Source organism: Mycobacterium sp. PTI7 (assembly GCF_056679845.1).
Genome location: NZ_CM155252.1, coordinates 3979228 through 4034428, shown reverse-complemented (window position 1 = coordinate 4034428; position 55201 = coordinate 3979228). Strand labels below are relative to the sequence as shown.

General features: G+C 69.6%; 57 protein-coding genes (2 of these 57 running past the window's edge). 26 read left to right on the top strand and 31 right to left on the bottom strand.

The annotated features are described in order from the left end of the window. Positions 1-50, bottom strand: partial view of a histone-like nucleoid-structuring protein Lsr2 gene (locus AC1MEY_RS19435; protein ID WP_480227057.1) — the 5' end (the start) only. Its footprint begins 328 nt before the window's first position; 50 of the gene's 378 nt are visible here — the first part of the coding sequence; the start codon lies at positions 48-50; its stop codon lies beyond the left edge, outside the window. Between the two features lie 48 nt (positions 51-98). Continuing rightward, positions 99-1676: a Na+/H+ antiporter gene (locus AC1MEY_RS19430; RefSeq protein ID WP_480227056.1), complete on the bottom strand. Its 1578-nt coding sequence runs from the start codon at positions 1674-1676 to the stop codon at positions 99-101. Positions 1677-1755: 79 nt separating this feature from the next. Here AC1MEY_RS19430 and AC1MEY_RS19425 point away from each other — a divergent pair, with 79 nt between their 5' ends. The 4 genes from AC1MEY_RS19425 (at position 1756) to AC1MEY_RS19410 (ending at position 5830) form a co-directional block, all read left to right on the top strand. Further along, positions 1756-2763 (top strand): metal ABC transporter solute-binding protein, Zn/Mn family, encoded by a 1008-nt coding sequence (locus tag AC1MEY_RS19425; RefSeq protein WP_480227055.1) that lies wholly within the window; start codon positions 1756-1758, stop codon positions 2761-2763. Further along, on the top strand, positions 2750-3562 hold the full coding sequence (locus tag AC1MEY_RS19420; RefSeq protein ID WP_480227054.1) for a metal ABC transporter ATP-binding protein: 813 nt from the start codon (positions 2750-2752) through the stop codon (positions 3560-3562). The genes AC1MEY_RS19425 and AC1MEY_RS19420 overlap by 14 nt, the downstream gene beginning before the upstream one ends. Before the next feature lie 69 nt (positions 3563-3631). Then, positions 3632-4453 carry a metal ABC transporter permease gene (locus AC1MEY_RS19415; protein ID WP_480231566.1) on the top strand — a complete coding sequence of 274 codons (822 nt, stop codon included), beginning with the start codon at positions 3632-3634 and terminating at the stop codon, positions 4451-4453. A 285-nt stretch (positions 4454-4738) separates the two neighbouring features. After that, the gene (locus AC1MEY_RS19410) at positions 4739-5830 is read left to right on the top strand and encodes an Rv3575c family transcriptional regulator (RefSeq protein ID WP_480227053.1); all 1092 of its coding nucleotides are present in this window, start codon (positions 4739-4741) and stop codon (positions 5828-5830) included. Here AC1MEY_RS19410 and AC1MEY_RS19405 read toward each other — a convergent pair. The 3 genes from AC1MEY_RS19405 to kstR are packed head-to-tail and all read right to left on the bottom strand — an operon-like array spanning position 5827 to position 8153. Continuing rightward, positions 5827-6768 (bottom strand): aminoglycoside phosphotransferase/kinase family protein, encoded by a 942-nt coding sequence (locus AC1MEY_RS19405; protein WP_480227052.1) that lies wholly within the window; start codon positions 6766-6768, stop codon positions 5827-5829. The two genes, AC1MEY_RS19410 and AC1MEY_RS19405, sit on opposite strands and share 4 nt — an antisense overlap. A 10-nt stretch (positions 6769-6778) precedes the next feature. Next, a complete protein-coding gene (gene otsB, locus AC1MEY_RS19400) occupies positions 6779-7519 on the bottom strand; it encodes a trehalose-phosphatase (RefSeq protein ID WP_480227051.1) in 741 nt (246 codons plus the stop codon). Positions 7520-7547: 28 nt separating this feature from the next. Then, the gene (kstR, locus tag AC1MEY_RS19395) at positions 7548-8153 is read right to left on the bottom strand and encodes a cholesterol catabolism transcriptional regulator KstR (protein WP_263997519.1); all 606 of its coding nucleotides are present in this window, start codon (positions 8151-8153) and stop codon (positions 7548-7550) included. A gap of 291 nt (positions 8154-8444) precedes the next feature. Here kstR and AC1MEY_RS19390 point away from each other — a divergent pair, with 291 nt between their 5' ends. Then, on the top strand, positions 8445-10559 hold the full coding sequence (locus tag AC1MEY_RS19390; protein WP_480227050.1) for an acyl-CoA dehydrogenase family protein: 2115 nt from the start codon (positions 8445-8447) through the stop codon (positions 10557-10559). Positions 10560-10650: 91 nt separating this feature from the next. On the opposite strand, the gene AC1MEY_RS19385 is transcribed toward AC1MEY_RS19390, so the two are convergent. Both AC1MEY_RS19385 and AC1MEY_RS19380 read right to left on the bottom strand, forming a co-directional pair. Beyond that, the gene (locus tag AC1MEY_RS19385) at positions 10651-11184 is read right to left on the bottom strand and encodes a hypothetical protein (RefSeq protein ID WP_480227049.1); all 534 of its coding nucleotides are present in this window, start codon (positions 11182-11184) and stop codon (positions 10651-10653) included. 97 nt (positions 11185-11281) lie between these two features. Continuing rightward, entirely contained in the window at positions 11282-12340 is a 1059-nt protein-coding gene (locus AC1MEY_RS19380; RefSeq protein ID WP_480227048.1) for a 2Fe-2S iron-sulfur cluster-binding protein, read from the bottom strand. Positions 12341-12530: 190 nt separating this feature from the next. On the opposite strand from AC1MEY_RS19380, the gene hsaA reads away from it, so the two are divergent. Genes hsaA through hsaB form a run of 4 tightly spaced genes read left to right on the top strand, consistent with a single transcriptional unit; the run spans position 12531 to position 16110 of the window. Further along, on the top strand, positions 12531-13715 hold the full coding sequence (hsaA, locus tag AC1MEY_RS19375) for a 3-hydroxy-9,10-secoandrosta-1,3,5(10)-triene-9,17-dione monooxygenase oxygenase subunit (RefSeq protein WP_480227047.1): 1185 nt from the start codon (positions 12531-12533) through the stop codon (positions 13713-13715). A 12-nt stretch (positions 13716-13727) separates the two neighbouring features. Then, positions 13728-14630 (top strand): 4,5:9,10-diseco-3-hydroxy-5,9,17-trioxoandrosta-1(10),2-diene-4-oate hydrolase, encoded by a 903-nt coding sequence (gene hsaD / locus AC1MEY_RS19370; RefSeq protein ID WP_480227046.1) that lies wholly within the window; start codon positions 13728-13730, stop codon positions 14628-14630. Then, positions 14627-15541, top strand: a complete 915-nt coding sequence (hsaC, locus tag AC1MEY_RS19365; RefSeq protein ID WP_480227045.1) for an iron-dependent extradiol dioxygenase HsaC — start codon at positions 14627-14629, stop codon at positions 15539-15541. The genes hsaD and hsaC overlap by 4 nt, the downstream gene beginning before the upstream one ends. Before the next feature lie 5 nt (positions 15542-15546). After that, positions 15547-16110, top strand: a complete 564-nt coding sequence (gene hsaB / locus AC1MEY_RS19360; RefSeq protein WP_480227044.1) for a 3-hydroxy-9,10-secoandrosta-1,3,5(10)-triene-9,17-dione monooxygenase reductase subunit — start codon at positions 15547-15549, stop codon at positions 16108-16110. Here hsaB and AC1MEY_RS19355 read toward each other — a convergent pair. The 5 genes from AC1MEY_RS19355 to AC1MEY_RS19335 are packed head-to-tail and all read right to left on the bottom strand — an operon-like array spanning position 16107 to position 20556. Beyond that, a complete protein-coding gene (locus AC1MEY_RS19355) occupies positions 16107-17006 on the bottom strand; it encodes a hypothetical protein (protein WP_480227043.1) in 900 nt (299 codons plus the stop codon). The genes hsaB and AC1MEY_RS19355 overlap by 4 nt on opposite strands. Beyond that, entirely contained in the window at positions 17003-17971 is a 969-nt protein-coding gene (locus tag AC1MEY_RS19350; protein WP_480227042.1) for an Rv2253/PknI dimerization domain-containing protein, read from the bottom strand. The genes AC1MEY_RS19355 and AC1MEY_RS19350 overlap by 4 nt, the downstream gene beginning before the upstream one ends. Next, positions 17968-18762 carry an alpha/beta fold hydrolase gene (locus AC1MEY_RS19345; protein WP_480227041.1) on the bottom strand — a complete coding sequence of 265 codons (795 nt, stop codon included), beginning with the start codon at positions 18760-18762 and terminating at the stop codon, positions 17968-17970. Before AC1MEY_RS19345 ends, AC1MEY_RS19350 begins: the two co-directional genes overlap by 4 nt. A gap of 41 nt (positions 18763-18803) precedes the next feature. Further along, complete coding sequence (locus AC1MEY_RS19340) at positions 18804-19580, bottom strand: alpha/beta fold hydrolase (protein ID WP_480227040.1); 777 nt, start codon at positions 19578-19580, stop codon at positions 18804-18806. A gap of 31 nt (positions 19581-19611) precedes the next feature. Next, positions 19612-20556 (bottom strand): LysR family transcriptional regulator, encoded by a 945-nt coding sequence (locus tag AC1MEY_RS19335; protein ID WP_480227039.1) that lies wholly within the window; start codon positions 20554-20556, stop codon positions 19612-19614. 68 nt (positions 20557-20624) lie between these two features. Between AC1MEY_RS19335 and AC1MEY_RS19330 the strand changes: the two genes are divergently transcribed. From AC1MEY_RS19330 to AC1MEY_RS19320, 3 genes are all read left to right on the top strand, one after another. Continuing rightward, on the top strand, positions 20625-21974 hold the full coding sequence (locus tag AC1MEY_RS19330; protein WP_480227038.1) for an MFS transporter: 1350 nt from the start codon (positions 20625-20627) through the stop codon (positions 21972-21974). Beyond that, complete coding sequence (locus AC1MEY_RS19325) at positions 21974-22720, top strand: 3-hydroxybutyrate dehydrogenase (protein ID WP_480227037.1); 747 nt, start codon at positions 21974-21976, stop codon at positions 22718-22720. The genes AC1MEY_RS19330 and AC1MEY_RS19325 overlap by 1 nt, the downstream gene beginning before the upstream one ends. 262 nt (positions 22721-22982) lie before the next feature. Continuing rightward, a complete protein-coding gene (locus tag AC1MEY_RS19320) occupies positions 22983-25307 on the top strand; it encodes a putative bifunctional diguanylate cyclase/phosphodiesterase (RefSeq protein WP_480227036.1) in 2325 nt (774 codons plus the stop codon). Here AC1MEY_RS19320 and AC1MEY_RS19315 read toward each other — a convergent pair. The 5 genes from AC1MEY_RS19315 to fadD3 are packed head-to-tail and all read right to left on the bottom strand — an operon-like array spanning position 25223 to position 30981. Then, positions 25223-26389 (bottom strand): pyridoxal phosphate-dependent aminotransferase, encoded by a 1167-nt coding sequence (locus tag AC1MEY_RS19315; RefSeq protein WP_480227035.1) that lies wholly within the window; start codon positions 26387-26389, stop codon positions 25223-25225. The genes AC1MEY_RS19320 and AC1MEY_RS19315 overlap by 85 nt on opposite strands. A gap of 32 nt (positions 26390-26421) precedes the next feature. Beyond that, the gene (gene ipdE2, locus AC1MEY_RS19310) at positions 26422-27363 is read right to left on the bottom strand and encodes an acyl-CoA dehydrogenase IpdE2 (protein ID WP_480227034.1); all 942 of its coding nucleotides are present in this window, start codon (positions 27361-27363) and stop codon (positions 26422-26424) included. Further along, positions 27360-28319, bottom strand: coding sequence for an acyl-CoA dehydrogenase family protein (locus AC1MEY_RS19305; RefSeq protein WP_480227033.1), 960 nt, complete (start codon positions 28317-28319; stop codon positions 27360-27362). The genes ipdE2 and AC1MEY_RS19305 overlap by 4 nt, the downstream gene beginning before the upstream one ends. Then, a complete protein-coding gene (locus AC1MEY_RS19300) occupies positions 28316-29449 on the bottom strand; it encodes an acyl-CoA dehydrogenase family protein (RefSeq protein ID WP_480227032.1) in 1134 nt (377 codons plus the stop codon). Before AC1MEY_RS19300 ends, AC1MEY_RS19305 begins: the two co-directional genes overlap by 4 nt. After that, positions 29449-30981, bottom strand: a complete 1533-nt coding sequence (gene fadD3 / locus AC1MEY_RS19295; RefSeq protein ID WP_480231565.1) for a 3-((3aS,4S,7aS)-7a-methyl-1,5-dioxo-octahydro-1H-inden-4-yl)propanoate--CoA ligase FadD3 — start codon at positions 30979-30981, stop codon at positions 29449-29451. The genes AC1MEY_RS19300 and fadD3 overlap by 1 nt, the downstream gene beginning before the upstream one ends. A gap of 86 nt (positions 30982-31067) precedes the next feature. Between fadD3 and ipdE1 the strand changes: the two genes are divergently transcribed. The 8 genes from ipdE1 (at position 31068) to fadA6 (ending at position 38382) form a co-directional block, all read left to right on the top strand. Continuing rightward, positions 31068-32246: an acyl-CoA dehydrogenase IpdE1 gene (ipdE1, locus tag AC1MEY_RS19290; RefSeq protein ID WP_480227031.1), complete on the top strand. Its 1179-nt coding sequence runs from the start codon at positions 31068-31070 to the stop codon at positions 32244-32246. Further along, positions 32243-33031: a (5R,7aS)-5-hydroxy-7a-methyl-1-oxo-2,3,5,6,7,7a-hexahydro-1H-indene-carboxyl-CoA reductase gene (gene ipdF / locus AC1MEY_RS19285; protein WP_480227030.1), complete on the top strand. Its 789-nt coding sequence runs from the start codon at positions 32243-32245 to the stop codon at positions 33029-33031. The genes ipdE1 and ipdF overlap by 4 nt, the downstream gene beginning before the upstream one ends. Positions 33032-33045: 14 nt before the next feature. Then, positions 33046-33309, top strand: a complete 264-nt coding sequence (locus tag AC1MEY_RS19280; protein ID WP_480227029.1) for a hypothetical protein — start codon at positions 33046-33048, stop codon at positions 33307-33309. Between the two features lie 72 nt (positions 33310-33381). Next, complete coding sequence (locus AC1MEY_RS19275) at positions 33382-34047, top strand: response regulator (protein WP_480227028.1); 666 nt, start codon at positions 33382-33384, stop codon at positions 34045-34047. Next, positions 34044-35069 carry a HAMP domain-containing sensor histidine kinase gene (locus tag AC1MEY_RS19270; RefSeq protein ID WP_480227027.1) on the top strand — a complete coding sequence of 342 codons (1026 nt, stop codon included), beginning with the start codon at positions 34044-34046 and terminating at the stop codon, positions 35067-35069. The genes AC1MEY_RS19275 and AC1MEY_RS19270 overlap by 4 nt, the downstream gene beginning before the upstream one ends. A gap of 2 nt (positions 35070-35071) precedes the next feature. Next, on the top strand, positions 35072-36592 hold the full coding sequence (locus AC1MEY_RS19265; protein ID WP_480231564.1) for a DUF4153 domain-containing protein: 1521 nt from the start codon (positions 35072-35074) through the stop codon (positions 36590-36592). A gap of 42 nt (positions 36593-36634) precedes the next feature. Then, positions 36635-37237 carry a TetR family transcriptional regulator KstR2 gene (gene kstR2 / locus AC1MEY_RS19260; protein ID WP_480227026.1) on the top strand — a complete coding sequence of 201 codons (603 nt, stop codon included), beginning with the start codon at positions 36635-36637 and terminating at the stop codon, positions 37235-37237. After that, on the top strand, positions 37234-38382 hold the full coding sequence (gene fadA6, locus AC1MEY_RS19255) for a steroid 3-ketoacyl-CoA thiolase FadA6 (RefSeq protein WP_480227025.1): 1149 nt from the start codon (positions 37234-37236) through the stop codon (positions 38380-38382). Before kstR2 ends, fadA6 begins: the two co-directional genes overlap by 4 nt. A gap of 81 nt (positions 38383-38463) precedes the next feature. On the opposite strand, the gene AC1MEY_RS19250 is transcribed toward fadA6, so the two are convergent. The 7 genes from AC1MEY_RS19250 to echA20 form a co-directional block, all read right to left on the bottom strand. Continuing rightward, entirely contained in the window at positions 38464-39333 is an 870-nt protein-coding gene (locus AC1MEY_RS19250; RefSeq protein ID WP_480231563.1) for a hypothetical protein, read from the bottom strand. A gap of 104 nt (positions 39334-39437) precedes the next feature. After that, positions 39438-40178 (bottom strand): hypothetical protein, encoded by a 741-nt coding sequence (locus AC1MEY_RS19245; RefSeq protein ID WP_480227024.1) that lies wholly within the window; start codon positions 40176-40178, stop codon positions 39438-39440. Beyond that, a complete protein-coding gene (locus tag AC1MEY_RS19240) occupies positions 40175-40822 on the bottom strand; it encodes a SatD family protein (RefSeq protein WP_480227023.1) in 648 nt (215 codons plus the stop codon). Before AC1MEY_RS19240 ends, AC1MEY_RS19245 begins: the two co-directional genes overlap by 4 nt. Before the next feature lie 46 nt (positions 40823-40868). Beyond that, a complete protein-coding gene (ipdC, locus tag AC1MEY_RS19235) occupies positions 40869-41942 on the bottom strand; it encodes a (3aS,4S,5R,7aS)-5-hydroxy-7a-methyl-1-oxo-octahydro-1H-indene-4-carboxyl-CoA dehydrogenase (protein WP_480227022.1) in 1074 nt (357 codons plus the stop codon). Further along, entirely contained in the window at positions 41939-42700 is a 762-nt protein-coding gene (gene ipdB, locus AC1MEY_RS19230) for a cholesterol ring-cleaving hydrolase subunit IpdB (RefSeq protein WP_480227021.1), read from the bottom strand. Before ipdB ends, ipdC begins: the two co-directional genes overlap by 4 nt. Next, the gene (gene ipdA / locus AC1MEY_RS19225; protein WP_480227020.1) at positions 42697-43596 is read right to left on the bottom strand and encodes a cholesterol ring-cleaving hydrolase subunit IpdA; all 900 of its coding nucleotides are present in this window, start codon (positions 43594-43596) and stop codon (positions 42697-42699) included. Before ipdA ends, ipdB begins: the two co-directional genes overlap by 4 nt. A gap of 1 nt (position 43597) precedes the next feature. Continuing rightward, on the bottom strand, positions 43598-44353 hold the full coding sequence (echA20, locus tag AC1MEY_RS19220; protein ID WP_480227019.1) for a (7aS)-7a-methyl-1,5-dioxo-2,3,5,6,7,7a-hexahydro-1H-indene-carboxyl-CoA hydrolase: 756 nt from the start codon (positions 44351-44353) through the stop codon (positions 43598-43600). Between the two features lie 56 nt (positions 44354-44409). Here echA20 and AC1MEY_RS19215 point away from each other — a divergent pair, with 56 nt between their 5' ends. Together AC1MEY_RS19215 and AC1MEY_RS19210 are read left to right on the top strand one after the other, a co-directional pair. Next, entirely contained in the window at positions 44410-45183 is a 774-nt protein-coding gene (locus AC1MEY_RS19215) for an SDR family oxidoreductase (protein ID WP_480227018.1), read from the top strand. Between the two features lie 15 nt (positions 45184-45198). Continuing rightward, positions 45199-46104 carry an SDR family oxidoreductase gene (locus tag AC1MEY_RS19210; protein WP_480227017.1) on the top strand — a complete coding sequence of 302 codons (906 nt, stop codon included), beginning with the start codon at positions 45199-45201 and terminating at the stop codon, positions 46102-46104. On the opposite strand, the gene AC1MEY_RS19205 is transcribed toward AC1MEY_RS19210, so the two are convergent. From AC1MEY_RS19205 to AC1MEY_RS19190, 4 genes are all read right to left on the bottom strand, one after another. Next, positions 46105-46626: a hypothetical protein gene (locus tag AC1MEY_RS19205; protein WP_480227016.1), complete on the bottom strand. Its 522-nt coding sequence runs from the start codon at positions 46624-46626 to the stop codon at positions 46105-46107. Beyond that, the gene (locus tag AC1MEY_RS19200; RefSeq protein ID WP_480227015.1) at positions 46623-47987 is read right to left on the bottom strand and encodes an EspA/EspE family type VII secretion system effector; all 1365 of its coding nucleotides are present in this window, start codon (positions 47985-47987) and stop codon (positions 46623-46625) included. The genes AC1MEY_RS19205 and AC1MEY_RS19200 overlap by 4 nt, the downstream gene beginning before the upstream one ends. 82 nt (positions 47988-48069) lie before the next feature. After that, positions 48070-48525 (bottom strand): nitroreductase family deazaflavin-dependent oxidoreductase, encoded by a 456-nt coding sequence (locus tag AC1MEY_RS19195; protein ID WP_480227014.1) that lies wholly within the window; start codon positions 48523-48525, stop codon positions 48070-48072. A 37-nt stretch (positions 48526-48562) separates the two neighbouring features. Beyond that, positions 48563-49309, bottom strand: a complete 747-nt coding sequence (locus tag AC1MEY_RS19190; RefSeq protein WP_480227013.1) for a DsbA family protein — start codon at positions 49307-49309, stop codon at positions 48563-48565. 49 nt (positions 49310-49358) lie between these two features. On the opposite strand from AC1MEY_RS19190, the gene AC1MEY_RS19185 reads away from it, so the two are divergent. Beyond that, positions 49359-50546, top strand: coding sequence for a metallophosphoesterase (locus AC1MEY_RS19185; RefSeq protein WP_480227012.1), 1188 nt, complete (start codon positions 49359-49361; stop codon positions 50544-50546). Here the strand turns inward: AC1MEY_RS19185 and AC1MEY_RS19180 are convergent. Genes AC1MEY_RS19180 through AC1MEY_RS19170 form a run of 3 tightly spaced genes read right to left on the bottom strand, consistent with a single transcriptional unit; the run spans position 50543 to position 52589 of the window. Next, complete coding sequence (locus AC1MEY_RS19180; RefSeq protein WP_480227011.1) at positions 50543-51022, bottom strand: nitroreductase family deazaflavin-dependent oxidoreductase; 480 nt, start codon at positions 51020-51022, stop codon at positions 50543-50545. The genes AC1MEY_RS19185 and AC1MEY_RS19180 overlap by 4 nt on opposite strands. A gap of 10 nt (positions 51023-51032) precedes the next feature. After that, a complete protein-coding gene (locus tag AC1MEY_RS19175) occupies positions 51033-51413 on the bottom strand; it encodes a DUF8021 domain-containing protein (RefSeq protein WP_480227010.1) in 381 nt (126 codons plus the stop codon). A gap of 12 nt (positions 51414-51425) precedes the next feature. Further along, positions 51426-52589, bottom strand: a complete 1164-nt coding sequence (locus tag AC1MEY_RS19170) for a steroid 3-ketoacyl-CoA thiolase (RefSeq protein ID WP_480227009.1) — start codon at positions 52587-52589, stop codon at positions 51426-51428. Between the two features lie 120 nt (positions 52590-52709). On the opposite strand from AC1MEY_RS19170, the gene AC1MEY_RS19165 reads away from it, so the two are divergent. The 3 genes in view from AC1MEY_RS19165 to fadE29 are tightly spaced (at most 46 nt apart) and all read left to right on the top strand, a layout consistent with a single transcriptional unit that may run on beyond the window. Beyond that, entirely contained in the window at positions 52710-53960 is a 1251-nt protein-coding gene (locus AC1MEY_RS19165) for a cytochrome P450 (protein WP_480227008.1), read from the top strand. A 46-nt stretch (positions 53961-54006) separates the two neighbouring features. Continuing rightward, a complete protein-coding gene (locus AC1MEY_RS19160; RefSeq protein WP_480227007.1) occupies positions 54007-55014 on the top strand; it encodes an acyl-CoA dehydrogenase family protein in 1008 nt (335 codons plus the stop codon). Then, on the top strand, positions 55014-55201 hold the 5' portion of the coding sequence (gene fadE29 / locus AC1MEY_RS19155) for an acyl-CoA dehydrogenase FadE29 (protein WP_480227006.1). It continues 976 nt past the right edge of the window; only the first 188 of its 1164 coding nucleotides appear in the window; it begins with the start codon at positions 55014-55016; its stop codon lies off the right edge, out of view. Before AC1MEY_RS19160 ends, fadE29 begins: the two co-directional genes overlap by 1 nt.

The following is a 55201-nucleotide window of genomic DNA, read 5'->3' as shown; positions in this document are numbered from 1 at the left end:
TCGGACTGGTCGAGGTCATCGAGGAGTTGACGAACTATGCGTTCGGCCACGTTGATTCCTTTGGTCGTGGTTTGTCGCAACACTATAAGCCGCGCAGGTCAGTCCAACGTGACGCCGTGGCCGTCCAATTTGCGCAGCACGCCGTCGACGACGGTCGGATCCATGCCTGGTTCGGCGCGGGCGGCCACCACCGCCTCCCGCGCGGCGGTCAGCGCCTCGGCCTCCAGATCGGTTACTCGCCAGATGTGTTCGGTGTCCGGGGTGCCCTCAGCCGGCTCGTCGGGATCGGGTTCGGCGTTCTCGTCGAAGCCCACCTTCCGCCAGATTCTTTCCAGATTCCGCCGGGCCTCGCCGGTGAGGTCGTCGTCGACGTCATCGTCTCGTCCGATTTCCGCCAACCGTCCGCGAGCGGCCGTGCGCGCGCGCCGGGCGAGGTCGTGCTCCATGTCGGCCTCCTGGTCCGGCGACCGGTGCACGCCCAGTCGCCGCACCAGGATGGGCAGTGACGGCCCCTGCAGCAGCAGCGTCACGACGATCACGACGAACGCGATGAAGATCAACCGGTCGCGCTCGGGGAAGTCCGCCGGCAGTGCGAGTACCGCGGCGAGCGTCACGACGCCGCGCATCCCGGCCCACGAGGCGATCGTGCGTTCCTGCCAGCCCACGGGTTCGGACTCGGGATCCCGCCGCGCCTTCAATCTCTGGTCGAGCGCGGCGACGGGGAAGATCCACAGGAACCGCACGACGATGACCAGCGCCGTGATGACCAGTGCCTGACCGATGAGCGCGCTCAGATCGCCAGGCACCGCACTCGCGACGGCACGCAGTTCCAGCCCCACGAATGCGAAGGCGGCACCGGTCACCAGGAGTTCGATGATCTCCCAAGCGGTTTCGGACACCAGCCGGGTCTGCGCGGACTCGGCGTCCGCGTACCGGCTCAGTGCCAGCGCGAGCGTCACCACCGCGAGCACCCCGCTGCCGTGTGCGGCGTCGGCGAGTCCGTAGGCGGCGAACGGGATCAGCAGGACCAGCGCGCTGCCCGCGGGGTGGGCGGGGAGCTTGGTCAGCAGCCAGCGCATGGAGACGGCGAGCACCAAACCGATCGCGATGCCGACCACCACCGACAGTGCCAGGCTGCTGCCCGCGCCCCACGGCGACACCGACCCGGTGAGCGCGCCGGCGACCGCGACCTCGTAGAGCACCAGCGCCGTCGCGTCGTTCGACAAACCCTCGCCCTCCAGCGTCGTCCGCAGTCTGCGGGGCAGCCGGAGTTCGCGTGCGGCAGCCGTGGCCGCCACCGGATCCGGCGGGGCGACGGCGGCACCGAGGGCGACGGCGGCCAGCAGCGGCAGACCCGGGACGAGGGCCTGCAGCGCGAAGGCCACCGAGAACGCCGTCACGCCCACCAGGGCCACGGCGAGCAGACCGATCGCGCGACGGTTGTCGAGGAACTGTCGCCACGAGGTGCGGCGCGCGGCCGCGAACAGCAGCGGTGGCAGTACCAGCGGGAGGATCAGGTCCGGTTCGATCGACGGCGTCGGCAGGCCCGGCACGTAGGCGACCGCCAGTCCCAGGACCAGGAGCAGCACCGGATAGGGCAGCCTGATGCGGTCCGCGACCGGAGCGAGCAACACGGTGGCCGCGAACAGAGCCAGCAGAAGCGTCAGTTGCGCCATGGGTCCTCGAACACCGGGGAGCACTTACCCCGTCGTCAATCCGTGCAAACGGGCGCACGGGCCCGATTCGTCCTTCGTAATGGAAACGGTTATCGTTATCGCCATGTCCTTCGCGACCCGCTTCGCCGCCGCCGCCCTCGTCGCGGCACCGCTCGCCCTCGCCGGCTGCTCGAGTGCCGACGATCCCGGTGCGGCATCCACGCCGTCGGACGCCGCACCGTGCCCCACCACGCCGGTGGACGTCGTCGTCAGCGTGGACCAGTGGGGTGACGTCGTCCGCGACCTGGGCGGCGCCTGCGCCAACGTGACGACGCTGCTCGCCAGCTCGTCGGTCGACCCGCACGACTACGAGCCGTCGCCCGCCGACGCCGCGAAGTTCGCGGGCGCCCGGATGGTCGTCGTCAACGGCGGCCACTACGACGAGTGGGCGGCCAAGCTCGCGGCCGGCTCGGCGCCCGACGCGCCCGTGGTCGACGCGGTCCTGCTCAGCGGTGGCGAGGCGGGCCACGACCACGATCACGACGAGGCGGGCCACGAGCACGATCACGCGGCCGAGGGCAACCCCCACGTCTGGTACAGCCCGACCGCCGTCACCGCCGTCGCCGACGCGGTGACCGCCCAGCTGACCGAACTCGCCCCCGATGCGGGCGACTACTTCGCCGACCGGCGCAGCACGTGGACCGCGACCATGAAGCCCTACGACGACGCCATCGCCGCGATCAAGGCAGGCGCGACGGGCAAGACCTACGCCGCCACCGAGAGCGTGTTCGACGACATGGCCGCCGCCGTCGGGCTGGCCAACGGGACGCCGCAGGGCTATCAGACCGCGTCCAACAACGAGACCGACCCGTCGCCCGCCGACCTCGACGCGTTCCTGTCGGTGCTCCGTGACAAGCGGGTCGACGTGCTGGTCTACAACACCCAGACGGAGGGCTCGGTCCCCGAGCAGATCCGCCAGACCGCAGAGTCGGCCGGCGTCCCGGTGGTCGAGGTCACCGAAACGGTGGCGCCGGGCGCCGATTCGTTCGAGGCTTGGCAGGTGGCCCAACTGACCTCCCTCGCCAAGGCGCTCGGTGTCGCCGTCTGACGCCCCCGCGCCCCCACCCGCGCCGACCGGCACCGCGAGCGCCGCGGCCCTGACCTTCGACGACGTCAGCGTCGTCCGCGGGGGCAGGCTGGTCTGGTCGGAGGGCACGTTCGACGTTCCCGCGGGCGGCATCATCGCCGTCATCGGCACCAGCGGTTCGGGGAAGACGACGCTGCTGCACGCCGTGCTCGGGATGATCCCCACCGCGTCCGGCGAGATCCGGGTGCTCGGCGAGCGGCCGGGTACGGCGACGGGGCTGATCGGCTACGTGCCGCAGAACTACGCCGCGGCGGCGGGCAGCGCGATCCGTGCCCGGGATGCCGTCCTGCTCGGATTGACCGGCAACCGTTGGGGTTTCGGGCGCGCGAGTGCCGAACAGAAGCGCCGCGTGGACGAGATCCTCGCCGCGGTCGACGCCGGTGAGTTCGCGAACCGACGGCTGTCGCAGCTCTCCGGTGGGCAACGCCAGCGCATCGCCATCGCGGAGGCGCTGGTCGGCAGACCGCGGCTGCTCATCCTCGACGAGCCGCTGACCTCGCTGGACGTCAGGAACCAGCGGGCGATCGTGCGGCTGCTCGCCAGGATCCGCGCGGAGTTCGGGGTCACCATCATGGTGGTCGCGCACGACCTCAACCCGCTGCTGGAGATCCTCGACGGCGCCATCTATCTGCTCGACGGCCACGCCCACTTCGACACGATGGACGAGGTGGTCGACGAGCAATTGCTGACCCACCTCTACGGGACGTCGATCCAGGTGGTGCACACCCCGCAGGGCGAGCTCTACATGCGGAGCGTCTAGGTGACGACCACGACGGTGCTGGCCATCGGGTACCAGGACAACTGGGTGCAGATCCTGGGCTCGGGGTTCATGCGCAACGCGCTGATCGGCGGCACGCTCGTCGCCCTCGCCGCCGGGCTGATCGGCTACTTCATCATCGTGCGCAACAGCGCGTTCGCCGCGCATGCGCTGGCACACATCGGATTTCCCGGTGCGACGGGCGCCGTACTGGTGGGGCTGCCCGTCACCGCCGGGCTGGCGATCTTCTGCATCGGCGGCGCACTCGTCATCGGCGCGCTGGGCAAGCGCGCCGACGAACGCGAGGTGGCCACCGGCACGGTGCTGGCGGCGGCGACGGGCCTGGGCCTGTTCTTCAGCTCGCTGGCCACCCGCAGCAGCAGCACGGTCACCAACGTGCTGTTCGGCAACCTGCTGGCCGTCACGCACGAGCAGCTCGTCACCTTCGGCATCGGCCTCGCGGTGATCGCCGCGGTGATGGCCGTCGTGTACCGGCCGCTGCTGTTCGCGTCGGTCAACCCGGAGGTGGCCGAGGCCAGGGGAGTGCCGGTGCGTGCGCTGTCGGTGGTCTTCATGGTGCTGCTCGGACTGTCGATCACGATGGCCGTGCAGGCCGTGGGGACGCTGCTGCTGTTCGCACTCGTGGTCACCCCCGCCGCCACCGCGATCATGCTGACCGCGCGCCCCGGCCTCGCGATGGCGGTGTCCACGGGCATGGCGATCGCCTCGGTCTGGGTTGGGCTGGCGGCATCGGCGATGTTCAACGTGCCGCCCAGCTTCGTGATCACCACGATCGTCACCGGCGTGTGGCTCGCGGTGTGGTCGGTGGCCAAGCGCGGCCGCACCACCCCGCGCGTCACCTCGTCGCACGGCGCGACCAGCACCGACGCGTGACCGGCGGGTGCCGCCGGGCACCCGGGGTGGCACAAACGCCGAACATAGGGTTTTCCCCGATTCCTCGGCCTCGTCGACGGTGTCAATATCGTTCACGGCGGAACGTTCAGGGTCGTCACTGAGGGGGAGCCGGGCCCGGTCGAGAGGGGGACGACGGGGTCCTGGCGCCAGGTTCGACGAGCACGGCGTATGAGGGGTCGGCGTGGTCGGCGGATCGGGGGGCCACCGCTCGTGCGCGAGCCTGGCAGTGACGAGCCCTGAACGAACCCGCTAGCGTCTTGGAGCATGTCCCGAGGTCCAGCGCCCAGACGGCGGGCGACGCTTGCCTCACTGGCTGCTGAACTCAAGGTGTCCCGCACCACCATCTCGAACGCGTACAACCGCCCCGACCAACTGTCGGCCGAACTCCGCGACCGGGTGCTCGCCGCCGCGAAGGAGATGGGCTACCCGGGGCCGGATCCCGTGGCGCGGTCGCTGCGCACCCGTCGTGCGGGCGCCGTCGGCCTGATGATCACCGAGCCGCTCAACTACTCGTTCAGCGATCCGGCAGCGCTCGACTTCGTCGCGGGCCTCGCCGAATCGTGCGAGGACGCCGGCCAGGGTCTGCTGCTGGTGGCGGTCGGACCCAGCCGCACCGTCGAGGAGGGAACCGCCGCCGTCCTCGCGGCGGGCGTCGACGGCTTCGTGGTGTACTCCGTGTCCGACGACGATCCCTACCTGCCGGTCGTCCAGCAGCGCGCCCTACCGCTCGTGGTCGTCGACCAGCCGAAGGACGTCACCGGCGCATCCACCGTCGGCATCGACGACCGTGCCGCGATGCGGGCGCTGGCGGACCACGTCCTCGGGATGGGCCACCGCGAGATCGGGTTGCTCACCATGCGACTGGGACGCGACTGGCCCTACGGCGACAGGCTGTCCGCGGTCGCCGATCCCGACCGCGCGCACTACGGCGTGCAGCGCGAGCGGATGCAGGGGGTGCGGGACGCCATGGCGGCCCTCGGCCTGGACCCGCAGTCGCTGACCGTCGTCGAGAGCTACGAGCACCTGCCCACGTCGGGTGGCGCGGCGGCGGACGTTGCGCTGGAGGCCAATCCGCGGATCACCGCACTCATGTGCACGGCCGACGTGCTCGCGCTGTCGGCGATGGACCAGCTCCGCGCGCGCGGCGTCTACGTCCCCGGACAGATGACGGTGACCGGGTTCGACGGGATCCCGGACGCACTGTCGCGGGGCCTGACGACCGTGCGCCAGCCGAGCATGGAGAAGGGCAGGCGGGCGGGCCGCCTGCTGCACGAGCCGCCGCGGTCGGGCGTGCCGGTCGACGAGGTGCTCGACACCGAGCTGATCCGGGGCAGGACCTCGGGGCCGCCCGCCTAGATCCGCTCGATCGGAGCTGCGGCGCGCCACTCGTCGAGCATCGGGCGCATGCCGTCGGCCAGCATGGGCAGTTGCGGCGCCATCGCCATCGCGGCCACCATCGCGATCCGGCCGGCCGCCTCGGTGACCCGCAGCACGGCGTCGTCGACCGGCCGCAGACCCAATTCCCGTGCAGCGTCGTCGTATGCGCTGATCGCGTCCGGCCCCACCATCGCCAGGTCGGACTCGACGGCGCCGAGGGTGACCAGTTCGAAGTCCGACCACAGGTCGCCATCGGGCGTGGCGATCATGTTGTGGTACGGCGCATCTCCGTGAATCGTCTGCACGTCCGCGCCGGGGAACGCGGACTCGAACGTCTCGCGCGACGTCAGCACCGGGGCCACCACATCCCACTCGCCTTGTGCGCGTGTGACGTCCGATGGCGGCACCAGGTCCGGCAGCGTCCCCAGCGCTGCCAGTCCGTCGGGGACGTAGCTGCCGAACGGCGTCCAGAAGCCGAGGTCGTCGCCGTCGTAGTCGCGCAGCGCGGCGTGCAGTCGTGCGACCTGACCGACGCGGGTCGCCAGGTCCGGCTCGGTGCCGGGCGCCTCGGCGACGAACTGCCAGAACGTCATCGAGAAGCCGTCCCGGCGCACGGGTTCGCGTGGGACCAGCGGGCTCGGCGCGACGACGGGGTGTCCGCGATCGGCCAGCCAACCCGCGACCGCCAATTCCGAACGCTGCTGCGCCGTCTGCGATTCCGGGTCCGTCGCGTAGGACGGCGGCAGCACGGTGGGCACCCGCACGACGACGGGGCTGGGCACCAGGTGCACGATCACCGAGAACACGTCGTACAGCACCCGAGGCTCTGCGACGGCCAGGCCCAGGGACCGGCCGGCGGTGGTCGCCGCAGCCACCGCGCGTCGCGTGCGGTCGGCGATGTCGTCGGGACTCAACACCGGGCCGCCCTCACCTCCGGGCGGTCAGCACGTACGCCAGGACCTCGGCGACGTCGTCAGGCGTGTCGATCCGGAAGGCCGCCAACGTCTCTCCCGGACCGACCTTGATCCCGACGTCGCCGGTACGCATCCGGCGAAACGCGTTCTCGTCGGTGACGTCGTCACCGAGGAACACCACGGCGGTCGCGTCGGACTGCTCGCGCAGCACGTCGACCGCAGCCCCCTTGTCGGTGGCGACGACCGCGAACTCGAGAACGGCCTTGCCCGCGGTGACGTGGGCGTCCCACGTCCTCGCCGCCAGCCGGGCCTCGTCGAGCGCGGCCTCGGCGTCGGTCGCGGACGCATTGCGCACGTGCAGGGCGACGCTGGCCGGCTTCGTCTCGACGCTGACGCCCGGCTTGCCCACCGAGATCGTCTGCAGTTCGGCGACGATCCGGGCGAGCAGTGCGTGGTCGAACTCCTGGACGAAACCGCTGTCGAACTCCGCGCCATGACTCCCCACCAGATGCACCGTCGGCGGCATCGCGGACAGCTCCCGCAGCACCTCCAGTGCGCGTCCGGACACCAGCGCGACGGTCGTGTCGGGGACGTCGGCGAGCGCCACCAGCGTCTCCGCGGCGGCAGGCAACGCGCGGGCAGCGGACGGGTCGTCGACGATGGGCGCGAGCGTTCCGTCGAAGTCGGAGGTGACGAGCAGGCGCGGGGTACGGGCCACCTCGTCGAGGGCGCGGGTCAGATCGGGCGAGAGCACGCTTACATCCTCGCGGGTGCGCCGCGGCTCAGATCTTGGGGTGCTCGCCGTCGCCGATCAACAGGCGCACGGCGAGGTCGAGACGCTTGCTGACGTCGGTGGCCGAGGCGCGGCGGGTGAGCCACGCCAGCAGGTTCGACAACCACACGTCGGAGATGACGCGGGCGATGTGGAACTGGTCCTCCGTCGGTTCGCCGTCACTCATCGCGCGGGCGAACATCGAATCCATCAGCTTGCCGACGTGATCAACCTCACCGGCGGCGGAGGCGTCGGCGAACACGAACGCGCGGGTCATCGCCTCGGTCAGCAGCGGGTTGCGCTGCATCGAGCGGTTCAGCTTGCCCACCATGATGTTGAGCCGCTGGTACGGGGTGCCGCCGGTGAGCGAGGCCCGGTCGGTCTTGGCGTCGATGCGCTCGAACTCGCGGCCGAGGGCGGACACCAGCAGGTGCACCTTCGACGGGAAGTAGCGGTACAGCGTCCCGACGGCGACGTCGGCGCGTTCGGCGACGGCCCGCATCTGCACGGCCTCGTAGCCGCCCTTCGAGGCGATCGCGAGGGTGGCGTCGAGGATGCGCTTGCGGCGCTCGCGCTGTGCTTCGGATCCGAGTTCGGACTCGGCGAGGACCGCCACGTTCATCACCTGGCGAGGGCCCGAGGTCGAATCCGACCTGGAACCCGGAGTGGTCGCTGCAGGAGTTGCAGCCGACCCAGAGGAACCCGACATGTGGCGGTCAGCTCCTTATCGTTGCGCTCGGGGTGAAAACGATACGCAAGGCGATCGTCGATCTCACACCTCCGTGCCCCCGCGACACTTACGTGTCCTGCTGTGATGGCGGTCGACTTGACGTTCGAACGCTGTCACCATTAGAACACGTTCTAGTGAGAAGCGACGTCTTCTCGCCCCTACGCCAGGAGGCCCGAGATGGCTGTTGCGACCGCTACCGTCACCGATGAACAGTTTGCTGTGCGCGACCTGGTCCGTAGTTGGGCCGGCGGCTCGGGCTCGATCGCCGGCGTCCGCGCGGTGGAACGGGGCGACGCCGACGCCTGGCGCGCGCCCTACCGCAGGCTTGCCGAACTCGGGATCTTCGGCGTCGCGGTGCCCGAGGACCTCGGCGGCGCGGGCAGCAGCGTCGAGGACCTCTGCGCGATGCTCGACGAGGCGGGCGCCGCGCTGGTGCCCGGACCCGTCGCGACCACCGCGCTCGCGACGCTCGTCGTCACCGACCCCGCACTGCTCGACGCCCTGGTCTCCGGTGAGCGCACGGCCGGGCTGGCGCTGACGGCCGACGTCGCCTTCGACGGCACCACCGCGACCGGTAGCGCGGCGATCGTGCTGGGCGCCGAGGTCGGTGGCGTGCTGCTGCTCCCCGCGGGCGACGCCTACGTGATGGTGGACGCCGGCGCCGACGGCGTGACCGTTCACCCCCTGGACGCCACCGACTTCTCCCGGCCGCTGGCGCGCGTCGACCTGGCGTCCGCGCCCGCCGTCCGGCTCGACGTGCCGGGTGCGCGGATCGTCGAGCTGGCCGCGACGCTGTTGGCCGCCGAGTCCGCGGGGCTCGCGCGCTGGATGATGGAGACCGCCACCGAGTACGCCAAGGTGCGTGAGCAGTTCGGCAAGCCGATCGGCAGCTTCCAGGCCGTCAAGCACATGTGCGCCGAGATGCTGCTGCGGTCCCAGCAGATCGCCGTCGCCGCCGCCGACGCCGCCAACGCGGTCGACGACCCCAATCCCGAGCAGCTGTCGATCGCCGTCGCGGTGGCCGCCGCCGTCGGCATCGACGCCTCGAAGGTCAACGCGCGGGACTGCATTCAGGTGCTCGGCGGCATCGGCATCACGTGGGAGCACGATGCGCACCTGTACATGCGGCGCGCGTACGCCAACGCGCAGTTCCTCGGTGGCCGGTCGCGCTGGCTACGCCGGTGCGCGGAGCTGACCCGCGCCGGGGTGCGCAGGCAGCTGCACGTCGACGTCACCGACGGAGAGGACATCAGGCCCGAGATCGCCGGCGTGGTCGCCGACATCGCCGCGCTGCCCGAGGAGAAGCGGCAGGCCGCGCTCGCCGAGACCGGTCTGATGGCGCCGCACTGGCCCAGGCCCTACGGGCGGGCCGCGTCGCCGGCCGAGCAGCTGGTGATCGACCAAGAACTCGACGCCGCAGGAGTGGTGCGGCCGGACATCTCGATCGGCTGGTGGGCCGCACCGACGATCCTCGGCAGCGGCACCGAGGAACAGATCGAGAAGTTCATCCCCGGCACGCTCAACGGCGACGTGTACTGGTGCCAGCTGTTCAGCGAGCCCGGCGCCGGGTCGGACCTCGCGGCGTTGCGCACCAAGGCGGTTCGCGCCGAGGGCGGCTGGAAGCTGACCGGCCAGAAGGTGTGGACGTCCAACGCGCACCGCGCCGACTGGGGCATCTGCCTGGCCCGCACCAACCCCGACGCCCCCAAGCACAAGGGCATCACCTACTTCCTCGTCGACATGAAGTCGCCGGGCATCGACATCCGTCCGCTGCGCGAGATCACCGGCGAGGCGCTGTTCAACGAGGTCTTCTTCGACGACCTGTTCGTGCCCGACGAGATGGTGGTCGGCCCGGTCGACGGCGGCTGGGCGCTGGCCCGCACCACGCTGGCCAACGAGCGCGTCGCGATCGCCACGGGCGGTGCCCTCGACAAGGGCATGGTGCACCTGCTCGAGGTGCTCGGCGACGACGAACTCGACGGCGCCGAGTCCGACCGGCTCGGCGTGCTGATCATCGCCGCCCAGGTCGGCGCGCTGCTCGACCAGCTGATCGCGAAGATGGCCGTGGGCGGCCATGATCCGGGTGCGCCGTCGAGCGTGCGCAAGCTGATCGGCGTGCGGTACCGCCAGTCGCTCGCCGAGGCCATCATGGACGCCCGGCCGGGGTCGGGCATCGTCGATTCGCCCGACGTCCGTTACTTCCTGAACACCCGGTGCCTGTCGATCGCCGGTGGGACGGAGCAGATCCTGCTCACGCTCGCCGGTGAGCGACTGCTCGGCCTACCCCGCTGATGCACTAGGGCCCCTCGCGCCGAACGTTGGTTACCGTCACGGTTTTGCGCGAAAAGCGTGACGGTAACCAACGTTCGTCGAAGGCGGGGGGCTAGTACCTGGTCTGCGCGCAGGCGTCGGGCGAGGTGAGGTTCACGCCGGCGTAGACCACCTGAATGTGCGCGCACACGATGTAGTCGGCGTCGGTCTTCGGTTTGCCCGTCGCCCAGTCCACGGTGCGGGTGTCGCCGTTGAGCACGGCGGGGCCGGGGCCGAAGAACACCGTCGCGAACTCGTTGTCGTTGATGGACTTGAACATTCGCGTGTTCGGCGCGTTGAAGTCCGAGTCGAAGTACATGTTGCGGTCCATCGAGCGCAGTGTCGTCGACTGGCGGCCGTAGAAGTCGTTGGGTAGCGGGATGGGTCCGCCGGGGCCGGCCAGGTTGGCCGACGTGTTGAAGTAGCAGCGGTTGTCGGCCAGCACGCAGTTGGCGGTGGTGTGCATCTCCAGCGTGGTCACCGCGTCGATCGGGATGGACGACGTCGCCGTGTTCAGTGCCGCCGACGACGCCGCCATGGGCGTCAGCGCGGCCAGCGTCAGCCAGGTCGCCGCGAACAGTGCGGTGGTGGTGGCGAACCGTCTCATGGCGCTCCTACTCGGATTGTCTCCCCGGGTCGCTGCGCTGGAGCCACGCTTGCGTGGACGGCCCGCCGACTCGATCCGGGTCACGGTATCCCGCGGCCTACTCGTCATAGGTGACTTCGACGGAATCCGAGGTGGGAGTGGCCTGGCAACCGAGGATGAGGCCCTCGTCGAGGTCGGACGCCTCGAGCACGTCGTTGATCTCCATGTCGACGGCACCGCTCTTCATCAGGACCGCGCACGCGCCGCAGTGTCCCTCGCGGCAGGAGAACGGCGCGTCCAGGCCCTTGTCGAGTAGGACGTCGAGCAACTTCGCGCTGCGCGGCCACCGGATCTCGTGGGTCTCGCCGTCGAGGGTGACCACGGCGGTCGCCGGGCCCTCGTCGGAGTCGTCCTCGGAGATCACGACCGCCGCGAACGGGTCGGACTCGAGCGACTTGAACACCTCGATGTGAATCCGCTCCGGTGCCGTGCCCGCCGCCTGCAACGCCTGTTCGGCCGCCACCATGAACGGGCCGGGACCGCAGATGAACGCGTCGTGCCCTGCGAACGGTGCCACCAGGGTGCCGAGCGACGCTGCCGACGGCAGGCCCTGCACCGTCTCCAGCCAGTGCACGACCGTCAGTCGGTCGGGGTACTTGTCGGCGAGGTCGCGCAGGACGCCGGCGAAGATCACCGACTTCTCGTCGCGGTTGGCGTAGACGAGGACCACCTTGCCGCTGCCCTCGGACAGCGCCGACTTGAGGATCGCCATCATCGGCGTGACGCCGCTGCCGGCGGCGAGCAGCAGGAAGTCGGAGTTCAGCGTCTTGGGGACGAACGTGCCCGACGGGGCCAGGACGTGCATCTTCATGCCGGCGTGGGCGTTGTCGCACAGCCAGTGCGACGCGTACCCGCCGTCGGTCCGCTTGACCGTCACGGCCAGGGCGTCGTCGGTGAAGGGCGAGGTGGACAGCGAGTAGCACCGCGCGACCGAACCGGTGCGGTCGCTGGGGACGCGCAGCGTCAGGAACTGCCCCGGCGAGTAGGTCAGTCGCTCGGGTGAGACCGTCGAGCCCGCGGGCACCTTGAAGACGAGCGACCGCGCGTCGTGGGTCTCGTCGACCACGTCGGCCAACTCCAGCTCGAGCACGTGTGTGCCGAGTGGTTCGTCGGTCATGCCTGCTCACCTCTTCCAGTCGATTCGAGCGTCGAAACTAGAACACGTTACAGTTGAACTAGAACAGGTTACAAAACCGAGCATCCGCAGGTCCAGGAACCGTAGGAACGCCTTACTCGACACAAATCGTAACGTGTTCTAATCTCAAGACCAGAGCTAGTGCGAGCTCCGCGATCCTGGAGGCAATGTCATGACGACCATTGAACAACGCGACGCCCAGTCCGTACTGAGCGGCGTCGACGATCTGCTGCCCCGCATCGCCAAGCGCGCGCAGGCAGCCGAGGATCTGCGTCAGATCCCGGACGAGACCATCGCCGAACTCGACGAGGTCGGCTTCTTCAAGCTCCTGCAGCCCTCGCAGTGGGGCGGCCTGGAATCCGATCCGACGATGTTCTACGAAGCGGTCCGCCGACTCGGCACCGCGTGCGGTTCGACGGCGTGGGTCAGCTCGATCATCGGCGTCCACAACTGGCACCTCGCACTGTTCGATCAGCAGGCGCAGGACGAGGTCTGGGGCGACGACCCGACCGTCCGCGTCTCGTCCTCCTACGCGCCCATGGGCGCCGGCGTCGTGGTTGACGGCGGCTACATGGTGAGCGGCGCATGGCAGTGGTCCTCCGGCTCCGGTCACGCCTCCTGGGCGTTCCTCGGCGGACCGGTCATCAAGGACGGCAAGCCCGTCGACTTCGGCAGCTTCCTGATCCCGCGCAGCGAGTACCGCATCGACGACGTGTGGCACGTGGTGGGCCTCAAGGCCACCGGCAGCAACACCGTCGTCGTGAAGGACGTGTTCGTGCCGCGGCACCGCTTCCTGTCCTACAAGTCGATGAACGACCGCACCGCCGGTGGCCTCACCAACAACACCGCGCCGGTCTACAAGATGCCCTGGGGCACCATGCATCCGACGACGATCACCGCGCCGATCATGGGCATGGCGTACGGCGCGTACGACGCGCACGTCGAGCACCAGGGCAAGCGCGTGCGTGCGGCGTTCGCCGGCGAACGGTCGAAGGACGATCCCTTCGCCAAGATCCGCATCGCCGAGGCCGCCAGCGACATCGACGCCGGTTGGCGACAGCTGATCGGGAACGTCGGCGACGAGTACGCACTCCTCAAGGCAGGGCAGGAGATCCCGTTCGAACTCCGCGCCCGCGCGCGCCGCGACCAGGTGCGTGCCACCGCCCGTGCGATCGCGTCCATCGACCTGCTCTTCGAGGCCTCCGGCGCCACCGCGCTCGAGACCGACAAGCCCGTGCAGCGCTTCTGGCGTGACGCGCACGCCGGCCGGGTGCACGCGGCCAACGAACCCGAGCGCGCGTACATGATCTTCGGCAACGAGGCGTTCGGGCTGCCGCCCCAAGACACGATGGTCTAGCGAGACGGGTTCATGACGTCCTACATACAGGAAACCGAACAGCAGGTCGAGGTCACGTTCGAGAGCACGTCGCGTTACGCGCAGGTTCGTGACGACATGCGTCTGCATTATCACGAAGCAGGCGTAGGCAACTCGGAGACGATCGTGCTGCTGCACGGTGGCGGGCCGGGAGCGTCGAGCTGGTCGAACTTCTCCAAGAACATCGCCGTGCTGGCTCGCCAGTTCCACGTTCTGGCCGTCGACCAGCCCGGTTACGGGCACTCCGACAAGCACACCGAACACGAGCAGTACAACCGCTACAGCGCCACCGCGCTGCTCAACCTGTTCGACAACCTCGGCATCGAACGCGCTGCGCTGGTGGGTAACTCGCTCGGCGGCGGTACCGCGGTGCGGTTCGCGCTGGACAACCCGAAGCGCGCCGGCCGACTGGTGCTGATGGGGCCCGGCGGGCTGAGCGTCAACCTCTTCGCGCCCGATCCGACCGAGGGCGTCAAGCTGCTCGGCCGGTTCACCAACCAACCGACCCGCGAGAACATCGAGAAGTTCCTGCGGATCATGGTCTTCGACCAGAACCTCATCACCGAGGAGCTGATCGACGAGCGGTTCGCCATCGCCAGCCGGCCCGAGTCGCTCGCCGCGGCCAAGGCGATGGGGAAGTCGTTCGCCGGTGCGGACTTCGAGCTGGGCATGATGTGGCGCGAGGTCTACAAGCTGCGCCAGCCGGTACTGCTGATCTGGGGCCGCGAGGACCGGGTGAACCCGCTCGACGGAGCACTGATGGCACTGAAGCAGATCCCACGCGTGCAACTGCACGTGTTCGGTCAGTGCGGCCATTGGGCGCAGCTGGAGAAGTTCGACGAGTTCAACAAGCTGACGGCTGACTTTCTGACTGCTGGCAAGGGGGCAGGCGCATGACCATCCGATCACTGGGATACCTGCGGATCGAGGCCACCGACATGGCGGCCTGGCGCGAATACGGGCTCAAGGTCCTCGGCATGGTCGAGGGCAGCGGCGTCCCCGGCAGCAGCCCGGACGGTGCGCTCTACCTTCGGATGGACGAGTTCCCCGCGCGCCTGGTCATCGTGCCCGGCGAGCACGACCGGCTCCTGCAGTCCGGCTGGGAGACCGCCAACGCCGCAGCACTGCAGGAGATCCGCGCCTCGCTCGACGTCCACGGCACGCCGTACAAGGAAGCCACCGCGGCGGAACTCGCCGACCGCCGCGTCGACGAGATGATCACGTTCGACGACCCGTCGGGCAACACCCTCGAGGTGTTCCACGGCGTGGCACTGGAACACCGTCGCGTCGTCAGCCCGTACGGGCACAGGTTCATCACCGAGGAGCAGGGTCTCGGGCACGTCGTGCTCACCACGCGCGACGACGCCGAGACGCTGCACTTCTACCGCGACGTCCTCGGGTTCAGCCTCCGCGACTCGATGCGCCTGCCGCCGCAGCTGGTCGGCCGGCCCGCCGACGGCGCCCCCGCCTGGCTGCGCTTTCTCGGGGTCAACCCGCGGCACCACAGCCTGGCGTTCATGCCGGGTGAGACCCCCAGTGGCATCGTGCATCTGATGGTCGAGGTCGGCAACGCCGACGACGTCGGGCTGTGCCTGGACCGCGCGCTGCGCCGCAAGGTCAAGATGTCGGCGACCCTCGGCCGCCACGTCAACGACAAGATGCTGTCGTTCTACATGAAGACCCCCGGTGGCTTCGACGTCGAGTTCGGTTGCGAGGGGCTCGAAGTCGAGGACGACGACAGGTGGGTGGCGCGCGAGAGCACCGCGGTCAGCCTGTGGGGCCACGACTTCAGCGTCGGCTTCAAGTAGCGACGATGAGCACGGAGATCGATCCGCGCACGTTCCGGCACGTGCTCGGTCAGTTCTGCACGGGCATCACGATCATCACCACGGTTCACGACGACGAGCCGGTCGGCTTCGCCTGCCAGTCGTTCGCCGCGCTGTCCCTCGACCCGCCGCTGGTGTTGTTCTGCCCCACCAAGCAGTCCCGGTCGTGGCAGGCCATCGAGGCCAGCGGCACGTTCTGCGTCAACGTGCTGCACGAACACCAGCAGCACGTCTCGGCCCGCTTCGGTTCCCGGGAGCCGGACAAGTTCGCCGGGATCGACTGGGAGCCGTCGCCGTTGGGTTCGCCGATCATCGCGGATTCGCTGGCCCACATCGACTGCTCGGTGAACTCGGTCCACGACGGCGGTGACCACTTCGTCGTCTTCGGTGCGGTGCACTCGCTGTCGGAGATCCCGAAGTTGAAGCCCCGACCGCTGCTGTTCTACCGCGGCGAGTACACGGGCATCGAACCCGACAAGAACACGCCCGCGCAGTGGCGCGACGATCTCGAGGCGTTCCTCACGACCACCACCGCCGACACCTGGCTCTAGTCGCCGGTCCGGGTCAACGCCAGCTCCAGGTCGAAGGTGGTGTCGCAGCCGCCGGTCACCACCTGGCGTGCGGTGCCCGCGACGACCGGGAACGGGTCAGCCGGCGGTTCCGGCATCGGGTAGGTGCTGTCGGTGACGTGGCGCGCGGTCTCGACGCCGGGGCAGTCGGCACGCAGCGGCGGCGTCGTCCCCGTCCACCGGCCGTCGGCGAACGTCAGCGCGAGAACCTGCGTGCCGTCACCGCGCAGCAGCGTCTGGCAGCGGTCACCCGAACGCAGACAACGGGTTTCGCCACGATAGAACTCGTCGGGGAAGGTGGTACCCGTCGCAGGGTGCACCTGCCGGTACGTGTACTTGCCGCGCAGGCCGACGGCGGGGGACCGCACGTACGGAGGCTGCTCCGCGGGGTCGGCGAGTTCGATCCTCGGGTTGGCGTCGGCCACCCGGGTCAACTCCAGCGTGCGCTCACCGGTGCAGGCGCCGACGGCGGACGCCTCGTCGTAGGTGCCGGTGATCGTGTCCCCACCACCCGGGGTGAGGGTGATGGCCGTCCACACCTCGGTGTCCAGCGCCTCGCCGGTGGCCTGGGGCGTGCACGTCCCCGGATCGGCGGCCACGGCGGTCCATCGGCCGTCGGCGTAGTCGAAGACCTTGGTGCGGAACGGAATCCCGTCGGTGCGGTTGGGGTCGACGATGGACACCGTGGCGACGCAGCGATCGTCGGCGCAGGTCGATCGCGCCACCCAGGTGTCGGATCCGTCGCCCGGCAGGTATCGCACGCTGTAGGTGCCGTCGAACGTGGGGCCGGCGGGCGCCGATTCCGCCGGGGTGCCGCCGTCGGATGCGCAGCCCGCGAGCAGTGTGGCGAGCCCGAGGAGCGCGGGCAGACGTCTCACGACGGCGCCCCGTCGCCGAGCCGGTCGAGTATCACGTCGAGGGTGAGTGAACCCCGGCACGGGCCCGTCTGCTTGGTGCGCTGAGTTCCCGTCAGCCTCGTGATGGGGTCGGACAACCGTTGTGGCAGATCGTATTCGCCGGTGAGCACGGATCTCCCGACCGCGCCGTCGGGGCAGGGTGAGTCGGTGGGCGCGCCGGCCGACGTCCACCGCCCGTCGGCGAAGACGAGGACCAGGATGGCCTTCGAGTCCGAGTCGAGGAAGTAGCTCAGGCATCGCCCGCCCGTGCGCAGGCATCGGGTGTCGCCGGAGTACGTCGTCGGCGGATACACCTGCCCGGTCCGGGGATTGGTCTGCACCTCTCGGTAGCGACCCCGCAACGCGGTCGCGGGTGACGGCTCCCGGGGCCGCTCGGCGCCGGGGTCGGCGACGGCCACCGCGGGGTCGGCGTCACCGGTCCGGGTGACCGTGACGGACTGGGTGCCGTTGCGGCATGCACCGCCCACCGAGGACCGGTTGGTGTACGTGCCCGTGAACGTGTCGTCGGTCCCGGGCCGCAGGACGTAGGTCTGCCAGCCCTGGACGGCGAGGGTCTCGCCCCGGGAGTTCGTGCACTCCGCGGGGACCTCGGTGACCGACACCCAGCCGTCGTCGACGTAGTCGAACACCATGGTCGGCGGTCGGGGATCGCCGCGGCTTCCCCCGGGCGCCTCCGTCGCCGTCGCGACGCAGCCGGTGTCCGCGCACGACGTCCTCGCCACCCACGTCGCCTGGCCCGCGGTGTCATCGACCTCGTCGCCCGACACCGTGGTTCGCGGTCCGAACTCCACGCGGAAGGTCCCGTCCAGCGCAGGTGCGGACGGCACGTCCGCCGCGGTGTCCGTCGCGCAGGACGTCAGGACCGAGCACGCGGCGGCCAGCACCGCGACCCTTCGGCGCACGCGTGCGCCGAGCGCGGGACTCATTCCCCGTCCCGGGCTCCGGTCCGGGCGACGACGAATTCCGCGACGGCGGCCGCCACCTCGCGGTGCGTGACGTCGTTGAGGATGTCGTGCCGTCCGCCGGAGATCTCGAGGAGTGACAACGCGTCGATCTGCTCGGCGTAGGCGCGGACCGCGCCCACGTCGGCGATCGGATCGTCCTCGCCGTGCACCGCCAGTGTCGGGATCGCCAGGCCGGGCAGGTCGTGGCCGAATCGGTCCCACCCGCGGTCGAGTTCACGGGTCAGCGACTTGCCGTCGGCGTCGACGAACGCCAGCGGATCGTTCTCCAGGCCGTCGAGGTAGAACTCGTCGCCCGACAGCCACGCCGGGTCGAGGTCCAGGGAGGTGTCGACGTCGAGGAAGGCCGGGACGGCGACGAGCGGAGCGCCGGAGATGATCGCGGCCCGGTACCGGTCCGGGGCGTCGAGGACCCGGAACAGGGTGACGATCGATCCGAACGAGTGGCCGGCCGCCACCAGCGGCAGGCCGGGCGTGGCGTCCTCGACTCGCCGGGTCAGCTCGTCGGCCAGTGCCGAGGAGTGCTCGATGGTGCCGAAGTCGCCGCGCGGGCCCGGGCTCAGGCCGTGGCCGAGCTGGTCGACCGCCCAGACGTCGATTCCCCTGGCGTTCAGGGCGAACGCGTAACGGTGGTAGAGCCCAGTGTGTTCGCCGAAGCCGTGCAGGAACACCACCGCGGCCGACGGGTTCTCGGCCGCCCAGTGGCGGTAGTAGGCGCGCTCCGAGGAGGGGGAGGTGATGTCGAGGAACGGCATGGTTCGACGCTAGGGCACCGGGGGCCGCCGGCGCTCGCGGTTCACCCGGACGTGGCGTCGAGGATCAGGCGCACAGTCTGCTCGGGCTGGTCCCAATGCGGGAAGTGTCCGCAGTCGTCGAACCAGTGCATCGTGGCCTGTGGGTAGAGCTGCTGAGCGCGCTGCGCCTGGCTGGGGAAGGTGACCCGGTCGCTGCGACCCCATCCGATCGTCACCCTCGCGCGAGTCGAACCATGTTCCGGGCCTTCCTGTTTGGGTCCGTGGATCAGCGCTCGCACCGCGTCGTCGATGCTGGCGGACTTCGCGAATCCGCGGAGTTCGCTGAGCACCAATTCGGGGGGCAGCCGCCACGGCTTCGCCGAGAACTGCAGCAGCAGCGCCGTCCGGCCGACGGTGCTGCGGCTCAGCGTGGGCAACACGGGTTGGATCCGCTTGACCAGGGCGATCGAGGGGATCACGGTCGCGCCGAAGTACCGCACCTGGCCGTCGGTCCAGAAGCCGCCGGGGTCGAGGGCCACCACGTTGCCGCGGTGGCCTCGGCGGGCCATTTCGAGGACCATGCGTGCGCCCATCGAACTGCCGACGACGTCGACCCCGTCCAGACCCTGCTCGGAGATGAACTCCTCGACGGCGTCGGTGAGCGTCGCGACGCTCACCTCACCGCCGAGCGGTGGGCTGTCGCCGAAACCGGGCAGGTCGACGGCGTAGACCGTGCGCTCGCGGGCGAGCGACGGAACCACGAGATCCCAGTTGTGCAGGTTGGAGATGCCGTGCACGAGCAGAAGTGGCCTGCCTGTGCCGGTCGTCACGAAGCGCATGCGGTCGAGTACCCGATCGCCCTCGGGCGAATCAGTGCCCGTCCCCACCGAGGAGGACGGCCCGCATCTCGCGCATGCGGTGTTCGATCGCGTCGACCACGGCGGCGACCTCGGGTCTGCGCAGCGTCTCGGCCCGCGTCACCAGCCAGTAGGTCAGTTGCAGCGCGATCACGCCGGGAAGCACCCGGACCAGGTCGTCGTGGCGGTCGGCCATGAAGCACGGCAGCAGACCGAGGCCCGCGGCGGCGCGGGTCGCCTCGACGTGGACGAACACGTTCGTCGAGGTCACCGATTCGCGCATCCCGGGCGCGACCGCGCGGGCCAGGTCGAGGTCATCGACGTGCAGCATCGAGTCGATGAAGTAGACGAGCGGATGGCCCGACAGGTCGGCCCGTGACGCGGGCGCGCCGTGCCGGTCGAGGTAGTCGCGGGAACCGTAGAGGCCGAGGCGGTAGTCGCCGAGCCGGATGGCCTGGGCGCGATGCACCTGGGGCTCGCCGACCACCACCTCGACGTCCAGGCCCGAGCGCTGCTGGGTGGCGCGCCGGGTGGTGGCGACGAGTTCGACCGCGACGCCCGGGTGGCGCCGCTGGACGTCGGCCGCGGCGGGAGCGGCGACGTAGGCGCTGAAGCCGTCGGTGGCCGACATCCGGACCACGCCGGTCAGGGCCCGGGTGCCCGTGGGACCGGCCGAGAGCCCACGCACCGCGTCGTCGACGGCCTCGGCCGCCGAGAGCGCGCTGCGGCCCAGGTCGGTCAGCTCCCAGCCGCCGGCGACGCGCACCAGGAGACGTCCACCGAGCGTCTGTTCGAGGGCTGCGATACGCCGCGAGATGGTGGTGTGGTTGATGCCGAGTTCGTCGGCGGCGATCACGTACCGGCCGGAGCGGGCGACCGCCAGCAGCACCAGGAGGTCGTCAGCGCTCGGCGCGGCCATCTCTGCATTTTCGCAGACCGACACTGCAGCCGTGCCCATTGCACTCGATTCCACCTGCAGGAATACTCAGTGACCATGTGTGCCGCGTCACAACGGAAGGTGGTCTGATGAGCAGCCCCATAACGACCGGTCTGAAGCGGGTGGTCGTCGCTTCCATGGCCGGCACGGTCGTCGAGTGGTACGAGTTCTTCCTCTACGGCACTGCCGCGACCCTGGTGTTCAACAAGATCTTCTTCTCGGAGACCACCAGTGAGCTGAACGCGATCTTCCTGGCGTTCGCCACCTACGCGGTCGGCTTCGTCGCCCGCCCGGTCGGCGGCGTGGTGTTCGGCCACTACGGCGACAAGTTCGGTCGCAAGAAGCTCCTGCAGTTCAGCCTGTTGCTGGTCGGCGCCGCGACGTTCCTGATGGGCTGCCTGCCGACCTTCGGGCAGATCGGCTACTGGGCCCCGGGCCTCCTGGTGGCGCTGCGGTTCATCCAGGGCTTCGCCGTCGGCGGCGAATGGGGTGGCGCGATCCTGCTGGTGGCCGAGCACAGTCCCGACCGCCAGCGCGGATTCTGGGCCAGCTGGCCGCAGGCTGGCGTGCCGGTGGGCAACCTGCTCGCGACCATCGTGCTGCTCGCCCTCACCGGGACGCTGTCCGACGAGGCGTTCCTGTCCTGGGGCTGGCGCGTGGCGTTCTGGCTGTCCGCGGTGGTCGTGCTGGTCGGCTACTACATCCGCACCAAGGTCACCGACGCCCCGATCTTCGTGGCCGCACAGGAGGAGGCCGAGCGGATCAAGGCGACGTCGTTCAGCGTCGTCGAGGTGCTCAAGCGCTACCCGCGCGGCGTCTTCACCGCGATGGGCCTGCGGTTCGGCGAGAACATCATGTACTACCTGGTGGTCACGTTCTCGATCACGTATCTCAAGGTCCAGGTCGGGGCCGACACCAGCTCGATCCTCTGGTACCTGCTGGTCGCCCACGCGGTGCACTTCGCCGCGGTGCCGATCGTCGGGCACCTCGCCGACCGCTTCGGCCGCAAGCCCGTCTACATGGTGGGCGCCGTCCTCGGGGCGTCGTGGGGCTTCTTCGCGTTCCCGATGATGAACAGCGGCAACTACGCTGTCGTAACGGCCGCGGTCACGATCGGCCTGATGATTCACGCGTTCATGTACGCGCCGCAGCCCGCGATCATGGCGGAGATGTTCCCCACCCGGATGCGGTACTCCGGTGTGTCGCTGGGCTACCAGGTGACGTCCATCGTGGCGGGTTCGCTGGCGCCGCTGATCGCGGTGAAGCTGCTCGACGTGTACGACTCGTCGGTGCCGATCGCCATCTACCTGGCGGTGGCGTGTGCCATCACGTTCGTCGCCGTGCTGGTCTCCCGTGAGACCAACGGCATCGACCTGAAGTCGCTCGACGTCGCCGACGCCGAGGAGCTGGCTGCCGAGCAGCGCCGGGCCGCCGTCTGATGCCGGATCTGGACGGCCGCTCCGCCCTGGTGACGGGTGGGGCGAGCGGGATCGGCGCGGCCTGCGCGAAGGCACTCGCCGGCCTGGGGGCCACCGTGACGATCGCCGACGTGGACGCCGACGCCGCGGAGTCGCTGGCCGTCGAACTCGGCGGCAGCTCGTGGGCCGTCGACCTCCTGGACGTGGCGGTGCTCGAGACGCTGACCCTCGAGACCGACGTGCTGGTTAACAACGCCGGCATCCAGACCGTCGCCCCGATCCCCGAATTCGATCCCGCGCGCTTCCGCGCGATGCAGGCGCTGATGGTCGAGGCGCCGTTCCTGCTGATCCGTGCCGCCCTTCCGCACATGTACGCCCAGGGCTTCGGGCGCATCGTCAACGTGTCCTCGGTCCACGGTCTGCGGGCATCGGAGTTCAAGGTCGCCTACGTGACCGCCAAGCACGCGCTGGAGGGGCTGTCGAAGGTGACGGCGCTCGAGGGCGGCGCGCACGGCGTCACCAGCAACTGCGTCAACCCGGGCTACGTCCGTACCCCGCTGGTGACCAAGCAGATCGCCGACCAGGCCCGCACCCACGGGATCTCCGAGGACGAGGTGCTCGACAAGGTCCTGCTGACCGAGAGCGCGGTGAAGCGACTGGTCGAACCCGACGAGGTCGGATCGCTGGTCGCGTGGCTCGCCTCGTCGAATGCAGGCATGGTGACCGGCGCGTCCTACACGATGGACGGCGGCTGGTCGGCCCGATAGTCACCCGTCGCCACGCGCCGAGGTATGACGTTTCGACGTCAGTCTCCGACGTTCGATCCGGCGACCGACTTTGCGTGCGACCATCATTCTGGCAAACTCAAGGCGAATCCGGCCCGGTTCCTCTGGGCGGGGGTCGTTCGACCAGTTCAGAACCGAGCTGAGGTGATAGTGGATGCATCCATCGTTGACCCGAACGACGCCCGGACAAACTGGCGCCGCGCAGGTCGAGGGTGATCCAGCAACGCCCCGGCCCTCCGAGGTCATGTGGTCGTCCGATTCTGCGCGACGGACGGTCGGGATCACCCTTGCGGCGCTGGTCCTCGCCGCGATCGGTTACGCGGCGACGATCGTGCAACGCAGCAACGTGGCGATTCTGGCCGAACTCGGCGCGTGGTCGTACCCACTGTTGATGCTGGTGGCAGCCGGCGCGGTGGCGGTGCGCGCGTGGTCGCGTCGCAACGGGCGGCTGGCCTGGGCGCTGATCGCGGCGGGAATGCTCATCCCGGCGGTGCGCAATCTGCTGTACCCGTCGTTCGGGACGCTCAACGAATGGCGTCCGCTGTGGCTGTGCTTCTACCCGCTGCTGTTCGCCGGATTGCTCCTGCTGCTGCGGACGCGGCTGGCCCGCCTCCCACCCGCACTGTGGGCCGATGCGCTCATCGTCGGTCTCGCCGCCGGATCCGTCGCGACGATGGCGTTCGGCCCCTACAGTTCCGCCACCAACGCGGCTCCGCTGGCGGCCTTGATGGCCCTTGCGTTCCCGATCGGCGACGCCATGCTGGTCACCGTCTCCGTGTGCGCCCTGTCGGTGCTGGGGTGGCGCGCGGACCGCCGCTGGACGCTCCTGCTGGCCGGTTTCGTGATGTACGCCGTCGCCGACGTGCTGTTCATGTTCTCCGTCGCCGACGGCAGCTACGTCCGGGGCACCTGGTTCGACGCCCTGCGGCCGGCCGCAGCGCTGGTGATCGCGGCGGCGAGCTGGTTGGCGCCGACCTCGGGTCTGCCGCGCCCACGGGGCCCGCTGCGCGGCAAGGGGCTGCCACAGCTGTTGGGTGCGATCGTCCTCGTCGGGCTGCTGGTCCTCTCCCGCGAGGTGCAGATGCCGCGACTGGCGGTCCTGCTCGCCGCCGGCGGCCTCATCGCGGTGACCGCTCGCCTGGCACTGGCATTCCGGGAGGTCAGCGGGCTGGCCGACAGCCACCGCCACGCCATGATGGACGACCTGACCAGGCTCGCCAACCGCCGGGCCATGTCGACGGCGTTGACCGCGGCGTCCTTCGAGTACGGGCAGTCCCCACGGGGAAGGTCGTCCACGCCGGGCCCGGGTCTGCTGCTGCTCGACCTCGACAGGTTCAAGGAGATCAACGACTCGCTCGGGCACCACGTCGGCGATCAACTGCTGTGCCAGGTCGCCGACCGGTTGTCCCGGTCAGTGCGTCGCGAGGATCTCCTGGCGCGCGTCGGCGGCGACGAGTTCGCGGTGCTGTTCCCGCCGGGCATCGAGTTGCCCGCCGCCCACGAGGTGGCCACCCGCATCGTCGAAGCCCTGCGTGAGCCGTTCCACCTGATCGACGTCACGGTCCACGTCGAGGCGAGCGTCGGCATCGCGCTGTGCCCCCAGCACAGCCTGCATCCCGAGGATCTGCTCCAGTGCGCCGACGTCGCCATGTACCGCGCCAAGGGCTCACCGGTGCGGGTCGCCGTGTACGACGCCGCGCACGACACCCGCCGGGGCGACGAGCGTCGCATCGTCGACGACCTGCGCGTCGCGCTGGCCGAGGACCAACTCGTCTGCCACTACCAACCCAAGCTGAGCGCGGACGGCCGCGTGCACAGCGTGGAGGCGCTGGTGCGTTGGCAGCACCCCGTCCGCGGACTGCTGGCGCCCGACCAGTTCCTGCCCTACGCCGAGCGCGGCGGCCTGATGCGCCCGATGGCCACCACGGTCCTGAACGTCGCGCTGGCCCAGGCCCGGGTCTGGCGAGACCGCGGGATCGAGATGACGGTCGCGGTCAACCTGTCGGTGACCAACCTGCTGGACGTGGACCTCGTCGCCCGCATCGGCGCGCTGCTGCACACCCACGACATCCCCGCGGACGCACTCATCCTCGAGATCACCGAGGGCGTCCTGACGTCCGACGGTCACCGCTCCCACACCGTCGTGAAGGCGTTGCAGGAACTCGGCCTCAAGCTGTCCATCGACGACTTCGGCACGGGCTGGTCGTCGCTGGCCCGCCTGCACGAGATGACCGTCGACGAACTCAAGCTCGACGGGGTCTTCGTGGCCCGTCTCACCGAGGACCCACGATCCGTCGCCATCGTGCGCTCGACCGTGGCGCTCGCGCACAGTCTCGGTGCCGAACTCGTCGCCGAGGGCGTCGAGGACGTCGATACGCTCCGGGCGCTGCGCCGCTACGGGTGTGACATCACCCAGGGCTTCGTGCACTGCCCGCCGCTGCCCGCCGACGAACTGGAGCGGTGGCTCGACGCGCCGTCGGGCGATCAGTACGCGGCGAGCCAGGGTCCCATCCTGCGCAGCGCCTCCTCGATGTCGGAGGTCGCGCCGGCGAAGGACAGTCGCACGTAGGCACCGCCGTGCACGGTGTCGAAGTCGATGCCGGGGGCAATCGCAACGCCGGTGTCCGCCAGCAGTTTCGCGCAGAACGCCAGGGAATCGGTCGAGTGGTCGGCGATGTCGGCGTACACGTAGAACGCCCCGTCGGCGGGCGCCAGTCGCGGCAGACCGATCTCGGGGAGGCCCCGCAGCAGCAGATCTCGGTTGACGGCGTACTGGTCCACCAGCGCGTCGGCCGCCACGATCGACGCCGGATCGAACGCGGCGACCGCGGCCAGCTGCGGCAGCGTCGGCGGACAGATCGAGAAGTTGCCCGTCAGGCGGTCGACGGCGCGCAGCAGGCGCGCGGGCACCAGCAGCCAGCCCAGGCGCCAGCCCGTCATCGCGAAGTACTTCGAGAAACTGTTGACCACGATCGCCTCGCGCGACGTCTCCCACGCACAACTCGTCTGCGGCGCACCGGGATACACCAGTCCGTGGTAGATCTCGTCGCTCACCAGCTGGACGCCGGAGCGCTCGCACCACGACGCGATCGCCGCCAGATCTTCGGGCGGCAGTACGGTTCCGGTCGGATTGGCCGGGCTCGCGATGACCACCCCGGCGATCGGTGGGCTGATCTCCGCGAGCATTTCGACGGTCGGCTGGAATCGGGTGTCGGGGCCACAGGGCACCTCCACCACCTCACATCCCAGCGCCGACAGGATGTTCCGGTAGCAGGGGTAGCCGGGGCTGCTGACGGCCACGCGGTCGCCGACGTCGAAGCTCGCCAGGAACGACAGCAGGAACCCGCCCGTGGATCCGGTGGTCACCACCACCTCGGCGGGATCCACGTCCACGCCGTACCGGGTCGCGTACGACGCGGCGATGCCCTCGCGCAGCGCGGGGATGCCCATCGCGACGGTGTAGCCCAGGGTGTCCTCGGCGAGCGCTCGGGCGGCGGCGTCGCGGATCGGTGCGGGGGCCTGCGCGCCGGGCTGCCCGGCCGAGAGGTTGACCAGATCGCCGTGCGTGCGCTGCCGTTCCGCCGCCGCCAGCCACACGTCCATGACGTAGAACGGCGGGATGCCGGCGCGGACACTCACGCGGTCGCTCATCGCACTCAGGCTAGACCCGCGTCCCGCGTGGGTCAGAACACCTCGGCCTCGAGCCGCCGCAGCTGGTCGCGCGGCGGGCCGAGGAGTTGCGCGCTGCCGTGCGCGCGCTTGAAGTACAGCTGAATGTCGTGTTCCCAGGTGATGGCGATCCCGCCGTGCATCTGGATCGCCTCGGCGGCGACGGCGCTGAACGCCTCGCTGGCCGAGAACCGGGCCAGGGCCGCCGACGTCGGCGACGGAGCGGCGACGGCATCGTCGACGAGGGCCCGCGCCGACTGCACCAGCACGTACAGGTCGGCCATCCGGTGCTTCAACGCCTGGAAGCTGCCGATCGCCCGACCGAATTGGACGCGGTCCTTGGTGTAGGCGACGGTGAGGTCCAGGCAGCGGCTCGCCGCGCCGATCTGCTCGGCTGCCAGCAGGACGGCAGCGAGGTCGGCGAGGCCGGGATCGGCGCCCACGTCACTGGTCTCGGACGGGTCGAGCCGGGCGAGCCTGCGGGTCGGGTCCATCGTGACCAGCGGATGCGCCTCGAACGACGTCCACCGGATCATCCGGTCGCCGTCCAGGCCGATGACCACGTCGGCCACGTCGCCGCCCAGGACGTGGTCCGGGTCGAACGCGACGGTGCCGATCGAGGTGCCCTCCGCGAGCGCGCCGAGCGTCTCGGCGTCGGGTGCGTCGGCGGCCAGCAGTGCGAGTTCGGCCAGCGTGGTGCCCAGGAGCGGCGTGGGGACCAGGTTGCGACCCAGCTCCTCGATCACCGCGGCGGCGTCGCCGAGTTCGCCGCCCGCTCCACCGAGGTCCTCGGGTACGACCAGTGCGGCCGCGCCGACCTGCTCGCACAGCAGCGTCCACAGGGCCTCGTCGTAGCCGCGCTCCGACTCCATGGCCGTGCGGACCGCCGCGGGCGATGCGTGCTTCTCGACCAGTGCCGAGACGGTCTCGCGCAACATGTCCCGTTCGTCGCTCACGCCGTCAACTCCTTCAGCACGCGCTGCCTGTGCCACGTCGGATCGCCCCATGCGGAGCGCAGGGCCTGCACCCGCACCAGCAGCAGCGACAGGTCGTGTTCCTGGGTGAAGCCGATCGCGCCGTGCGTCTGCAGCGACGACCTCGCCGACAGCAGCGCGGCATCCGATGCGGCGGCCTTGGCGGCGCTCACGTCGCGCGCGGTGTCGGCGTTGCCGTCGGCGAGCGACAGCGCCGCCCCGTAGACCAGCGGGCGCGCCATCTCGACGGCGATGTGCACGTCGGCGAGCTTGTGCTTGATCGCCTGGTACGAGCCGATCAGCCTGCCGAACTGGCTGCGCTGCTTGGCATATGCGACCGACGCGTCGAGCATCGCCTGACCGGCCCCCACCAGCTGGGCGGCGGTGATCAGCGCGCCGAACTCGAAGGCACGCGCGGTGTCCGCGGACCGGGTGTCGCCGGTGGGCGACACGTCGAACAACCTGCGGGCGGGGTCCACGGACCCGTGGGCCTCACCGGCCTCGCCGCCGGCGACCGTGCCGTCGCCTGCCACCAGGATCACGCCCGCGGTGTCGGCGTCGACGGCACGCGGCGCGTGCGGCGCCATGGCCACCGTCGCAATCAGCTCGCCCGACGCGAGACCGGCGGATCGGCCGTCGCCGGCGAGCAGGATCGGCGCGACCGCAATCGATTCGGTCACCGGACCGGGCACGCCCCAGTAGCCGAGGCGCTCGGCGGCCACCACCAGGTCGACGGGGTGGGCGTCGATGCCGTCGTACTCCTCGGCGACGGCCAAGGCCGTCACGCCGAGGTCGGCGAGGGTGGCCCACACCATGCGGCCGGGATCGACGTCGCCGGCACCCCACGCCCGCACCGCCGCCGGAACGTTCGCGGCGCCGAGTGCGGCGTCGATGCTCGACGCGAAGTCGCGCTGCTGGTCGTCGATCTCGAAATTCACGCCTTCGCCTCCCGTGGCAGTCCCAGCAACCGTTCGGCGACGATGTTGCGCTGAATCTCGTTGGTGCCCGCGTAGATCGGTCCGCCGAGGGCGAACAGCAGTCCGTCGGTCCAGGCGTCGGCGAGTTCGGCGTCGGCCCCGCGGAGGTCGAGTGCCGTCTGGTGCAACGCCACGTCGAGGTCGGACCAGAACACCTTGGTGACCGACGACTCGGCACCGAGTTCGCCGCCGTTCACCAGCCGCGTCACCGTGCCGAACGTGTGCAGACGGTAGGCCTGCGCCTTGATCCACGCGTCGGCCACGCGCTCGGCGATCGCAGGGTCCCGATCGGCCTTCCAGGCGTCGACCAGGCGTTCGGCGGGCGCGAGGAACCGGGCGGGACTGCGCAGTGACATGCCTCGCTCGTTGCTCGACGTGTTCATCGCCGAGCGCCATCCGTCGTGCACCCCACCGATCACGTCCTCGTCGGCCACGAAGACGTCGTCGAGGAACACCTCGCCGAATCCCGTGTCACCGCCCAGCTGGTGGATGGGGCGCACCGTGACGCCGTCGGCGCGCAGGTCGAACATGAAGTAGGTCAGGCCCTTGTGGCGCTGCGCCTCGGGGTCGGACCGGAACAGGCCGAACGCGCGGTCGCCGAAGACGGCGCGCGAACTCCAGATCTTCTGACCGTTGAGCTTCCACCCGCCGTCGGTCTTGGTCGCGGTGGACCGGAGCGAGGCGAGGTCGCTGCCCGATTCGGGCTCCGACCAGGCCTGCGCCCAGATCTCCTCGCCGCTGGCCATCTTCGGCAGGATGCGGTCCCGCTGCTCCTCGCTGCCGTGCGCGAAGAGCGTCGGCGCGAGCATGCCGGTGCCGTTGGCGCTGGCGCGGCCCGGTGCGCCGGCGCGGAAGTACTCCTCCTCGTAGACCACCCACTGCAGCAGGGAGGCGTCGCGTCCGCCGTACTTCTCCGGCCACGCGATGACCGACAGTCGCGCGTCGAACAGCACCCTGTCCCAGTCGCGGTGCTGGGCGAAGCCCTCGGCGGTGTCGTAGGACTTCGTCGGGAAGTGCGATCGGTTGGCGGCCAGGAAGTCGCGGACCTCGACCCGGAACTCCTGCGTCTCGTCGTCGATCTGGAGATCCATCACACCATCTCTCGCAGTTGGGGTTTGACCACCTTGCCGCCCGGGTTGCGGGGGAGCGCCGGGACGAACGTCACCGATCGGGGGGTCTTGAAGTTGGCCAGGTGCGTGCGGCAGAAGGCGATCACGCCCTTCTCGGTCAACTCGGCGCCGGGCCGCGCCACGACGAATGCCATGCCGACCTCGCCGAGGCGGTCGTCGGGTACGCCGATCACCGCCGACTCGGCGACGCCATCGAGCCGGGCGAGCACCTGCTCGATCTCGGCGGGGTAGACGTTGAAGCCGCCGCAGATGTACATGTCCTTGAGGCGGTCGGTGATGCGGAGATTTCCTGCGGCGTCCAGGCTTCCGACGTCGCCGGTGTGCAGCCAGCCGTCGGCGTCGATGGCGGCGGCGGTGGCCTCGGGATCGTCGAGGTAGCCGAGCATCACGTTGGGGCCGCGCAGCAGGACCTCGCCGGAATCCGCACCGTCGTCGCCGGCGATCCGCAGCTCGAAGTCGGCGATCGGCCGCCCGCTGGTGGTCGCGACGGTCACGGCGTCGTCGTCGGCGCGGCACATGGTCCCGAATCCGCTTGCCTCGGTGAGCCCGTAGGCGGTGAGCACCACGTCGATGTCGAGTTCGGTCTGCATCCGCTCGATCAGCACGACGGGGATGGTGGCGGCGCCGGTCACCGCGAAGCGCAGCGAGGTGAGGTCGTAGTCGCCGCGGCGGGGATGGTCGAGCAGCGTCTGGTAGATGGTCGGGGGCCCGGGCAGCACCGTGATGCCGTTGTCCTGCACGGCCTGCATCGCCCGCTCGGGGTCGAACGTCAACTGGGGGACCAGCGTCGCGCCGGTCTGCAGGCACGCCAGGATGCCCGCCTTGTAGCCGAAGTTGTGGAAGAACGGGTTGATGCACAGGTAGCGGTCGGCGTCGGTGACCTGGCCGCACGCCGCCCACGCCGCGGGTGCCTCGAGGGACTGGCGGTGCGCGCACAGCACGCCCTTGCTGCGACCGGTGGTGCCGGACGTGAAGAGGACGTCCGCGACGTCGTCGGCGGTCACGGCGGCCGCGCGGGCGTCGGCGGCGTCGAGATCCGTGCCGCGGGAGACGAACTCGTCCCAGGTTCCGTCGGCGTCGTCGACCGGGATGCGCACCACGTGGCGAAGCGCCGGAAGGCTGGACCGGTCGAGGTCTGCCAGCCGGTCGGCGCCGAGGAAGCGGCCCATTCCGATCAGCAGCGGTGCCTCGGTGCGCGCCAGGATGTCGGTAGCCTCGGAGGCCGTGTACCGGGTGTTGAGCGGCACGACGACCGCACCCGCGTAAGTGGTGGCCAGGCTCGCGACCACCCAGTGCCAGGTGTTGGGCGACCAGATCGCGACCCGGTCGCCGGCGTTCACGCCGAGCGCGACGATCGCCGCCGCGGCACGTCTGACCTCGGCCTTCAGCTCGGCGAAGGTGACGCTGCGGTCGTCGGTGAGGATGGCGAGGTGGTCGGGAAGTCGGTCGGCGATCCGGTCCAGCACACCCGGGATCGTCCTTGGGTGATACATACCCCGGTCGCTCCGCTCCTGCCCACTGGGCGACGGCATTGACGCTCCTCTAACAAAGCAAGTGCTTGGTAGGTTAGCCTACAGGAGTGATAGAGGTCGAGGAGTTCAGGACCGAGGTCAGGCAGTGGCTCGCCGACAATCTGGTCGGCGACTACGCGGCGCTCAAGGGACTCGGTGGCCCGGGTCGCGAGCACGAGGCCTTCGAGGAGCGGCTGGCCTGGAACCAGCACCTCGCGAAGGCCGGTCTCACCTGTCTCGGCTGGCCCGAGGAACACGGCGGACGAGGTCTCACCACCGCCCATCGCGTCGCGTTCTACGAGGAGTACGCCAAGGCGGACGCCCCCGACAAGGTCAACCACCTCGGTGAGGAACTGCTCGGACCCACGCTCATCGCCTACGGCACCCCGGAACAGCAGCAGCGCTTCCTCCCCAGGATCCTCGACGTCACCGAGCTGTGGTCGCAGGGCTACTCCGAGCCGGGTGCGGGTAGCGACCTGGCCAACGTCGCGACGTCGGCCGAACTGGACGGCGACGCGTGGATCATCAACGGCCAGAAGGTCTGGACCTCGCTGGCGCACTGGGCGCAGTGGTGCTTCGTCATCGCGCGCACCGAGAAGGGCTCCAAACGGCACGCGGGCCTGTCCTACCTGCTGGTCCCGCTGGAGCAACCCGGCGTGGAGATCCGCCCGATCATCCAGCTCACCGGCGACTCCGAGTTCAACGAGGTGTTCTTCGACGGCGCCCGCACCGACGCCGACCTCGTCGTCGGGGAGCCCGGTGACGGCTGGCGCGTCGCGATGGGCACCCTGACGTTCGAGCGCGGCGTCTCGACGCTGGGCCAGCAGATTCAGTACCGCCGCGAGCTGCTCGGCATCGTCGACCTCGCCAAGAAGACCGGTGCCGCGGACGATCCGCTCATCCGCGAACGGCTGACGCGGTCCTGGGCGGGCCTGCGGACAATGCGCTCGTACGCGATGGCGACCATGGACCTCGGGGACGGCGACCGCACCGGCTCGGCCATGGGCGGCGGGCAGGACAGTGTCTCGAAGCTGTTGTGGGCCAACTGGCATCGCGAACTCGGCGAGATCGCGATGGACGTTCGCGGGGCCGCCGGCCTGACCCTCGACGACGGCGAGTTCGACGAGTGGCAGCGGCTCTACCTGTTCTCCCGGTCGGACACCATCTACGGCGGCTCGAACGAGATCCAGCGCAACATCATCGCCGAGCGCGTGCTCGGCCTGCCTCGAGAGGCCAAGGGACAGTGAATCTCTCCGCGACTCCCACCGAGATCGGCGGCCACGGTCTGCTCGAGGGCAAGGTCGTGCTCGTCACCGCCGCCGCGGGCACCGGCATCGGGTCGACGACCGCTCGCCGCGCGCTGCTCGAGGGCGCCGACGTCGTGGTGTCCGACTACCACGAGCGCCGCCTCAACGAGACCCGCGACGAACTCGCCGCGCTCGGTCTCGGCCGCGTGGAGGCCGTCGTGTGCGACGTGACGTCCACCGCGGCGGTCGACGCGCTGCTCGAGGCGACCGTCGAGAAGGCGGGCAGGCTCGACGTCCTGGTCAACAACGCGGGGCTGGGCGGCCAGACGCCCGTCGTCGACATGACCGACGACGAGTGGGACCGCGTCCTCAACGTGACGCTGACGTCGGTGATGCGCGCGACCCGGGCGGCGCTGCGCTACTTCCGCGGTGTCGACCACGGTGGCGTCATCGTGAACAACGCCAGCGTGCTGGGCTGGCGCGGACAGCACTCCCAGTCGCACTACGCCGCCGCCAAGGCGGGCGTGATGGCGCTGACCCGGTGCAGCGCCATCGAGGCCGTCGAGTTCGGCGTGCGCATCAACGCGGTGTCGCCGAGCATCGCCCGGCACAAGTTCCTGGAGAAGACCAGCTCGTCGGAGTTGCTCGACCAGCTGTCGTCCGACGAGGCGTTCGGCAGGGCCGCCGAGCCCTGGGAGATCGCCACCACCATCGCGTTCCTGGCCAGTGACTACTCCAGCTACCTGACCGGCGAGGTCATCTCGGTGTCGAGCCAGCGCGCCTGACTACGCTGGGCGGGGTGAAGCGAACGGTAGCGGCTGCGGCGTGTCTCGTCATGCTCGTCGCGGGGTGCTCCGGCGCCAGCAACTCCGGCGGTGACACCTCCTGCGCCGACTTCCTGGCCATGCGCACGGACAACCAGGACGCCACCGTCGCCAAGCTGCTCAAGGAGCGCAACGGCAGGAACTCCTCGACCGGGGACGTCGTCGACAAGCGGGTGTCCCTCGTCGCATCCTGCGGCTCCGGCGACAACGGGAACACGGACATCGGCGACCTCGGCTGACGCCGCGGATCTCCACGGGATCTTCACGAGTGGTGCCGAAAAGCACCACATCCGGCACGTACGGTCTGGGATGTGAAGCGCATCCTGGTGGTCGACGACGAGCCGACCATCCTCGCCGCGGTGGCCACCCGCCTCCGCGCCGAGGAGTTCCAGGTGGAGACCGCCGTCGACGGCCCGTCCGCGGTGGCGACCGCGGCGGCCACCGAGCCGGACCTGGTGGTGCTCGACGTGATGCTGCCCGGATTCGACGGGCTGGAGGTGTGCCGCCGGATCCAGGCCGAGCGCCCGGTGCCCGTGCTGATGCTGACCGCGCGCAGCGACGAGACCGACATGCTGGTGGGCCTCGGCATCGGCGCCGATGACTACCTGACCAAGCCGTTCAGCATGCGCGAACTCGTCGCGCGCATCCGGGTGCTGCTAAGGCGCGTCGAGCGCACCGATGCCGAGCCGCCGATGTCGTTCGGGGACTGCCGGATCGACCTGCTGGCGCGGCGTGTCCATCGAGGAGCCGACGAGATCCACCTCACCAAACTCGAATTCGACGTGCTGGCCTTCCTCGCCGGCCGGCCTCGCGCCGCCGTCAGTCGCGACACCCTGCTCGAGCAGGTGTGGGGCTGGACCTCGGAGACCGAGACCCGGACGGTGGACAGTCACGTGAAGGCGTTGCGCCGCAAGCTCGGACCGGATCTGATCCGCACGGTGCACGGCGTGGGGTACGCGCTGGACGCACCGCGATGAGCCGGCTCTCCGCCCTCTGGGACCGGGTGCCCCGGCCGCTGGATCCGTTCGCGTCGTTCAAGGTGAAGATGGCGCTGCTGGTGGGCAGTGCGATCACGTTGGCCGCGTTCACGTTCTGGGTGGGCGCCAGCTGGCAGTTCCGCTACGCGCTGCTGGCCGCGCTGGCCACGTCGCTCGTACTCACCCAGTTCCTCGCCCACGGGATGACCTCGCCGCTGCGGCAGATGACCGCCGCCGCCCGGGCCATGGCACGCGGCGACTACAGCAGGCGGGTGCGGGCCACCTCACGTGACGAGGTCGGCCAGCTGGCGACGGCGTTCAACCAGATGGCCGCCGATCTCGGAGCTGCCGACGAGTACCGCCGCGGGCTGATCGGCAACGTGTCCCACGAGCTGCGGACACCCATCACCGCCCTGCGTGCCGTCCTGGAGAACGTCGTCGACGGCGTCGCCACTCCGGACGCCGAGACCATGCGGGTCGCACTGTCGCAGACGGAGCGGCTCGGCGCCCTCGTCGACGACCTGCTCGACCTGTCCCGTCTCGAGGCGGGCGCGATCCGATTGCAGCACAACCGGTTCGGTGTCGGGGACCTCCTGTCGGAGTGCGTCTCGCACGTCGCCGTGTCGGTGCCCGACGTGGACGTCGTGATCGGGGTGACCCCGCCCGGGCTGACGTTCGTGGCGGATCCGGCCCGGTTGAAGCAGGTGGTGGTCAACCTGGTGGACAACGCGATCCGCCACAGTCCGACCGGTGGCCGGGTGTCGGTCCGCGCGTGCGCCGCCGAGCGTGGCGGCTTGCGGCTGGAGGTCGGCGACCAGGGGCCGGGCATCCCGCTCGCCGAGCGGGAACGCGTCTTCGAGCGCTTCAGCCGCGGTGACACGTCCGCGGGCGGAACCGGACTCGGCCTGGCGATCGCCCGGTGGGCCGTCGACCTGCACGGCGGATCGATAGCAGTCAAGGATGTCAGGTCGGGATGCCTGATCGAGGTCGTCATTCCACAGTCGACGGAGGAGCACGCGTGACCATGATGGTTCCCGGGCGGCCGGTGGCGCCGCCCCCACCGCCGCCGGTGCTGGGGCCCGCGCTGCCGCGCCGCGGCGAGCCCGGCTGGACGGTCTGGCCACGCCGCGTGTGGCCGTTCGATCCGCTGGCCGCCGCACCGCGACGGTTCGTCCCGCTGGCGCTGGCGGTCGCCGTCCTCGGTGGCCTGTTCTGGCGGGTGTCGGTGTTGAGCATCGGCTACCTGCTGGTGGGCGTGCTGGTGTTCGGCGTCGTCTACGGCACCGCGGAGCGCCGCCCGACGCGCCGGGAGGCCGCCGGCATCGCGGTGACGCTGCTGCTGCTGGCCGTGCCAGCGATCCTCGCCGCCGAGTGGCTCGGCGTGCTGTGCATCGCGGCCGCGTGGCTGGTCGGGTGGACCACGCTGGCGGGCGGCCGGACCTGGACCGCCGTGGTCGCGGCGTCGATCGTCGGCTGGCTGGTACCGGCCAGGGCGGTCGGGTGGGCGCGTCGTGCCGTCGGACCCGCCCGTCGCGGCCGGCCCGGCGTCGGCCGGATGCTGCTCGTCGCGGTGATCACCGCGGTGCTGGTCCTGGTCTTCGGGAGCCTGTTCGCCGCGGCGGATCCGGCGTTCGACCGCCTGGTGGACGGCATCGTGCCCCGGTGGCAGGTCGTCGACGCCCAGGTGCGGGTGCTGGTCGGCCTGCTGGTGCTCCTCTTCGTGCTCGGCGGCGGTTACCTGCTGCGCCAACCGCCGCGGCTGGACGCACTCGCCCCGGCTCGACGGGCCTCGGTGCCCAACTGGGAGTGGGCGATTCCGCTCGCCGTGCTCGACGTCCTGTTCATCGGGTTCGTCGCGGTGCAGGCCGCCGTGCTGTTCGGCGGGCATGCGCACGTACTGGAGACCGACGGTCTGACCTACGCCGAGTACGCGCGCCAGGGCTTCTGGCAGCTGCTGTGGGTGTCGGCGCTGACGCTGCTGGTGCTCAGCGTGGTCATCCGGGTCGCCGCGCGCGAGACCACGGCGGACCGTCGACTGGTCCGCGTGCTGGTGGGCGTCCTCTGCGCCACGTCGGTGGTCGTGGTGATCTCGGCGATCCACCGGATGTGGCTCTATCAGGAGGCGTACGGGTTCAGCGTCCTGCGGATCGTGGTGATCGCGATCGAGCTGTGGCTCGGCGCGGTGTTCGTCCTGATCGCGCTTGCGGGCCTTCGCATGTCCGGGCGCTGGCTGCCCACCGCGGTGCTGTTCGCGGGCGTCGTGACGCTGCTCGGGCTGGCCGCGCTCGATCCGGAGCGCATGATCGCCGATCGCAACGTCGACCGCTACGAGCAGACCGGACAGCTGGACGTCGAGTACCTGCTGCGGCTGTCGTCCGACGTTCAGCCGGCGCTGGACCGCCTCCCCGAGGACATGCAGATGTGCGCCGTCTACCGTGCGAAGGACCGGGATCCCTGGTTCGAGTTCAACCTGTCACGCTGGCGGGCGGCGCACGACGACCCGTCGACGGCGATGTGCCTGCAGTACGGGGAGTACGGGGAGTAGCCCGAGCTGGCCGAGCAAGCGCTTGGTTGATACCCTGGCCCCGTGGACAAGGCGCCGCTCAGCCGCCGTGACGAGTTGCTCGACCTCGCCGCGACGATGTTCGCCGACCGCGGACTGCGCGCCACCACCGTGCGCGACATCGCCGACTCGGCCGGAATCCTCTCCGGCAGCCTCTACCACCACTTCAAGTCCAAGGAGCAGATGGTCGAAGAGGTCCTGAAGGACTTCCTCGACTGGCTGTTCGGGCGCTACCGCGAGATTCTCGACGCCGAGCCCGACTCGCTCGGCCGCGTCAAGGGACTGTTCATGGCGTCGTTCGAGGCCATCGAGCACCGGCACGCCCAGGTCGTCATCTACCAGGACGAGGCCAAGCGGCTCTCGTCGCTGCCCCAGTTCGGCTTCGTCGACGAGCGCAACGTCGAGCAGCGCCAGATGTGGGTCGACATCCTCAAGCAGGGCGTCGCGGACGGGCACTTCCGGCCCGAACTCGACGTCGACCTCGTCTACCGATTCATCCGCGACACCACCTGGGTGTCGGTCCGCTGGTACCAGCCCGGCGGACCGCTCACGGCCCAGCAGGTCGGCGAGCAGTACCTGGCCATCGTGCTCGGTGGCATCACCACATCAGAAGGAGACAGCCCATGACCGAGGCCTACGTCATCGATGCCGTCCGGACCGCCGTCGGCAAGCGCAACGGATCGCTCGCCGGCCTGCATCCCGTCGATCTGGGCGCCGCCGCCTGGCGCGGCCTGTTCGCCCGCACCGACCTCGACCCGGGTGCCGTCGACGACGTCATCGCGGGCTGCGTGGACGCCGTCGGCGGCCAGGCCGGCAACATCGCGCGGCTGTCGTGGCTTGCGGCCGGCTTCCCCGAAGAGGTCCCGGGCGTCACCGTCGACCGGCAGTGCGGCTCCAGCCAGCAGGCCATTTCGTTTGGTGCACAGGCAATCATGTCGGGCACCGCGGACGTCATCGTCGCCGGTGGCATGCAGAACATGAGCCAGATCCCGATCAGCTCGGCGATGATCGTCGGCGAGCAGTTCGGCTTCACGTCGCCCACCAACGAGTCCAAGAGCTGGTTGCACCGCTACGGCGACCAGGAGATCTCGCAGTTCCGCGGATCCGAGATGATCGCCGAGAAGTGGGCCCTGACGCGCGAGGAGATGGAGCAGTACTCGCTGACCAGCCACCAGCGCGCGCAGGAGGCGATCCGTGCGGGCCACTTCGAGAACGAGATCCTGGCAGTGGACGGCTTCGCCACCGACGAGGGCCCGCGCGACACGTCGCTGGAGAAGATGGCCGGGCTCAAGACGCTCGTCGACGGCGGCCGTCTGACCGCGGCGATGGCCAGCCAGATCTCCGACGGCGCCAGCGCGGTGCTGCTCGCCTCCGAGCAGGCCGTCGCCGACCACGGCCTCACGCCGCGCGCCCGCATCCACCACATCAGTGCGCGCGGAGCCGATCCCGTCTACATGCTGACCGGCCCGATCCCCGCGACCGAGTATGCGCTGGCCAAGACCGGCCTGACGATGGACGACATCGACACCGTCGAGATCAACGAGGCCTTCGCACCCGTGGTCATGGCGTGGTTGAAGGAGACCGGAGCCGATCCCGCCAAGGTGAACCCCAGCGGCGGCGCCATCGCGCTGGGCCACCCCCTCGGTGCCACCGGCGCCAAGCTGTTCGCCACGATGCTGAACACGTTGGAGCGCACCGGCGGTCGCTACGGCCTGCAGACCATGTGCGAGGGCGGCGGCACCGCGAACGTGACGATCATCGAGCGGCTCTAGGGCTTTCGTCCTGCGCCGAGTGTTCGTGAATCCTGCGACGCATCGCACGCGTGTCGGTCGCGTCGCCAGTTTCACGAATCATCACCAGGTGAAGCCGCGTCGGCGAAGTTCGGTCACGACCCGGCCAACGTACGTGGCTCTGCGGCGGTAGAGCAGGTCTCGGCTCACTCGCACGATCCGCCAATCCTCGTCGCCGAGTTGCACCTGCTTGTCGATGTCGCGTTGTCGCACAGCAGGATCCGTCCAGTGTTGCGGGCCGTCGTACTCGATGCCTACCTTGACGTCGCCGTAACCCATGTCCAGGCGGGCGATGAAGTCGCCGTAGGCGTTGCACACCACCACCTGGGTGCGCGGCGCAGGCAGCCCTGCGTCGACGAGCGCGAGCCGCGCTGCGGTCTCCTGCGGTGACTCCGCACCGCCATCCATCAGCGCCAAGGCGGTCCTGAGGCGTGGCAATCCGCGCGCACCGGGGTGTACGGCCATCACCGCTTCGACGTCGACGACCTTGACGTCGGTCGCCGCCGCGAGCGCATCGAGTCGTTGTACCGCGGCTACCTGGCGCGTGACGTGACGGCCCAGGTCGAATGCGGTCCGAGCGGCCGACGTGACGGCCATGCCGTCCACCTGAACCACCTCTGCCGAGGTGACGACGTCGGACCACACCGTGATGCCGGACGGAGGCTTGCGGTTGTCGTAGATCAACTCGGCCGGGCCGGCATCGTCCACCCACTTGGCGCCCAGCATGGCAGCCGCGGACTGCCCCGCGATGATTCCTCGTCGCCGAGACCACAACCAGGCGGCCACCGCACGCTGGCGTGCCGACGGGCGGATGCCCCATGGGACGTAGATACCCGGATACACCGCTTCGTAGAGTTCGCGCATCGCGCGTTCTGGAATGGCCCGCGCTGTCAACGCTTCCGACCCGATGAACGGCCACGGCAAATCCCCCATGACTGGATGCTGCCAAGGGCCACTGACATGGCCTCGTTCGTGAATCTGACGACGAGACACGCCGCGTCAGCGTCGGTAATTTCACGAATGGGCGAAGACGCGATCTAGTGCGTCGCGGCGACCAACGCCAACCCGCCGAACGCCACGATCCAACTGGCGAAGCTGCCGACGAGGAAGTACTCGGTGACGTCGTCGATGCCGACGCGTTCGGTGTTGCCCTCGCGGTCGCGCTTCGCGCTGATCTCCGGGAACCGGATGATGCTCTTGGCCGCGACGACGGCCGACGCCATCGTCAGCTGGCCGGCCAGTCCGAGGCCGACGATCAGCAGCCGTTCCATCGGGCCCAGCAGACGGCCGCCCTTGAGTTGGTCGGACGCCTGCGGTTGCCCGGCGGGCTTCACCGAACCCACCGACCCGAGGACGAGTCGCACGAGTTGATTGGCCGTGGCCGCCTGCACCAGTAGGACGCCGACGGCCATCAGCATCCGGTTGGGCGTCACCTCCAGGCCCACCCACGACGACCATCGCCCGACCGGGCCCGCGACGTCGGAACCCCACCCGGACAACAGGATGAGCCCCGCGACCGCCCCGCCGAGGACCAGCAGCGGCGTGGCCTGCCGGGTGCCGGTCCGCTCGGCGCGCTCACACGACACGTGCCAACCGACGGATGCGACGGACGCCACCGCCAGGAGCACCAGATCGCCCAGGTGCCACAGCCCGGCGAGCATCGCGACCCCGATCGCCACGGCGACGCCGATGACCGGCGGCAGCCAGCGCCGCCCCAGCAGCCGACGGCTGACATCTCCGACGCCGACGGCGATCAGCAGCACCGCCAGCATGCTCACGGGATCTCCGCCAGCAGACGCGATGCCGACAGGATCAGGTCGAGACCGTCGCGGCCGGCGCGCTGGGAGACCGCCGACGGGCTGATCTGCTCGTCGGCGGCGAGTTCCTTCTTCGACCGGTGGGACACGAGACCTCTCAGGATGCGGACGGACCGTTCGTCGAGTGATCCAAACATGTGGTCCCGACACATCAGCGCGGCGTTGATCGGACCGGCGTCGACGGCGGCGGGGTCGGCGGTGCGGAACGTGGTGCGGACGAGGGCCAGTCCGGGTTGGCGCTGCGCCTCGGCCGTCCATTCGATGGCCTCGCGCGCCGACCACCAGCCGGGTCCGTCCTGGATGCCGGTCGCCTCGTCGAGCAGGGTGACCTCGCCCCAGCCGATGCCGAACCGCACGTCGACGGACGGCGCGACCGCCAACCGCACCCGCCAGGCGGCCGCGATGGCGGACCCCACTCCGGCGTAGCTGCCCTGGAACTCGTCGCCAACCGTGAACGCCGGGGGATCGATGGCGCCCGCCGCGACGGCGGCGAGGGCGTCGTTCACCGCGCGGTGCAGTGTGGCCCTGTCGGCGGCGCCACGGGAATCGACGACGTCACCGATGAGCGTCGCCCTCGATGTAGCTCCAGCCTTCACCACCGCCATGTGAAGACTATAGCTTCACTAACGCAAGATTAAGCCGATGGCTTCATCACGGTTGGATGAAGGCCGACGTCGACTGGAGATGCCGGATCGCCTCGTCGACTATCGCCGGCACCAACTCGGCACACGACGGCAGGTCGTCCAGAATTCCCGCCACCTGGCCGGACGCCAGCACGCCGGCGTCGGTGTTGCCCTCCACCAGGCCTGCTTTGAGCAGCATCGGGGTGTTGGCGGCCATCACCACCTGCGACCAGGTGAGGTCCTTGCCGCGCCGCATCGCCAGACCGTCGGTCACCAACGACTTCCACGTCATCCCGGACATCTTCTTGAACTTCTGCGCGTTGCCCACCGCCGCCGCGAGACCCCGCACCGGCGATCCGCTTTCCAGCTTCTCCACCAGGCCGGTCCGCAGCACGCGATGCGGCATCCCGTCGACGCGGGTCGACACCACGGTCCCGTCGAGCGCCGATTCCAGGTATCGCCGCTTGACGGCGTCGGGCACGGTCGAGTCCGACGTCAGCAGGAAGCGGGTGCCCATCGCGACGCCCGCGGCGCCGTAGGACAGCGCGGCCGCCAGCCCACGCCCGTCGAAGAACCCACCCGCCGCGATCACCGGCATGCCGGTGTCGGCCACCGCGTCGATGACCGACGGCAGCAGCAGCGTCGTCGCGATCGGGCCGGTGTGGCCGCCGCCCTCGCCGCCCTGGACGATCACGGCGTCGGCGCCCCAGCCCGCGACCTTCTTGGCGTGCTTGGCCAGACCGACCGACGGGATGACGACGACGCCGGCGTCCTTGAGTCGGGCGATCAGGTCGGGTTTCGGTGCCAGGGCGAAGGAGGCGACTTTGACTCCTTCGCTGATCAGGAGGTCGACGCGGTCGTTCGCGTCGCCGGCGTCGGCACGGATGTTGATGCCGAACGGTTTGTCGGTGGCGGCCTTGACCTTGCCCACCGCGACCCGCAGTTCGTCGAGCGTCATGGTCGCCGACGCGAGGATGCCGAGCCCGCCCGCGTTGGACGTCGCGGCCACCAGTCGCGCACCGGCGACCCAACCCATGCCGGTCTGGACGACGGGATGTTCGATGCCGACCAGTTCGGTCAGCGGTGTCTTGAGGTGGCTCATGCCCGTACTTCTCTGTCTCGCAGCGACTTCGGGTCGATGACCTCGCGGATCAGGCGCAGCTCCTCGGTCGAGGGTAGCCGGGTGGTCTCGGCGGTGTCGAGGCCGTGCACCTCGAACGACGTGTTCTCGGCGACCTCGTCGGCGGTGACGCCGGGATGCAGGGACAGCGCTCGCATCTGGCGGTCCGGACCGCCGAAGTCGAACACGCCCAGGTTCGAGACCACGCGGTAGACGTTGGCGAAGCGGAAGGCCGGATTGTCGGGATCGACCTTGTCCCAGCCGATGCCGGACACGATGTCGACCGAGTCGCCGAACACCCGCTTGCCGTGACCGCCCACCCAGTAGCTGGTGGCGTGGTTGATGCTGTTGCCCGGTGCCCCGCGCACGCCGAACATCTGCCGCTTGGGCTGCTGGATCGGACCGAACGCCGACAGGTTCTGGTTGCCGTAGCGGTCGATCTGGTTGGCGCCCATCACGACGTGGCGGCGCCCCCACGTCAGCGTCTCGAAGACGCGGCCGAACGGCATCCAGCCCTCGATCGCGCCGGTGGCGCCGAGCGCGGGAGTGTCGGCGAGGATGCGCGCCTCGCCGTCGGTCAGCAGGATGTCCGGCGAGAACGTCAGGCGTGCCAGTCGGGCGCCGATCGAGACCATGTTCGCCATCGGGCTGACCATGATCTCGCCTGCGTCGCGGAACAATTCGGCGCAGGCGACCGCGCACACCTCGGCCCGCGTCGCGGACTGGTCTTCGGACGTCACTTGGCTGCCTCCTTCGCTGCGGCCTGCTCGTCGGCGAACGTCCGCACGGCGGCCTGGTAGTCGTCCTCGCTGCCGGACAGGAAGGTGGCGACGAACTCCGCCCACGTCTCATCGGATCCGGCGGCCTCGGCGTAGTGCCGCTGGAACTTCTCGTCTCGGCGGTAGTCCGGCTCGGCGGTCGTGAAGTGCGCACCGTTGGGCGCCTCGACCACCGAGTCGACCATCATCCGGTTGACCAGCAGTGCCTGCGGCGGCACCGACGACACCAGTTCCTCGGTGGAGACGACGCGGTCGACGCTCATCAGGCGCTGCTTCGCCGACATCAGGAAGAGGTCGTCGAAGTACGGGTCGATGCCGGTGTAGGCGGCATTGCCGCGGTCGTCACCGACGTTGAGGTGGACGAGCGCCACGTCGAGGTTCAGCGCGGGCATGGCGATCAGCTCCTCGTAGCCATCGCCCGTGGGGTAGGGGGAGCACACGGTCTTGAGTTCGTCGCCCCAGAACGTGCGCACGTCGCTGCCGAGTCCGGCGCGGATCGGCAGGAACGGAAGCCGTTGTGCCGCAGCCTGCAGGCCGCAGCGCAGCATGCCCTCGTCCATCTCCCGTGCCTCGATCGCCCCGGTGGTCCGCGCCTTGGCGAACCACGGATCGTAGAACGGCGGCGAGTCCAGCGACACGAAGCCGTAGTAGACGCGCTTGACCTTGCCCGCGGAGCAGAGCAGCCCGAGATCGGGGCCGCCGTAGGTGACCACGGTGAGGTCGGTGACGTCGGTGCGGAGCAGGGCGCGGATGAGCGCCATCGGCTTGCGGCGCGAACCCCACCCGCCGATGCCGATGGTCATGCCGCTCTCGATCGACGAGACGGCCTCGTCGAGGGTGGTCCTCTTGTCGCTCAAACTACTTCGCTCCCTTGTCGGTCCCGGCGAACACGTCCCGGTGTTCGTCGGACACGCCGGCTAGGTTGAGTTCGAACGTGAATCCCTGCTCCATCCGGTACCGCGCGTTGACGGGTTGGACGTCGATGAGGTTGAGGGCTTCCTTGGCTGCGCGGATCACGCGGGTGTCCTTCGACGCGATGTCCCGTGCGACCCGCAGTGCCGCCTCGTCGAGGTCGGCGCGCGGCACGACCTCGTGCACCGAGCCGAAGTGATGCAGGGTCTCGGCGTCGACGGTCGCCGCGGTGAAGAACAGTCGCCGCATCATGTGCTGCGGAACCAGCCGGGAGAGATGGGTGGCCGCACCGAGTGCGCCGCGCTCGACCTCGGGCAGTCCGAACTTCGCGTCGTCGGAGGCGACTATCACGTCGGAGTTGCCGACCAGGCCGATGCCGCCGCCCACGCAGAATCCGTTGACCGCGGCGACCACCGGGACCTCGCACTCGTAGACCGCCCGAAAGGCATGGAAGCAGCCGCGATTGGCGTCGATGAGCGCGGTGAACCCGTCGGTCTTCTGCATCTCCTTGATGTCGACGCCCGCGTTGAAGCCGCGGCCCTCGGCGCGCAGGATCACCACGTGGGTGCTGCGGTCGCGGCCGGCGGCGGTGATCGCGTCGCCGAGTTCGAACCATCCGCGCGACGGGATCGCGTTCACGGGCGGGTAGTCGACGGTGACCGAGACGATGCCCGGTTCCACGGTCTTGGTGGTGATCGTCATCGTGGTGTCTCCTGGGGTGGCTACCTAAGCAAGCACTTGCTTGGTACGCTAGCACAGTGACCGACGCCGCTGGAATCAATCTCCGACTCGCCGGACGGGTCGTACTCGTCACCGGCGGGGTGCGGGGCGTCGGCGCAGGCATCAGCGCCGTCTTCGCCGATCAGGGTGCCACCGTCGTGACGTGTGCCCGCCGTCCGGTCGAGGGGAATCCCTACGACTTCCACGCCTGCGACATCCGCGACGACGCGTCGGTGAAGGCCCTCGTCGACGCGATCGTCACCACGCACGGCCGCCTCGACGTCGTCGTGAACAACGCGGGCGGATCGCCCTACGCGCTGGCCGCCGACGCGTCGGCACGGTTCAGCACCAAGATCGTCGAACTGAACCTGCTGGGGACGCTGTCGGTGTCGACCCACGCCAATGCCGTGATGCAGCAGCAGGATTCCGGCGGGTCCATCGTCAACATCACCAGTGTGAGCGGACGGCGTCCCACGCCGGGCACCGTCGCCTACGGCGCGGCAAAGGCCGGCGTGGAGAACATGACCACGACGCTGGCCGTGGAGTGGGCGCCCAAGGTGCGGGTCAACTCGGTGGTGGTCGGCATGGTCGAGACCGAGCAGTCCGAACTCTTTTACGGCGACGCCGACTCGATCGCGGCCATCTCCCGCAACGTCCCACTCGGACGGCTCGCCAAGCCGTCCGACATCGGCTGGGCCACGGCGTTTCTCGCCTCGGACGCGGCCTCCTACATCAGTGGTGCATCGCTCGAGGTGCACGGCGGCGGCGAGCCGCCGCACTACCTGTCGACGACCACCGCCGACATCAAGTAAGGGAGACACGGAAACATGGGATTGCTCGACGGACGCGTGGTCATCGTGACGGGCGCAGGCGGCGGCATCGGCCGGGCGCACGCGCTGGCGTTCGCCGCGGAGGGTGCACGCGTGGTGGTCAACGACATCGGGGTCGGCCTCGACGGCTCCCCGGCGGGCGGCGGCAGCGCCGCGCAGACGGTCGTCGACGAGATCACCTCCGCCGGTGGGGAAGCCGTGACCAGCGGCGCCAACGTCGCCGACTGGGCGCAGGCCGAGGGCCTCATCCAGACGGCGGTCGACTCCTTCGGCGGGCTCGACGTGCTGGTGAACAACGCGGGCATCGTCCGCGACCGGATGTTCGCCAACACCAGCGAGGAGGAGTTCGACGCCGTCACCGCCGTGCACCTGAAGGGGCACTTCGCGACCATGCGGCACGCCGCGGCCTACTGGCGCGCACGGTCGAAGGCGGGGGACACCCCGGACGCCCGCATCATCAACACCAGCTCCGGCGCGGGCCTGCAGGGCAGTGTGGGACAGGCGAACTACAGCGCCGCCAAGGCAGGTATCGCCGCCCTCACGTTGGTGGCCTCGGCGGAGATGGGCCGCTACGGCGTCACCGTCAACGCGATCGCCCCGTCGGCCCGCACCCGGATGACGGAGACGGTGTTCGCCGACATGATGTCCACGCAGGACAGCGCGTTCGACGCGATGGCGCCCGAGAACGTCTCGCCGCTGGTGGTGTGGCTCGGCAGCGTGGAGTCTCGCGACGTCACGGGCCGCGTGTTCGAGGTCGAGGGCGGCATCGTCCGGGTCGCCGAGGGCTGGGCCCGTGGCGCGGAGGCCGACAAGGGTGCGCGCTGGGATGCCGCGGAACTCGGCCCCGTCGTCACCGACCTGCTGGACAGGTCCCGGACGCCGCTGCCGGTCTTCGGCGCCTGATCACTCGGGGCTGTCGGTGCAGGTGGCCAGGAACGTCTTGCCGTCCTGCCGTGCGACCTCTTCGGGGTCGAGCCACCCCACGCCCTGGAACCAGTAGGTGTCGTCGGGGTGTGCGGCCGAGTTCTCGATGACCTCGGCGAGGTCGGTGGTGTCGCCCCATCCGCCCTTCGTGATGCCATCGACGTTGATCCGCACGTTTTCCGCACGGCGCCAGTCGAATCCCGGGGGCAGCGGTTGGGTCACCGTCAGTCCGCGGACGGGCTCGCCGAGAGCGAAGTGGTCGACGTCGACCCCGATGCGGTTCGGCGCGGTCATCATCAGCTCGGCACGCGTGTCCTGCTTGTTGGGGTCGAAGGTCAGTCCGAGTCCGATGACGTCATGGCACGTCGATCCGGTCCAGATGTGCAGATTGCCATCCAGCACCCGGGCGCCGAACGCGGACTCGAGCGACGGCCGGCCCAGCGGGTCGCATGCAACGAGTGCGGCAACGGCTGCCAGCGCGACGAGCACACGTCGAATCATTCGTAACCTCCGTCGGACAGGCCTGCGTCCTTCTCCAATGGGTGATCGGTGAAGATCTCGATGAGTTTGCCGCTGGCGTAGGCATCGATGAAGCCCAGGTAGCCGTACCTCTGCCATTGCTGCGAGTGTCTCTCCTCGTGGTGCAGGATGCGGTCGAGGTCCAGCTGATTGAGCCCCTCGCGCCCCTCGCCGCCCTCCCTCGGGTACCACATGTTCCCGGAATGGACCATGTCGCGAAGCGTCTGAGCGGGGTCGGCGGGGTCGTCGATGTTGACCATGAAGATGTCCCCCCACGTGCTGCCGCCGCCCTCGCTGAAGAAGTCCTGCAGCTGACTTCCGCCCATTCCCATCAGCATCCCGTTCGGAGTGGTCGTCAGCCGGCCGCCGTTGTCGTGGACGAAGTCGACGTCCTGGTCGTAGCTCCAGGCGTTGGCCTCCTGGCGGTCGATGATCCGCTGCACCTCGTCGGCGGAGTATGGCGTGGGCTCGAAGTCATGCGCGGTGCCGTCGCCGTAGTCGGTTCCGGCGTTGAGCACGTAGGTCATCAGCGCCGCCTTGCGCACGTCGGCGCCGGACGTACCGGGAGGAACGAGGAAGTAGGACTTGCCGTCCGAGTCGGTGACCTTCTCCATGCCGTTGAGCACGTCGAAGCTGTCGGGCGTGATGTCGTGACGTCGTGCGATGTCGACGATGACGTCCGGTGGTACGCCTTGCCGTTCGGCATTCTCGAGCCACTCGCGGTAGTAGCCGTCCGGAGGAGGGCCGGTGAGGAGGCCGGCGTCCCGCAGGGCCTTCTCGTAGTCGCTATCGGTATCGGGCTTCTTGTCGTCGCCCGCCGACTGCCCCGGCTCACCCCCGCCCCCGAGCTTCTGCTCGCCGAGCCTCCGGTACTGCTCGCCGAGGCTTCGGACGCCGGCACCGATGGAGTTCAGGTCACCGTTGGTGCGGGTCACGATCTCGACTACCTCGCCCAGGCCCTTGCTTACGATGGGCAGCAGCATGCGCTCGCCGGCCGCGGTCTTCGGAACTGCCGCAGCGGCGTCGAACACCCACTTCCTGACGGTGTCGAGTTCGTTGCGGCCGTTGGCTATCAGGCGGGCCGACTGATCGATGTGCGTCTTGAGCTGGTCGTCCAGGCGCGCTAGCTCCCCGAGCACGCGCCCATGGTTGGTGTTGACGGCCTCGTACGCGGAAGCTGCGGAACCCGCCCACCGGGAGCCGGGTGCCGCGGTCTCGACGTCAGCCTGGAGGGCACGCAGCTGGCCACTGGCACTGAATCCGTCACCGGTCCTAGGGGTGCCCTGACCGAAGGTCGACCGCGCACTCGACCACGTCGACGCGAATGCATCGAGTACGCCCATGCGTGTCTCCCAGCCCGCTGTCCAGATCGGCTCCGTCGATCATTCCACGGACCGGCACCGCCCGGGCTCACCTCTTTGGTGCCTAAGTCGGTTCGCACACCACCAGGGGGATGACGCGGTCCGCGGCCTCCCGGTAGCCGCGATACGGCGGATACATCCGGGTGAGCCGGGGCCAGTACCGGGTGCGCTCGTCATCGGTGGCGTCGCGCGCGGTCATGTCGCGCCGCCGTGAGCCGTACTGCACGCGCACGTGCGGATCCGATTCGATGTTGAGGTACCAGGCCGGGTCCTGATCGCGACCGCCGAACGATGCGGGCAGGATGACCCGGTCGCCGTCGATCAAACAGAGCGTCGCGGTGACCCGCGATCGTCCCGACTTCCGTCCCGTGGTCTCGACGAGCGCCGACGGCAGCCACAGCAACCGGGATCCGACCAGACCACCGGTGTGCTCGTAGGCCCAGACATGGCCGCGCGCAAAGTACTTCATCGCCTGCTTGACCAAGCCGGAGTTCCGGATCGGATTCCGAGTGTGCGTCATGGTCCGGTGATAACCGCCGGGCGCGCGAGGCAAACCGCTAGTCACCGGTCCGGCGACTGCCGCCGTGCCAGTCCTCGACCGTGCCGACCGCGTCCGGATCAACGCCGAAGCTCGCCAACTGAGGCCGCTCCCGCAGCGAGCGCTTGAGCTCGGTGAAGCCGGGAAACGCCGCGAGCCCGACGACGTGATCCCACAGGGCACCCGCGTCGTCGGCGCTGGGCAGCCTGCTGATCACCGGCCCGAAGAACGCCGTCCCGTTGGGCGGCTGAAAGTGCAGGATCGGCGTGCCGACGTCGCGTCCGGTCAGCGTCAGCGCCTCATCCGTCTCGGCGCGGATCTCATCGTCCAGCGTCGTGTCGTCGAGGGAGTCCGCCACGTCGATGGGCAATCCGATCGACGACAGCAGTGGTTCGAGCACGTGCCGCACGCCCTGGTCGGACGCCGACAGCGGATCGATGGTCCGCGACGTGTCGAAGATGCGTGTACCCATCGCCTCGTACAAGGGTCCGACGGCGTCGCGGCCGTGCTCGGCGCGCACCCGGGCCGCCACCCGGAGCAGTCGAAGCCCGGCGGTGTGTCCAGCTTCGTACTCCGGCGGAAAGTGTGCGTCATAGTCGATGTGCGCGTTGATGATTCGCAGAGAAATGAATCGCCAGTCGACCGCATAGTCGCGCTGTGCGGCCACCATCCGCACCCACTTGCTCGTCAACCACGCGAACGGGCAGACGGGATCGAAGTAGAAGTGCAATTGCTCACCGGACGACACGGGGACGAGCCTAGTCACGGTCGCCAACTAGGCTGTGGAGAACACCCGGCGACCCCCGAAGGATCGAATGTTCATCGTCATCCTCGGCGCGGTCCTCGGCGTGATGCACGTCTACGTCTGGAAGCGGCTGATCAAGGACACCACGATGTCCGGCCCGACCAGATGGTTGCTCACCGCCGGCCTGATCGTCCTCGGACTGCTGCTCGTCGGCACGCTGATCCTGCCGCGCGCCACCGACGCCACCCTGCCGGTCTGGCTCGAGTGGGCGGGCTGGCTGTGGTTCGCCCTGGTCGCCTATCTGTTCCTGACGCTGCTGGTACTCGAGCCCGTGCGTCTGGTGCTGCGCCGCTGGATCAGACGACCCCGGCACGACGCCGATCCGGACGTGACGACGGCCGACGCGCCGGACCCCGCGCCCGGCGTGAACCGACGGGTCTTCATCGCGAGGTCGGCGGCGGTCGCGGCGGGGACCGCCTCGGTCGGGCTCGTCGGGTTCGGCGCCGCGACCGCGCTCGGTCCACCCGACGTGCTCGACGTGCCGGTGCGGTTGCGTCGTCTCGACCCGGCGTTCGCCGGGTTTCGGATCGCGGTGGTGTCCGACGTCCACCTCGGTCCGCTGGCCGGCCGCCGCCACACCGAGCGGATCGTCCGGATGATCAACGAGTCCGAGCCCGACCTGGTGGCGATCGTCGGCGATCTCGTCGACGGCACCGTCGCCCAACTGGGACCCGCGGCGGAACCCCTGCGGGACCTCAGTTCACGCGAGGGGACGTTCTTCGTCACCGGCAACCACGAGTACTTCGTCGACGACACCGAGTCGTGGCTCCAAGAACTCGAACGGTTGGGCGTGCAACCGCTACGCAACGCGAACACCGCGATCCGGCGCGGCGGCGCGGCATTCGACCTCGTCGGCGTCAACGACGTCGTCGGCGCCTCCCGCGGGGACGGGCCGGACTTCGAACGCGCCCTCGCCGGAACCGATCCCACGCGGGCCAGGGTGCTGCTGGCCCACCAACCGGTGCAGGTCACCCGAGCCGCCGAGAACGGCGTCGACCTCCAGCTGTCCGGGCACACGCACGGCGGCCAGATGTGGCCCTTCCACTACGCGGTGCGGGCCGTGCAGCCGTCACTGGCGGGCCTGTCCACCGTCGACGACACGCAGCTGTACGTGTCTCGGGGAGTGGGTTTCTGGGGTCCGCCGGTCCGCATCGGTGCGCCGCCGGACATCAGCATCCTGTCGCTGGAGGGGTCCTAGGCCGGATCGCAGATGACGATCGGGATCTTGCGGTCGGTGTAGCTGCGATAGTTCGCGAAGTCGGCGTACATGGCGTCGAGCTTGGGCCAGTACTCGTCGCGCTCGGCGTCGGTCGCCTCGCGGGCGACGAGCGACGACGTCCCCGCCTTCGTTTGAAAGGTGATCTGCGGGTTCGCCTTCAGGTTCAGGTACCACATCGGGTTGGTGGCCCGGCCGCCCTGCGAGGCGACGAGCACGATGCGCGGACCCTCCTGCAGGAACAGCAGCGGGCTGTCACGCTGCTCGCCGGACTTGCGACCGGTCGTGGTGAGGATCCCGACCTCGGTGCCCTTGAGGAACTTGTTGCCGAACTTCCCGCCGGTCTTCTTGAACAGGAACGTCTGCGCCTTCGACATCCACTTGATCGCGGTGCCGACCTTGGCCGAGTTGAGGCTCTCGATCTGCTTGGGCTTGAGCGGGCGGGAGGGGTTGGCCATGTCGAAGAACCTATCTCGCGTGCCTGCGTTGGACGAAGGGCCGCAGGTCGGCGCGGATGTGCGCGATCTCGCCGGCCGCGGTGAAGGTGAAGGTCTCGTCGACGTGGGCGCACACCCGCCGGCCCGCGATCGACGGCTTGGTGATGACGTCGAAGCGGGCGCGCACCCGGTCGCCGTCGACGGTGAACTCGGGCGCCGTCGTCGACGCGATGACGCGGTACTGCGGTCCGCGATTGAGGCTGCGGCGCAGATGACTTCCGGAGAACCCCGTCTTGAGGCCCACCTCGACGCGGGTGCAGTCCGCCGCGAACGGGACGGCGTCGGCCCGGTGGTCGGCGAGCGCGCTGATGTAGGCCTGGGCGGCCGCGATGCGGTCGGTGTCGGTCTTCATCGCGACGGGTCGCTAGATCCGCTCGATGATCGTGCCGGTCGACAGGGCCCCACCGGCGCACATGGTGATCAGCGCGGTGGTCTTGTCGGTGCGCTCGAGTTCGTGCAGTGCGGTGGTGATCAGCCGGGAACCGGTGCTGCCCACCGGGTGTCCGAGCGCGATCGCGCCGCCATTGACGTTCACTGTGTCCATGTCGGGCTCGTGCACCCGGGCCCAGGACAGCACCACCGAGGCGAAGGCCTCGTTGATCTCGGTGATGTCGATGTCGCCCATCTTCATGCCGGCCTTCTCGAGCACTTTCGCCGTCGACTGCACGGGGCCGTCGAGGTGGTAGTAGGGCTCGGCGCCGACGAGCGCCTGGCTCACGATGCGGGCACGCGGCACGAGACCCAGCGCGCGCGCCTTGTCCTCGTCCATCCACAGCACGGCCGCGGCGCCGTCGGAGATCTGCGACGACGTTCCCGCGGTGTGGATCCCGCCCTCCATCACCGGCTTCAGCGACGCCAGGCCGTCCAGCGTGGTGTCACGCAGTCCCTGGTCGCGGGTGACGGCGGCGCGGTCGGCGGTCGGGCGCTTGTTCTCGTCGAGGACGGGTGCCTCGATGGGGCTGATCTCGCGGTCGAAGCGTCCCTCGGCCCAGGCCTGCTTGGCCTTCTGCTGGGAGGCCAGCCCGAACGCGTCGATCTCCTCGCGGGTGATGCCACGACGCTTGGCGATCCGCTCGGCGGCGGTGAACTGGTCCGGCAGGTCGATGTCCCACGACTCCGGCCGCAGGATGCCCCGGTCGGGGCCGGCGTTGGCGCCCAGCCCGACGCGGCTCATCGCCTCGATGCCACAGGCGATGCCGACGTCGATGGCGCCGGCGGCGATCAGCCCGGCGATCAGACCGTTGGCCTGCTGGCCGCTGCCGCACTGGCAGTCCACGGTCATCGCGCCGACGTGCTCGGGCAGACCGGCGACCAGCCAGCCCACCCGGGTGATGTTGTTGGACTGCTCGCCGAACTGCGTGACGCAGCCGCCGATGACTTGCTCGACCTCACCGGCATCGATGCCGGCCTTCTCGACGAGTGCCCGCTGCGTGGCGCCCAGAAGCTCGGTGGCATGCAGCCCGGACAGCCAACCATTTCGCTTGCCGATGGGGCTGCGGGTGGCTTCGACGATGACAGGGTTACCCATTCCGTCAGGCTAGAACACGTTTCATAACCCTGACAAGCGGCGATGCCGCCACGTCTTTGATCTGCAGTGAAGGCATGTTTTACTGGCACTAGAACACGTTGCAATTAGGAGCGCACACACATGGCACCCCTCAACATTCCAGCAGACTTCGACTTCCTCGATCCCGACGTCAACCTGGTCGGTCTGCCCGTCGACGAACTCGCGGAACTGCGCAAGTCCGAGCCCATCCACTGGGTCGACATCCCCGGCGGCGCGGGCGGCTTCGAGGACAACGGCTACTGGCTCGTCACGAAGCACGCGGACGTCAAGGAGGTGTCGCGTCGCAGCGACGTCTTCTCCAGCTGGGAGAACGGCGCCATCCCCACCTGGCCCAGGGAGATGACGCGCGAGTCGGTCGAGATGCAGCGCGCCGTCATGCTGAACATGGACGCACCGCACCACACCCGGCTGCGCAAGATCATCTCCCGTGGCTTCACCCCGCGCGCCATCGGCCGCCTCGAGGAGGAGCTGGCGCAGCGCGCCCAGAACATCGCGAAGACCGCCGCCGCCGAGGGCAGTGGCGACTTCGTCGAGCAGGTCAGCTGCGAGCTGCCCCTGCAGGCGATCGCCGGCCTCCTCGGTGTGCCGCAGGACGATCGGGACAAGCTCTTCCGCTGGTCGAACGAGATGACCGGCGGCGAGGATCCCGAGTTCGCCGACGTCGATCCGGCGCAGTCGTCGATGGAACTCATCATGTACGCCATGGCGATGGCCGACGAGCGGGGCAAGAACCCGACCGACGACATCGTCACCACGCTCATCCAGGCCGACGTCGACGGCGAGAAGCTGTCCGACGACGAGTTCGGCTTCTTCGTGATCATGCTGGCCGTGGCGGGCAACGAGACCACCCGCAACTCGATCACCCACGGCATGATCGCGCTGGCGAACAACCCCGACCAGTGGGAGCTGTACAAGAAGGAGCGGCCCACCACGACGGCCGACGAGATCATCCGCTGGGCCACGCCGGTGTCGGCGTTCCAGCGCACCGCGAACACCGACACCGAGCTGGCCGGCGTGCACGTCAAGAAGGGGCAGCGGCTGGTGATGTCCTACCGGTCGGCCAACTTCGACGAGGACGTCTTCGAGAATCCGTTCACCTTCGACATCACGCGCGACCCGAACCCGCACGTCGGCTTCGGCGGCACCGGCGCGCACTTCTGCATCGGGGCGAACCTGGCCCGCATGACGATCAACCTGATCTTCAACGCGGTCGCCGACAACATGCCGGATCTGGTGTCCGTGGGCGAGCCCGAGCGGCTACGGTCGGGATGGCTCAACGGCATCAAGCACTGGCAGGTCGACTACACCGGCAAGAGCGCCGTCAGCGCCTAGCCGACGTTCGAACCCGTTACCGCGCAACGAGTCAAGGAGGATTCGGGTGGACTTCAGTCTTGGTGAGGGTCAGCAGGCGGTCGCCGACGTGGTGACGTCTGCGCTGGCACGTGACAACACGTGGGAGGCGCTCGTCGACGGCGGCGTCATCTCCTTCGGCGTGCCCGAGCGCCTCGGCGGGGACGGCCTCGGTCTGCCGGAGATCACCACCGCGCTGACCGAGATCGGCAGGCACGGCACGGTGAGTCCGGCGCTCGCGACGCTGGGCCTGGGTCTCATCCCGCTGCTCGACCTCGCCGACGACGCGCAGCAGGACCGCTTCCTGGCCGGCGTCGCCAAGGGCGGCGTCCTCTCGGCCGCGCTGAACGAGCCCGGCATCTCGCTGCCCGAGCACCCGACCACGTCGTTCTCGGGCGGCACCCTCTCGGGGACCAAGGTGGGCGTTCCCCATGCCGAGCAGGCGGATTGGCTCGTGGTCACGACCGACGGCGCCGTCGTGGTGGTGTCGCCGAAGGCCGACGGCGTCACGCTGACCAAGACGCCGACGGCCACCGGCGCCGACGAGTTCGTGGTCACCTTCGCCGACGTCTCGATCCCGGACTCCGACGTGCTGGCGGGGACGGAGACGGTGCACCGCGTGAATCAGCTGGTGCTCGCGGCCACCGGTGCCTTCGCAGCGGGTCTGGTAGCCGGCGCTCTGCGACTCACCGCCGACTACGTCGCCACCCGCGAGCAGTTCGGACGCCCGCTGTCGACGTTCCAGACCGTCGCGGCGCAACTGGCCGAGGTCTACATCGCCTCGCGCACAATCGCATTGGCCGCCACGTCGGTGATCTGGCGGCTGGCCGAGGGACGGGACGCGGACGCCGATCTCGCGGTCCTCGGCTACTGGTTGACGTCGCAGGCGCCGCCGAACATGCAGACGTGTCATCACCTGCACGGCGGTATGGGCATGGACATCACCTATCCCATGAATCGCTACTACTCATCCGTCAAGGACCTCGCCCGCCTCCTGGGTGGTCCCTCGCATCGTCTCGACCTGGTGGGAGCCTGATGTTCATCGAACTGACACCCGAGCAGCGGCAGCTGCAGGCGGAGATGCGGCAGTACTTCTCCAACCTGATCTCACCCGAAGAGGCCGCCGAGATGGAGGTCGACCGGCACGGCAAGGCCTACCGGGCGATCATCAAGCGGATGGGCTCGGACGGCAAGCTCGGCGTGGGCTGGCCGAAGGAGTTCGG

Bases quoted from the DNA above. Each gene is read 5' to 3' on its own strand.
- AC1MEY_RS19430 (WP_480227056.1), bottom strand. From the start codon at position 1,676: ATGGCGCAACTGACGCTTCTGCTGGCTCTGTTCGCGGCCACCGTGTTG.
- AC1MEY_RS19425 (WP_480227055.1), top strand. From the start codon at position 1,756: ATGGAAACGGTTATCGTTATCGCCATGTCCTTCGCGACCCGCTTCGCC.
- AC1MEY_RS19415 (WP_480231566.1), top strand. From the start codon at position 3,632: ATGCGCAACGCGCTGATCGGCGGCACGCTCGTCGCCCTCGCCGCCGGG.
- AC1MEY_RS19410 (WP_480227053.1), top strand. From the start codon at position 4,739: ATGTCCCGAGGTCCAGCGCCCAGACGGCGGGCGACGCTTGCCTCACTG.
- AC1MEY_RS19390 (WP_480227050.1), top strand. From the start codon at position 8,445: ATGGCTGTTGCGACCGCTACCGTCACCGATGAACAGTTTGCTGTGCGC.
- AC1MEY_RS19385 (WP_480227049.1), bottom strand. From the start codon at position 11,184: ATGAGACGGTTCGCCACCACCACCGCACTGTTCGCGGCGACCTGGCTG.
- AC1MEY_RS19380 (WP_480227048.1), bottom strand. From the start codon at position 12,340: ATGACCGACGAACCACTCGGCACACACGTGCTCGAGCTGGAGTTGGCC.
- hsaA (WP_480227047.1), top strand. From the start codon at position 12,531: ATGACGACCATTGAACAACGCGACGCCCAGTCCGTACTGAGCGGCGTC.
- hsaD (WP_480227046.1), top strand. From the start codon at position 13,728: ATGACGTCCTACATACAGGAAACCGAACAGCAGGTCGAGGTCACGTTC.
- hsaC (WP_480227045.1), top strand. From the start codon at position 14,627: ATGACCATCCGATCACTGGGATACCTGCGGATCGAGGCCACCGACATG.
- hsaB (WP_480227044.1), top strand. From the start codon at position 15,547: ATGAGCACGGAGATCGATCCGCGCACGTTCCGGCACGTGCTCGGTCAG.
- AC1MEY_RS19350 (WP_480227042.1), bottom strand. From the start codon at position 17,971: ATGAGTCCCGCGCTCGGCGCACGCGTGCGCCGAAGGGTCGCGGTGCTG.
- AC1MEY_RS19345 (WP_480227041.1), bottom strand. From the start codon at position 18,762: ATGCCGTTCCTCGACATCACCTCCCCCTCCTCGGAGCGCGCCTACTAC.
- AC1MEY_RS19340 (WP_480227040.1), bottom strand. From the start codon at position 19,580: ATGCGCTTCGTGACGACCGGCACAGGCAGGCCACTTCTGCTCGTGCAC.
- AC1MEY_RS19335 (WP_480227039.1), bottom strand. From the start codon at position 20,556: ATGGGCACGGCTGCAGTGTCGGTCTGCGAAAATGCAGAGATGGCCGCG.
- AC1MEY_RS19330 (WP_480227038.1), top strand. From the start codon at position 20,625: ATGAGCAGCCCCATAACGACCGGTCTGAAGCGGGTGGTCGTCGCTTCC.
- AC1MEY_RS19325 (WP_480227037.1), top strand. From the start codon at position 21,974: ATGCCGGATCTGGACGGCCGCTCCGCCCTGGTGACGGGTGGGGCGAGC.
- AC1MEY_RS19320 (WP_480227036.1), top strand. From the start codon at position 22,983: ATGTGGTCGTCCGATTCTGCGCGACGGACGGTCGGGATCACCCTTGCG.
- AC1MEY_RS19315 (WP_480227035.1), bottom strand. From the start codon at position 26,389: ATGAGCGACCGCGTGAGTGTCCGCGCCGGCATCCCGCCGTTCTACGTC.
- AC1MEY_RS19300 (WP_480227032.1), bottom strand. From the start codon at position 29,449: ATGGATCTCCAGATCGACGACGAGACGCAGGAGTTCCGGGTCGAGGTC.
- fadD3 (WP_480231565.1), bottom strand. From the start codon at position 30,981: ATGTATCACCCAAGGACGATCCCGGGTGTGCTGGACCGGATCGCCGAC.
- AC1MEY_RS19270 (WP_480227027.1), top strand. From the start codon at position 34,044: ATGAGCCGGCTCTCCGCCCTCTGGGACCGGGTGCCCCGGCCGCTGGAT.
- AC1MEY_RS19265 (WP_480231564.1), top strand. From the start codon at position 35,072: ATGATGGTTCCCGGGCGGCCGGTGGCGCCGCCCCCACCGCCGCCGGTG.
- fadA6 (WP_480227025.1), top strand. From the start codon at position 37,234: ATGACCGAGGCCTACGTCATCGATGCCGTCCGGACCGCCGTCGGCAAG.
- AC1MEY_RS19250 (WP_480231563.1), bottom strand. From the start codon at position 39,333: ATGGGGGATTTGCCGTGGCCGTTCATCGGGTCGGAAGCGTTGACAGCG.
- AC1MEY_RS19240 (WP_480227023.1), bottom strand. From the start codon at position 40,822: ATGGCGGTGGTGAAGGCTGGAGCTACATCGAGGGCGACGCTCATCGGT.
- ipdC (WP_480227022.1), bottom strand. From the start codon at position 41,942: ATGAGCCACCTCAAGACACCGCTGACCGAACTGGTCGGCATCGAACAT.
- echA20 (WP_480227019.1), bottom strand. From the start codon at position 44,353: ATGACGATCACCACCAAGACCGTGGAACCGGGCATCGTCTCGGTCACC.
- AC1MEY_RS19210 (WP_480227017.1), top strand. From the start codon at position 45,199: ATGGGATTGCTCGACGGACGCGTGGTCATCGTGACGGGCGCAGGCGGC.
- AC1MEY_RS19205 (WP_480227016.1), bottom strand. From the start codon at position 46,626: ATGATTCGACGTGTGCTCGTCGCGCTGGCAGCCGTTGCCGCACTCGTT.
- AC1MEY_RS19200 (WP_480227015.1), bottom strand. From the start codon at position 47,987: ATGGGCGTACTCGATGCATTCGCGTCGACGTGGTCGAGTGCGCGGTCG.
- AC1MEY_RS19195 (WP_480227014.1), bottom strand. From the start codon at position 48,525: ATGACGCACACTCGGAATCCGATCCGGAACTCCGGCTTGGTCAAGCAG.
- AC1MEY_RS19185 (WP_480227012.1), top strand. From the start codon at position 49,359: ATGTTCATCGTCATCCTCGGCGCGGTCCTCGGCGTGATGCACGTCTAC.
- AC1MEY_RS19180 (WP_480227011.1), bottom strand. From the start codon at position 51,022: ATGGCCAACCCCTCCCGCCCGCTCAAGCCCAAGCAGATCGAGAGCCTC.
- AC1MEY_RS19175 (WP_480227010.1), bottom strand. From the start codon at position 51,413: ATGAAGACCGACACCGACCGCATCGCGGCCGCCCAGGCCTACATCAGC.
- AC1MEY_RS19170 (WP_480227009.1), bottom strand. From the start codon at position 52,589: ATGGGTAACCCTGTCATCGTCGAAGCCACCCGCAGCCCCATCGGCAAG.
- AC1MEY_RS19165 (WP_480227008.1), top strand. From the start codon at position 52,710: ATGGCACCCCTCAACATTCCAGCAGACTTCGACTTCCTCGATCCCGAC.